Source organism: Nocardia sp. NPDC059229 (assembly GCF_042754165.1).
Taxonomy (GTDB): domain Bacteria; phylum Actinomycetota; class Actinomycetes; order Mycobacteriales; family Mycobacteriaceae; genus Nocardia.
Genome location: NZ_JBHZAK010000001.1, coordinates 450,762 through 508,247 on the forward strand (window position 1 = coordinate 450,762; position 57,486 = coordinate 508,247).

The window sequence follows — 57,486 nt, forward strand, 5'->3', positions numbered from 1 at the left end:
GGCCGCCCGGGGGGGGGGGGCGCGGTTCGGGGCGGGCCCGCGGCGGGGGGGGACGCCGGGGGGTTGGGCGGGCTGGGCGCCCGGGGGGAGGGGCTTGCCGATGTGCTGGGCGATGTCGGGGAGCATGCGGTTGGCGACCTGCTCCCAGTTGCCCCAGTTGTGGACGCCGATGCTCGGGAAGTCGTAGCTGACGTTGTCGTAGCCGAGGGACTGCAAGCGGGACTGGAAGGCCTTGGTGTTGGCCAGGGCGATGCCTTCCAGAGGCATGCCCTGGATGACCGCGTCCGCGGAGGACAGGTCCTGCTGGGCGGGGACGGCGCTGCCCGCGGCGATGTAGAGGCGGGTGTTGTTATCGATCAGCTGCTGGACGAAGCCGTACGGGTCCATCCGCTGCCACTTGGCGCTGCCTGCGGCGGCCATGGAATCGATGTTGTAGCCGCCGGCCGCGAGCAAGGCCAGGCGCAGGGCGTCACGCATGCCGGGCGCCGACATGTACAGGTAGCCCGACAGCGAACCGGCGTAGTTGAACTGGCCGGGGTGGTAGGCCGCCATCAGCAGGGCCGCGCTGCCGCCACTGGACAGTCCGAAGATCCCGTTGCGAGAGTCGCTGAACCCCAGTCGATCTCGCAGCGCATTACGCAGGTTCTGGGAGAGGAAGGTCTCCCACTGGTAGGTGTAGGACTTGCCGGAGGTCTCGTCCCAGCCCGCGACCGCCGAACCGGAATCCCGGCTCGGGAACAGCGACGCATCGGGATTGGCGCCGCCGAAGCTGCTCGGGGCATCCCAGTCCTGATAGAAGCTTGATTCGCCGCCGACCGGCATCACCACATTGATATTGAACTTGGCCAGCGCGGCCGGGATGCTGGTGTGAATCTCCCAGCCGTTGTAGTCGTTCTGCGCGCGCTCGCCGTCGAGCAGGTACACCACCCGGTCGGTATTTCCGTCGGCCGCGCGCACGATCCGGGACTTGATCGAACCCATGCTGGAGTCGACATAGAAGTCGAACGCATCCGGATTCGTGTCTGCCGCAGCCGGTCCGGCCGTCAACGCCCCGAACGGCAACAATACGGCCACCGCGGCTCCCGCCAGGCCCCGCTTGGCCCATCCACCCCGCATATCCTGTTGTGCCTTTCACTCCACGGCCGAACCCGGCCGCTCCCCTCGATCCTCCCCCGCTCCCCTGTTCCCGGCGCGGCGGTTCGCCGAGCAGCATAGCCGCTGCCGATGGATCGGGTCGCCCCGAATCAGATTGCGGCACTGGGTCGATCGGAATGCGCCCTACGCCGGTTCGATGCACACGAGTTACATTCAACAATATGTTGAAGAGTTCTTCAACAAGATGTTGATACCCCTGCGGCGCAATGATCCGTTAAGCGAACTGGAAGGTTTCACACGAAGGCTGGCACCGCGAACAGTTCGAGCCCTACGGGACCGAACACCGGCGGAAGGGGACGGGGATGGAGGGGCGGTGCTTGTCTTCGGTGTGTTGTTCGGGATTCCGCTGGTACTGCTGATGGCGTTGCTGCCCATCGCGATCCTGGCCGAACGGGATCGGAAAGCGCGACTGCGGGATTGGGCCGTGGTCAATGGCTGGACCTTCCAGGAACGATCGTTCGCGCCGTGGACCGCGCGGCTCCCGGGACGCAATCCCCGCGGGCTCGGCGTCACCCTGACCGGACGAGTGGGCGGGCGCTGGGTGACGGTCGCCGAGTACTCGTACGAAACCACTTCGAGCACAGGCGAATCCACGACCACCACCACACACCGCTATCTGGTGGCGCTGGTGCTGCTGGACCGGCCGCATCCCGCCCTCGCGGTGCGGCAGCGCGGGCTGATGTCGCAGTTCGGCCGGGCCCTGTTCGGCGACAAGCCGACCGCCACCGGCAATGTGCTGTTCGACGCCCGCTTCCGGATCGATGCGATGGCCCCGGCGTACGCCAAGGCCATGGTCGGACCGGCACTGGTCGCCGCGCACATCGCGGGCGCGGTGCCGCAGTGGAGCCTGGTCGGCAGCGAGTTGCTCACCTTCGCGCCCGGCGGAAAGCTGAAGGACCCGAACCTGATTCCCTGGTTCGCGGGGCAGCTGTGCCAGGTGGCCGACCTGCTCGGTCCGGTCGACTTCGCCGCCCGCCCCGGGCTGCCCGACGCACCGCGCTAATCGGCACCGGCGGATTCGGCTGCCCCGGGATCGACGGTGAAGACCGGGCTGCGCCCGCGGGCGTCCAGCCGGCCGTCGCCCCAGCTGGCACTGCCGTAGGCGTCGATATCGATGGCATATGTGCCGGCGGGGAGCGCCTCGGGTAGTTGGATCGAGGTCCGATCCTGCCCGTCGACCAGCTTCAGATAGGTCCGGCAGGGCCGGGAACCGATCGCCACCAGGAAGATTCGCGCTGATTCGAACCGCCGGTAGGCCGCCGCGTCCACCGACCAGCCCACCCCCAGCGACCGATGGGCCGCATCGGTGAAATCGACGGTGACGCGCAGCGCCGAGCGCTCCCCGAGTCCTGCCCGGTCCTTCACGGCTGCCTCCTCGAGCACCCGGCCGGACGCACATCGACATGCCCGGGCGGATGTCCCACTGCAACCAGGCTGGCACGGACCCCGCGGCGCGGCAACGCGAATCCGCCCGGGGAGACGCTCAGCCGCGTCGTACCGCGTTCTCGAGATAGGCCATGGCATGCGCGCCGTCGGCGGCGAAGTACACGAGGTCGGCCAACGGCAGCGGCAGGAAGCCCTCCGCCTCCATGCGCTCGAACTGCTGCATCAGCCCGTCGTAGAACCCGGCGGTGTTCAGCAGGACCACCGGCTTCCGGTGCATCCTGTGCTTTTTCATCTCGAGGATCTCGGTGGCCTCGTCGAGGGTCCCGGTGCCGCCGACCATGATGACCACGCAGTCGGCGAGCTCGAGCAGCTTGGCCTTCCGCGCGGCCAGATCGGGGGCGATGATCATCTCGTCGGCGTTGGCACGCGCCTTGCCGCGCAGGAACTGCGCCGACACACCGACCAGCCTGCCGCCGCTGTTCTGCACCCCATCGGCAACGACCTTCATCAACCCGGCTTCGGACCCGCCCCACACCAGCGTGTGCCCGCCCTTCCCGATCAACTCCGCGAACTCGCGGGCGGGCCCCGTGTAGCGCTCGTCGAGGTCGGCGGCCGACAGAAACACGCAGATGTTCATGCAGCCACTGTATTGCCGAAATGGGCCGCGGCCCGGCCGCGGTGGCGCTCAGGCCTCGTCGTCGAGGGTGACCCGCACCGAGACGCGGCCGTTGTCGCGCTGGGTCACCGCGTGGCCCGTGCGATCGACGCCGTTCAGGTGCAACGAGATCGGCCCACCCTCGCCCTGGAAGTTGCGCCACCAGCTCTTCTTGTCCGGCATGCCGACGCCGATGACGACTTCATCGCCCGAACGCCAGTAGTTGACCGGCGTGGAGAAAGTCTTGCCCGAGCGGCGGCCGGTGTAGGTGATGACGACGAATCCGCGGCCCATGACCGGGCCGATCACCGGGAGCTTGGTCAGCGCCACGATACCGGCATTGACCCCGCCCACAACCTGTGCCACAACATTTTTCACCATGTGTGCCCTCCTGTTCCGGGGCACGGTAGCACGGGTGAGAGAGGGGACCGGGGCGGCGGACCGCCCCGGGCCGGCGGCTCTACGGGAGGAACCACTTCGCGATGAGGGTGTTCACAGCGTCGATGAAGTCGCCGATGAAGTGCGGAATCATGGGCCTTTCCTCCTTTGTGGAAAATTCTGAACGAATAACCGTTACCAGTCGGTTCGTACCCGAACCGACAACGGTGCTGATCACCTATTCGTTACCGGAGACTGGACGGATGGCAATCAAATCCATTCCTGCCGGAATAGTCCGGGAAATACCTTGGAAAGGAACAAAATTCGCCGCCGGACCGCACCTTTCACCCCGGCAGCGTGTTTGCCATGAATTTCCCAGGCTATCCCGTCCCCGGTACCGCATCGTCACGGCAAATCACGATGAATGAATCGGAGTATTCGATCATCGACCATGGCCCGCCGCGAATCTCGTGTATGTCAGCCGACGCGGATCGGATCCGCGACCGCTGCCCGGGGCCGCTCGACCTCGGCGCGGCGCGCCACCGACAGGCCGTACAGCAGGGCGAACACGTACACGATCACGTGGGCGTTCTCCAGAATCGGCTCGGTGTGCCAGGGTTTGGGCAGGACGAAGACGCCGACCGAGGCGAAATCCGGGGTCCACCGGTACGTCCATGCCCCGGTGGCCACGAACAGCAGCGCCGCGGCGAGCCACCACCGCGGCCGGGTCTGCGCTCGATGCACGAGATGGACCAGCAGCGGGACGAACCACACCCAGTGGTGTCCCCACGAGAACGGCGACACCGCACAGGCCGTCATTCCGCCCAGCGTGACCGCGAGCAACCGCTCGCCGCAACGGTCCAGCACGGCGACGAGCGTCAGGCCAACGCCTGCCACCACACCCGCGAGGATCAGCCACAACCAGACGGGCGCACCACCCCCGGTCAGGTGCGCGAGCACGCCGCGGACCGATTGGTTGGCCGGCTCGGTGTCTGGCGCGATGCGCTCGGAGTGGAAGAAGGTCGAGAACCAGTACTCGCGGGAATCACCGGGCGAGACGAGCCAGGCCAGGGCGACCGTCGCCGCCAGCGTCACCGACGCCGTCGCGGCCGAACACCATTGGCGCAGCACCAGATACTGCACGATGAAGAAGGCTGGCACCAGCTTGATCCCGGCAGCCACCCCGACGCCGAGGCCACGCAGCCGCCCGCCCTCGGGCCGCGCGAAGTCCCACAGCACCAGCAGCATGAGCACCAGGTTGATCTGCCCGTAGAACAGCGTGGTGCGCACCGGTTCGAGGAAGACGCACGTAATCGCCAGCAGCGCACCGATACTCGCCACGTGTGCGTTCATCCGGTAGCCGAGCATCCGCCAGCACAGCAGGACACAGGCATACAGCACACCGAGATTCACCAGCAGGAACGCATCGGTGATCCAGGCCGCGGGCACCGCGAGCCCCGGGATGAACACCATGGCCGAGAACGGGGTGTAGGTGTAGAGCAGCCCGCCGACCGTCTCGTCCCGATACAGCGAATGCCCGTGCAGCAAACGCCAGGCACCCTCTCGGTAGATGTGCACATCGAGCCCGCCCGCGAGAATTCCCGCCTTCTCCAGCCACGGATCGACCGTCGTGAACACCAGCGCCAACGCCAGCAACGCACTCAGTGTGAGCACGAAAAGCGTTGTACCGGAGCGGGAAACCTCCATCGAGCGTGAATCCGACACAACCGATTAGCCTAGTGAATGACCTGGCGCGATCACGACCGCCCGTTCGGCGTACCCGACACGGTGTTCGCCTGGGCGATGATCGCCGACCCCATCCAGCGGCGCAGGTATCGCCGCAACTCCGCGTCTCCGCGCGGCGGACTGCCCGGCGAGATGAAGAACGACTGCATGGTGCGCAGCAGGAATTCCACCAGCTCGTGCAGGGATTCGTCGTCGTAGCCGTAGTGCCGCCAGTCCACGTCGAAGCGTTTGATCATGGTGATGCCGAAGGCCTGCGCCTCCGCGGAGGTGATACCGGCGGGGTCGGCATTGGAGTAGGTGGCGGCCAGCAGGATGCCCAGGTGCGGCGTCCGGCGCACCTCGGCGAGGGTGTAGACGACGCCCTCGGTCATCGCCTCGACCGGATCGGTCATGCCGCTGACCTGCGCGGCCAGCCGGTCCAGGAAGTCGTCCACCGAGGCGATGGCCGAGGCCCGCATGAGCGCGTCGGCACTGGGGAAGTACCGGTACACGGTCTGGCGGATCACCCCGAGCGATTCCGCGACGTCCGCGATGCTGATCTCCGCACCGGTGCGCGCTATCAATTCGACTGCGGCGGCGACGATTCGACGGGATGCCTCCTCGTCGTTCTCCGGCGGACTCCCGCCCCACCCGCGCCTTCGTGCCACGGCCCGACCGTAACACGCGGGATCGTCCCGTCCAGTACGGCATACGGTCTGAGCTGGGTTTTCCAATCATACACTTGTACGCGCCTGTGTATGTTTGTATGTTCACAGCGGCATCGGAGCGCGCGACCCGGGCCACCGGACCCATCCACCGCCAGAAGACGAGGTATCGCCCGACATGACGGATTTGATTGTGCGGAAGCTGACATTCGCGTTCGAGGAACACGACGTGCCGTTCCTCTGGAATCCCGAGAACCCGGCCTTCTCCAGCATGGCCAACGCGGTGTCGTTCCTGGCCATCGGTTTCGAGAAGATGATCGTGCAGATGATCACGCAGGCCAAGCCGCAATTCAAAGATCCCGCCGTCGCCGAGGAGGCCGACGCCTTCATGCGGCAGGAGGGTCAGCATTCGACCGCGCACCGGCAGCACGTGCGTGGATTGATCCGCGCCTATCCGGGATTGCAGGAGACCCTCGACGAGGTGGTCGCCGAATTCGACCGGCTCACCGCCGAGACACCGCTCAAGTACAGGCTGGCCTACACCGCCGATCTGGAAGCCACCTTCACCTCGGTCTTCAAGCTCATGCTGGACAACGAGGCGTCGCTGTTCCGGCCCGGGGACGACCGGGTCGCGTCGCTGTTCATCTGGCATTTCGTCGAGGAGGTCGAGCACCGCAGTTCCGCGCTCATCATCTTCGATTCACTGGTGGGCAGCGACCTCTATCGCATGCGGGTGGCGCCGTCCATCTTCCGACATGTGCTGCGGGTCGTGCGCATCGCCTGCGCGGGGTTCAACAAGCATGTGCCACTGGAGGATCGGAGGATCGACGCCATGTCGATGTTCGCGACCTACCGCTACCAGCAGTTGCTGGGCAAGCTGCTGCCACGCTTCGCGCTGCCCTACGCGGGCCCGGGGCCGCGCGCCTTCGACGACCTGCCGCTGGGCGAGCAGCTCACCGCGCTGCGCGGCATCATCCGCAGCCAGCTACCCAACCATGATCCGGCACACGAGAACACGCCGGCACTGGCCGATGTGTGGTTCGAGCGCTACCGCAACGGGTACGACGTCACGCGCTGGTACACCGCGGCGGCGACCGGGGCGGAGGCGAACTGATGGCCGGCCACTGCGCACCCACCTTCGACCAGCTCGCCAGATCGCTCGGCTTCTCCTGCGACACGGCGGGCGGGCTGGTGGAGGTGAGAAACCCGCTGGTACTGGAGAACTGGACGCTGCCCGTCCTCGAGCTGACCGTGATCCTCGGCTCGGTGCTCGCGCTGGTGTGGGCCATCGTGCGGCTGCGCCGCCACGGCGATCCCACCAACCTGGTGCTGTGGTTCGGCGCCACCGCGTACCTGTTCATCATCGAGCCACCGCTGTATTTCCCCGCGGCGTTCGGTATTTCGGGGCATGTGGACACGATGTTCGCACACAACGTGTTCACGGTGGATTTCCTGTGGGGGCGGTTGCCGCTCTACATCGTGGCGATCTATCCGTTCATGGCGACGCTCGCGTACGAGATCGTACGCATGCTCGGGGTCTTCCGGACCTACGGCGCGTTCGCCGGGGCGGCCTGCGTCGGATTCGTGCACCACGCGTTCTACGAGATCTTCGATCAGATCGGGCCGCAGCTGCGCTGGTGGGAGTGGTCGACCTCGAACCCGCTCAACCAGCCCATGTTCGATTCGGTACCGCTGCCGAGCGTGGTGGTCTTCGCCGCACTGTGGCCGATGTCGCTCGCGTTCTGCGTGTACTGGTTCGTCGGTCGCCGCGTCGACGGCGGCGAGCGCTTCACCGGCCTCCAACTGGTCTGGCGCACCATCGCGATCGGCCTGCTGGCCTCACTCGGAACCTTCATCCTCCCGCTGCCCGCCACCGTGCTCGGAGCCGGCAGCACGACCGTCCGCGGCATCATCTACGCGCTCGAACTGATCGTTCTCACCCTGGCGGCGATCGTGCTGATGTACCGCCAGTGGACGCGCCGGCGACAGCCCGGATCGGCCGACCCCGGCTACGACAACCGGTTCGTCCGCACCTACAGCGTGGTCTACCTGCTCGTCATGGCCGTCCTGTGGGCCACCGCCCTCCCCGACTTCCTGGACGCCACCGGCGGAGTCACCCGCAACGGCGACCCCATCGGCAACCTCTGGTACACCCTGGCCTGCTTCGCCATCGGCATCCTCTGCGTCGCAGCCGTTTTCACTCTGCCGGCCACCGCCGCTTCGGAGAAGGAGGATTCACCCGCGACTGCCTGATCGAATGCGGTACCGGCGCACCCGATCCCGGTGACTACGCGACGCTCTGCTCGGAGCAGACGGTGGAACCGACGAAAGCCCGGATGGTTTCCAGCATCCGGTAGCGGCGGCCGTCGAACTCGACCAGGGATTTGTTCACCAGGCGGCTCAGCGGGTCCAGGATGTCGCCGGGGCCGGCCTCTTGGAGGGTGTCGAGGGTCGCGCCGTCCGGGAACAGCCAGAGGCGTTGGGCCAGGCGACGTTCCGGGGCGGCGAGGGTGTCCCAGCTCCATTCGATGGCGGTGTAGAGGGAGCGGTGCCGTTCCACGGCGGAGCGTGTGCCGGCCAGCAGGCGGAAGCGGTCGTCGAGGCGGCGCAGGATCTGGGCGGGGGTCATGGTGTGGACGCGGGCGGCGGCCAGTTCCAGGGCCAGCGGGATGCCGTCCAGGCGGCGGCAGATGGCGGCGATCGTCTCGTAGTTCTCGTCGGTCAGGGTGAAGCCGGATCGGACGGCGCGGGCCCGGTCGAGGAACAGGTGTACCGCGGCAGCGCCGAGGGCCTCGGCGGGGGCCGACCCGGGCGGCGGCGACGCCAAAGGCCGTACCGGGAACAGGGTTTCGCCATTGATGCCGAGGGGCTCGCGGCTGGTGGCGAGCACTGTCAGGTCGGGGCAGCGGCTGAGCACGTCCGCGACCAGCTCCGCGATATCGAGCACGTGCTCGCAGTTGTCGAGGACGAGCAGCAGCTTGGCGCCGACGGCCGGGCGGTGCATCGGGCAGGCGTGCACCGAATTCGGCTCGGCGCGCAGCCCGAGCGCGGCCAGCATATGCTCGCCCGCGGTGGCGGCATCGCCGATCGCGGCCAGCTCGACCAGGCGGCAGCCGTCCGGCCAGCGAAGGGCCAGGCGGGTGGCGGCCTCCAGGGCGAGGCTGGTCTTGCCGATCCCGCCGGGACCGGTCAGGGTCAGCAGCCGGGTCGAGGACAGCAGGGCCGCAAGTCGGTTCAGGTCGGGTTCGCGGCCGATCAGGCTGGTCAGGCGGACCCGCAGGGCAGGCGTGATAGCGGCTGCGGGGCTCTCGCCGCGGTCGAGGGCGAGGACCAGCTCGCGGGACGGCGGCACGCCGAGCTCGCGGCGCAGCTGCGTACGGGTGGCGTCGAAGACCTCCCGGGCCCGGCCGGACCGGCCGGCGGCGGTCAGCGCGTGAATCACCCGCACCGCCAAGGACTCTCGCAATGGCTCGTCGCGGAGTTCCGCCTCGAGCGAGGCGACCAGCTCCCGTGCCCGTCCCAGTGCGAGGTAGGCGTCGGCACGGGCCTCGACCGCGTGCAGGCGCAGCTGGTTCAGCCGGTCCGCGTGCCAGTACAGGTCCGGGTGGTCGGCCAGGTCCGCGAAGGCCGCCCCGCGCCACAGGCCGAACGCGACATCGAGGGTGCGGGCGGCGGCGGCGACCTCACCGGCAGCCAACCGGCCGATGCCCTCCTCGGCCAGGCGCGTGAAGCGGTGCATGTCGATGTCGTCGGCCGCGAGGCGCAGTCGATACCCGCCGCCGTCCGATTCCACCGCCGCGTGCTCCGGCAGCAGCGCGCGCAGCCGTTTCACCAGTGTCTGCAGGGCATTCGCCGGATCGGCCGGCAGGGTGTCACCCCAGATGGCGCCGATCAGCGCGTCACAGGTCGTGGCCCGGCCGGGCTGCAGGGCGAGCAGTGCCAGCAGCGTGCGCACCCGCGGGCCACCGACCCGTTTCACCTGCCCATCGGCCGAAATGCCCACTCCACCAAGGAGCGTTATCTGTCCCACACGTCCCTCGCTCGACATCAACCCACTCGATTCGGCTCCCCCGCATCGTCAGTTTCATGGGACGACCGGTCCGTCGACGAGGGTTGATTGCGCCAATCACAAGGCAAAAACGTGCCAATCCGGACGAGAGTGCGTCAGTCCTGCCACCGTTCCACCGCACGGCGGGCCGACCGAAGATCCTTGTAACCGAGTAGTTCCGCCTGTTCCGACCGGGTGAGCGGGCCGTCCACCGCGGCCTGCTCGTACCGTCGGCGCCGGGCGCGCTCGAGCTCGGTGCGCCAGGTCGTGCCGTGCTCGGCCAGGCGCCGCTGCAGCGAGCGGCGGCTCAGGAACAGGCGGGCGGCGACCTGGTCGATGGTGACCGAATCCTGCTCCAGGGCAGCCGAAATGACCAGGCCCAGGTGGTCGGTCCAGGTGGTGGCGCGCGGCGGCACCACGGGCTGGCTGGTGGCCGCGTACCGCTGGAGGATCTCGGCCAGCCGCGGGTCCGCGGTGCGCAGCGGGCGGGCCAGATCGGCGGTGCTGACCGTGATGCTGTCCGCGGTTGCGCCGAAATCGATGGCGTCGGTGCCGAACAACTCGACCAGCCGGTCGTGGTTGCGCGGCGCCCGCTGGTGGAACGCGATACGGACCGGGCTCACCGGACCGTCCATGACCAGCCTGCTGCGCGTGAAGATCGCGGCCAGGCCCCACTGCGCGGCCAGCTCCCGGCCCCGGCCCTCGCCATTGATCATGCCGATCTCGAAGGTGACCTCCTCCTCGGTCTCGAGGCCCGGCTCCATACGGAAGTTCGTGGTGATGGCCCCCAGGTACGTTCCGCACAGTTCCAGCCCGGCCCCCAGCGTCGGCGCGGTGCTGAAAAGGTAGTCGTACAAGCCCACTTGGCCCAGGACGTAGCGCTCGGCGATATCGAGCGCCGCGTCCGGGTTGCCGAGCCCGTGCTCGACCACCTCCCAGGTGCGCAGGTATCCGGCGCTGGGGACGCGGTACTCCTCGCCGTCGCTCAGCGACCAGGTGGGTACCCCCGAATCCCGGGTGAGCTGCCGCGGTTCCAGTCCCGCCGAAACCGCGTGCCGCAGTATCGATTGCGGCAGCCGGACATTGTCGGTCGCCTCGACCTGCACGCGGAGCTCCTCCTCCGCCGAAACCGCAACCATCGGCCTACCTCCCTACCTCGCGCACACGCCAGGTTCAGCGCGTTCGCCCTCACCTAGCTTGTGGCGCGACGGGATCCGGAACAAGAGCGATCGTTGAGAAGAGCGGTTCAGCCCAACGGCCGTCCTACTGCCAGGGGTTGCGGTATCCGCCGGAACCTGCGGGGCAGGCAGGACGAACCCGTCCGGTGTTACTGGGCGAAGCAGGTGCTGCCCAGGTTGACCCCGGCGCCGCCGACCTGCACGGTCGTCGTCGCGGGCGCCTGGTCACCGGTGGTGAACAGGGCCGTGATGACGTGGGTGCCGGTGGTGGAGGGCGTCCAGGCCAGCGAGGCGGTGTTGCCGGAGACCTGGAGGTTCTGGTTGCTGCGGATCGGATAGTCGTTGTCCATGAAAGTGATTCGGTAGGCGTCCTCGTCCACGGTGGCGGACACCTGGTAGCTGCAGCCGGTGCCGTAGCCGCCGCCCACGCCGGGGGCGACGGTGACCGCGGTGATGGTGTGCGCCGCGGCCTGTGGCGCGGTGACGACCAATCCGGCTGCGACGGAGGCGAAGACGGCGATCGGGGCAATGCGGTGCGCGGCATTCGGCAAAGGTGACTCCTTCGGTTGGTACGGACGTCGGTGCGGTGGAACGGCTTTCATATAACCGGACGGCCGCCGACGCTTCGCACGCCACCCTGCTCCAGTCTGCGAGACCGTCCTGGCGAACCGCTGTCAGCGCACTGGCACCGGCGGGACCTTGCGGTGCAAGACAATTCGAGCATGGGATACAAGGACGAATGACCCCCCGGGTCTGCGACCGGGGGTCATTCGCGTGATACCACCGCACAAACCGTGCGGTGCCGATCAGGGTCAGATTTCGCGGTTACCAGAATTCACAACGGTCATCGCGGCGGCCCCACTGATCATTGTCATTGTCGTGCCAGTAACCATTCCGATCACAATGCCGGTCACGATCTCGCGGACCGTCATCACCGCGCCAATCGCGACCATCGTTGGGCCATATCCCTGCCGACCCGGGCGGCGGCGGTTGCTGATGCGACGGGACCGTGGCGCTCGCCACCCCCGCGAGCGGAGCCGACATCAATACACTCACCGCGATCGCGGCGAATACCCGGCCAACCTTCTCGTGTGCCACAGTGAGCCCCTTCCAGTCGTTCGACCTCGAAGAAGAACCGCAGACAGCGAAATACGGGACAGCCTAGATCTTCTTGCCCACGGCGCCGTAGAGAGACACGACCTTGTCGTGGCCGGATGGGTGGTCGATGCCCTCGCTGCGCCAGCGGTGGATCACCTCCACGCCGGGGGGCACCAGTTCCAGGCCGTCGAACAGGCGCTCGACCTCGGCGCGGGTGCGGGGACGGACGGGAATTCCGCGGTCGATGTAGACCTGTAGCAAGCGGGCCATGCCGCCGGGATCCGAGTCGCCGTCGTCGAAGTCCGTTGTCACATGCGAGATCGCGAGGTAGGAACCCGGAGCCAGGGGCTCCATGAGAGTCTGGACGATCTCGTGGACGTCGCCGGGCACGAAATGGAGCAGGGCCATCAGCGAGACCGCCACCGGCTGCGAAAGATCCAGTGTTTCCCGCAGTTCCGGGGCTGCGAGGATATCCAGCGGGCGCGCGGCGTCGGCCTGGACGTAGGCGATGCGGCCCTCCGGCGAACTCACCAGCAGTGCTCGTGCGTGCGCGAATACGAGTGGATCGTTGTCGACGTAGACGACCCGGGAGTCCGGCGCCAGTTCCTGCGCGACCTGATGCAGATTCGGCTCCGTCGGGATACCCGTGCCGATATCGAGGAACTGCGTAATCCCCTGCCCGGCGAGATAGCGCGTGGCATGCCGCATGAACTCACGATTCGTGCGCGCGGTCACCCGAACCGCGGGAAACTCCTGCAACGCCTTTTCGGCGGCATCACGATCCGCCTCGTAATTGTCCTTACCACCGAGGAAGTAGTCGTACATACGAGCCGAGTGCGGCACGTCGGTGTGCAGATCGATCTGACCGGACATCGGCAAGCCCCCTGTACGCTGAGATCTGAAAACCTGTATACCGCAGGTATACCCCACCCCGACATTCCATACGACACGATCACGAACAAGTGGCGCAATGGGCACGCCGCCTCGAGGGGCTTCGGGCATCCGCCACCGGCACCACTGTTTCGAGGCTTCTAGAATCCCGGCGTGGCTCTCACTCTTGCCGACCTCGCCGGCTACGCCGATCGTGATCTCGACGGCGATCTGGACCGCTGGTTCTCCGACGCCCCGACCGTTCAGGTGCCGGAGGAAACCCGCACGGTGGCACCGTTTCTCGCGCGTCTCACTGCGGGGGATGCCGCTGCTCTGGAGGCGTTCGATCGGCGAGTGCGGTCTGGACGGATGCCCCAGTTCTTGGACATCTTCTCCTGGTCGTACGGCTTCGACTTCGCCGGAAACGATTGCGGTATCCGCGATTCGGACTACACCACCGAGCTCACCGACGACGATGTGTACTCGATCGGCGCGGACGGTGGCGGAAACCTGTACGTCGTGCTGACCAATGGTCAGGTGGCCGTGTGGTTCCACGAGGAGGAGGTGCTCGAGGCCAACACCCGCTTCGACAACCTCGATGTCTTCCTCTGGTCGTTCGTGCGCTACCGCGCAGTGCGTGCGGGCAAGCTCCCGCTCCCGGCGGTCGAGGCCGAATTCCTCGCACTCGGCCAGGACGGCGCGCTCGTCCCAAACCTCGGCCTGCTGACCCTCATGAGGTAAATCGGGGCTCGGTTTGCACTGGAGAAACGACGGCGCGGCGACCATGGTGGTCGCCGCGCCGTCGTACGTTTGCCCCCGAACAGATCAGTCCCCGGTAGTCTCTATCGAAATCTCGAGTCTCAGTCGTCGCTGACCACTCGATTTTCCAATCGACTTGCCGGGGGCCTGGCCGAATCCTGTGGGCTCCACCGCTCATTTTGACGGACGTCTCCATCGCCATTGCGGCGTTCTCCGGTGTTTCGGTGTATACATAAGTTTCCTCCACCTTTGCCCGGAGTCAATACATGCGGGCACATCGGTGGCAATTTTTTTCTCGGCCCGCTACGCCGACCCGATCGCGGCGCGGATTCGGGCGACCAGGTTGTTCAAGCGGGGTTGATGCGAACCCTCCCAATAGATCCGGCCGCACTCCGGGCACTGGCGGAAGGTGTCGTAATAGCGGCGGGTGAGGGGTTGGAGCCGATCGATGATGTCCTGCTTGGGCACGTCGGTGAGCAGGCCGCCGCAGCGCAGGCAACGGGTGAAGGGGGCCAGCCGATCGGCCAGGTCGAGGCGGCGGATCACCTCCACCAGCTGTTCGAATGGGCGGTTCGAGCGGACGAAGACGCCGTGGGTCACGTTGCGTCGCTTCAGAAGTCCGCGGTCGCGGGTGAGCAGGATGCGATTCTCCGCGGCGGCCGTCGCGGCGAGAGTGGCGTCGTCGGCGTCCCACTCACAGCGAGCGTCGAGTCCCATCAGTCGCAGCAGCGGCCCGAGCCCGCCGAGATTGACGTCGACGACGAAACGCGGATCACGCAGCGGATGGGGACGTACCCGCGTCAGCGGCCCGATATCCAGCGTCTCGAACATCGGGTAGGCGACGAGCCGATCGCCCGACTCCGGGTGGTGGCCGAAGCCGACGGATTCGCCGTTCACCAGGATCAGATCGACCTCGGTGTGCGGGATACCGGCAGCCTCGACGACGTCTTTCACGGTCTGATGGGGACGGATCGGCCGAGGCTGCGCCGTGTACCGGACGTCCTGGTGCAGGAAGTCGTTCAGCTCGGCGTACACGCGCAGTTGGACACTGCCGGTCATATGACCATTGTCGGCCCCGCCACCCTCGGCCGTCGCCACCCAGCTCGGCATGCCCGGTATGGCTGCGACGCGGATCGCACGCTGCGGCAACCGAACGCACCCCTCATCGTGGTTCGGTTGCCGTCAGCGCGATCGAGGCGGCCTGTTTGCCCGGTTGACCACTGACTCGAGCGCTCGTCATCAGCCCGCGCCGACAGGCTACAGCGTAAATAAGGCTTACCTAAGTTAGACCACTGGCCCCGAGCTCGCGCGGCGGCAACCAGCGGGCCGACCAACCTTCGCGATTCTGTTGCCGATATCCAAGCCAGTACATTAGGTTAGGCATGCCAAACTTCATCGAGTAGTGTCGAAGGTGTACCCGTGCAGTTTTCTCGTCGGCAGTTCATCGCGGCCACCGGACTCGGAGCGGGCGGGTTCCTCGCCGCTACCGCGTGCCAGTCCTCGAACGGGTCGGACCATGCGCCGGGAAGTGGTGGAACCCTGCGAATCGGGGCCTTGGGCAAGACGTCGAAGATCGAGCGCGACCCGCACAAGACGTTGAGCAACGACAGCGACTTTCTGATCGCCTCACTGGTGTTCGACCCGTTGACCGTGCCCGCCGCCAATCCGAACGTCGCACCGCGACTGGCGTCGGCGTGGAAACAGCTCGATGATCCGCGCAGCTGGCGGTTCACCATCGCGCCGGGGGCGATCTTTCACGACGGAACACCGGTCCGCTCCGCTGACGTGGTGTGGTCGCTGCGCCGACTGCACGAGATCGCCGGGGCCACAAAGGTTCCGGTCGACTCCGCTGATGCCATCACCAGCGAGGGACCCGACTCGGTCACCATCACCACCGCTGCCCCCAATCGGGAGCTGCCGATGTTGTTGCGTCTGATGACGTTTGTCGTCAAAGAAGGCACTACCGACTTCAGCGCGCCCGTGGGTACGGGGCCGTTCCGGTTGGAGTCCTACAACGACGGCAATGCCCGCCTGGTGCGCAACGACCGCTGGCACGGCGGAGCACCGAAACTGGATGCCATCGAGATCCGCCGATTCGAGAGCACCACGGCGCTGGCCAATGCTGTCCTGGCCGGACAGATCGATCTCGCCTCCAACGTGGGTGCGGTCGCCGGTCGAACGGCAGAAGGACGGCGCGACCTCACAGTGGTCCGGCGCGCCAACGACGTCGTCATCCCGATCGTGATGCGCACCGCCGACGGGCCTTTCGCCGATCCCCGGGTCCGGACCGCGCTGCGACTGGCGGTGGACCGCGACGCCATGGTCAAGCAGGTCACCTCCGGATACGGCACACCCGCCAATGACGTACTCGGTACCGGGGACCCGACCTACGACACCGCACTGCCCGGACACGGCCGCGATCTCGGGCGAGCCAGGGCGCTGCTGGCCGAGGCCGGGTTCGACACCGGCCGCACCTACCGGTTGGCCACCAAGGACGAGGCGGTCGGCGAGGTGGATTCGGCGCGTTTGTTCGCGGCCCAGGTCGCCGAGGCCGGCGTGAAGATCGACGTCGTGGTCCAGGATGCGAACGTCTTCTACGACGAAACCTGGTTGAAGGCACCGCTTTACACCGCGAACTGGGGTACCAACGATTCGGTGATCTTCTTCGCCAGCAAGACGATGGTCTCCACCACCAAGTGGAACGAGACCGGAACCCACGATCCCGAATTGGACGCGGCGTATCTTCGCGCGCTGTCGGCCGCCGACAACACGAGCTATGTCAGCGCGAGCCACGACATCCAGCGCATTCAGTACGACCGGGGCGGTTACCTCGTCTGGGGCGTCGCCGACGGCGTCGACGTGGCGTCGGCGAAGGTTCGTGATCTGCCGAATCTCGCGGGTTATGGGCGGGTACAACTCGAACGTGCATGGCTGGCGCGCTGAGGCCCGGGCACGATGAGCGCCATTCCGATGTCCTGGATTACTCCCGTGATGGCGCGCTGGACGCGAATCCTCGCGCTGCGTACGGCAGGCCTGTTGTCCGTGCTGATGGTGGTGTTCGCGGCGGTGGCGCTGTTGCCCGGCTCGAGCGCCGCCGCGGTACTCGGCCGTGATGCTGCACCCGCACAGGTGTCGGCCTATACGGCCGCGATGGGACTGAATCGGCCTCTGCCCGTGCGATTCTGGTCCTGGCTGACCGGATTGCTGCGCGGTGATCTCGGGACCAGCCTGCGGGGTGCATCGATCAACGACATGCTCGCGGCGAAGTTCCCCAACACCCTGCTGCTGGCGGGCACAGCGCTGGGGGTCACCACCATTGCCGCCACGGTCGTCGGCTCGTGGTGGTTCTTACATCCGCGTGGACCCGCTCGGCTGCTGGGGCCGGGCACCACCGCTGCGGTCGCCGTCCCGGAGTTCGTGACCGCGACCATGCTGGTATCGGTTTTCGCGCTGGGTCTCGAGTGGTTACCCGCGGTGACGGTCACCGATGCCACGGGCGCGCCCGCCGATGCCACGTCACTGGTGCTGCCGGTGCTCGCCCTGGCAATTCCGCAGTCCGCGTGGAATATTCGCGTCACCCGCGCCGCATTGGAGGAAGCCGGGGGGCTACCCCACGTCGACGCCGCGCGGCTGGATGGATTCTCCGAACGCCATATTCTGGCCCGGCATGTGCTGCCCCTCGCCGCTCCGACCATCGCAGCGTCACTGGCGACCTCGGTCGGCATGCTGCTCGGCGGTGCGGTCGTGGTGGAGGCGGTGTTCAACTACCCCGGGATCGGGTCGGTGCTGGCCGGATCCATGAGCGATCGCGACAGCGCTGTCGCGGCGGCCGTGGTGGCTCTGACCGGAACGGCGATCACGGCCGTGCTGATCCTGGCCGATCTGGTCCGCGACTGGTCGCTGCGAGGACAGCGGTGAGGACGCCGGGCGGGACTATCCGACGCGGGCGTACCGCGCTGACCCTGCTTCCGGCCGTCGCCGTCGTCGCGGCGCTCGCCGCCGGGGCGGTACTCGCGCCGCAGCGTCGGCCCGGCGGCGTGGACGTTCCGTTCGCACGCCCCTCACGTGAGGCGCCGCTGGGGACGGATCATCTCGGACAGGACGTGGTCGAGCATCTGATCTCGGGCGGGTGGGGACTGCTGACGGTCGCGGCGGTGATTGCGGTGGCGGTGACCGCTTGCGCGGCCGTCCTCGGGGCGACCGCCGCGCTGCGCCCCCGCTTGGGCTTCCTCCTCGGGCGGGCCACCGATGTGCTGATGCTCGTCCCGCCCATCCTCGCGATTCTGCTGGTGATGTTGTCCTGGCCCGGATCCGGAACGCTGGGGCTGGTCATGGTCGCGATCGTGATCGGAACCCCGTATTCGGCACGGGTCTTCGCCGCGGCCGCTGCGTCGATCGCGGCAAGCGGCTATGTGGAGGTGGCGGTCGCCAGCGGGGAATCACTGCCGTATCTGCTGGGGCGTGAAGTGCTGCCGAATCTGCGTCCGACCGTCCTCGCCCAACTCGGCCTGCGGTTCGTCGAGGCCATCTATCTGGTCAGTACCGCCGCGTTCCTGCAACTGCCCGCGTCCCTGGGCGAGTCGAACTGGGCGATCATGGTGCGGGACAACAGCTCCGGCATCATGCTCAATCCGTGGGCCGTCATCGCACCCGCGACCGCCATCGCGATGGTCTCGATCGGTGTGGCCTTCACCACCCGCACCCTCGGCACCCGGAAGGTAACCCGATGAGCCGACCACCCGTCAGCGTCGAGCACTTGACCCTGACCGATCGTCGCGGCGACAGCCCAGTCCTCGACAACGTGTCGATGACCCTGCATGCCGGGACCGTCACCGCTCTCACCGGCGGATCCGGGTGCGGTAAGACGACACTGATGAAAGCGCTGCTGGGTTGGCTGCCCCGCACGATTCACCACACCACCGGAACCATTCATGTTGCCGGCCGAGAGGTGCTGCGACTGAAACCCGAAGTCTTGCAAAGATTTCGCCGGACCGAGGTGAGCTACGTCGGCCAGGATCCGGGCTCGGCCCTCAACCCGGTGATGCCGGTGCACACGATCCTGCGCGAAGGAGCCGCCGATCCGGACTCCATAGCGCGGGCCCTTACGCGCGTCGGATTACCGCAGGCACTGCTGCCGCGGCGTCCCGGCGAGCTGTCCGGCGGCCAGCAACGGCGGGTGGCCCTGGCCCGTGCGCTGCTGCGCCGGACACCACTGTTGATCGTCGACGAACCCTTCGCCGGTCTCGATCCCCACGCTCGACGAACGGTGGCCGACCTGCTCCGTGTACTCGCGCACGAGGAAGGCGTGACGGTGCTCGTCTCCGGTCATGACCTCGTCACCCTGGACGCTCTGGCTGATCATCGAATTCAGCTGGGACAGCGCACCATCGTGTTGCCAGAGGCCGACGAGCCGCTGCACGCGACGTACCCGGGCCCGAGTCGCCTGGTAGCCCAGGCACTCGAATTGCGGCGAGCCGGACGGACGGTGCTGGCCGGCGTCGATCTCACTGCTTCACCCGGTCACGTCACCGCGGTACTCGGTGAATCCGGTGCCGGCAAGACCACACTCGCACGTATCCTGACCGGCCTCGAACCTACCGCGACCGGAAGCCTGTTCGTTCGCGATCGTGAGATCCACGTGGCCGGGCGCCGCCGCGACAAGCAGACCCGAGCTCGCATTCAGCTGGTGCCTCAGAACCCGCTCTCGACCCTGAATCCGCAACGCACCGTCGGCACGATACTCGAGCGGCCCCTGGTACGTCGGGGGATACGAAGCCGCGCGGCTCGCATCGCCGCCGTCCGAGCCGCACTCGACGCCGTCGAGCTGCCGCAGGATCTCATCGACCGCCGTCCGGACGAGCTGTCCGGGGGACAACGCCAGCGCGTATCGATCGCTCGCGCACTCGCTTTCGAACCCGACATTCTGATCTGCGACGAACCGACCTCCGCACTGGACGCCGCCACCGCTGAAACGATCATGGCGCTGATCGTCGAAACCGCTGCCCGCGACGACATCGCCGCCATCGTCATCAGCCACGACCACGAGTTGCTCACGCGCTACTGCACCGCAGGCATCGTCATCCATGAAGGCGCACTTCTCGCCACCGGACCGGTCCCCGAATTGCGGGCGCATCTGGGATCCACTGCCTCGCGGCTGTTGTGATAACCAGTCAGTCGGTCCGGGAAGCCGCTCGGCGCCAGACGACCACGACGGTGACGACGATACACGCTGAGGGCCGGCGCCGGTGTCAGCCGAGCGTGGCGAGCAGGGTTGTGAGGGACTGGATTTCGGTTGCCTGGTCCGGCTTGCTCGCGCGCACCGCGTGCAACGCACTGTCGATCTGGCCGTCGAGGACATTCCACGAGGAGCGGTCCAGCGGCTTCAACGTGGATTCGTCCTGATCCCAGGCGGTTTCGAGGTCCTTGATCCGAGTCTTGGCCTCGCCCTGCTGACCGGCTTGTACCTTCGTGAGCGTGTCCTGGGTGATGGTGTGGAACTTGGCGACTTCGGTGGGCGGGAAATGCGCCGTGGCCTGTCCCGGAGCCGCGGTGGCGGACGCGGCGGGGGATTCGTCGTCGCCGGCCCGAGCGGCATGCGGCTGAGCGGCGGCCCACGCCAGCAGCGAACCGGCGAGGACCGCCACAATCGCGTAGTAGCCCAGCATGATTCGCTCCCTGGCCGGGCTGGTGACCGAGACCGGCGCCTGTTGCCGATCCTCGAGGACATCTCCGCGCGTGCGGGTCAGGAAGACGACGACGGCGAGGATCGCGGCAAGGAACACGACACTGGTGACAGCGGTCCCGAGACCGAGTCCGTGATCGTCGGTCGGGGAAGCCAGCCAATCCCCGAGATTCGCCCCCAACGGCCGGGTCAGGATGTAGGCCAGCCAGAACGACAGCACCGCATTCGCACCCAACCGCCGGCCGAGAACGATCGCGATAATCAGACCCGCCGGCAGCAACACCGACGTGCCCGGGCCCCACCCGGTTGCCTCGAGCGTCCAGTCGCCCACCGCCGTGCCGAGCGCGAAGGTCACCAGAACGGCCAGCCAGTAGAACAATTCCCGTGGCAGCGTCACGATGCTGTGGATCGACAGCGTGCGCTCTCGCGCGAACCAGATGCCGAACACCACCACGAGGACGATGGCGAACACCGTGGTGCTCGCTGCCAGAGGAACACCGAGATCATCGGTGAGGATGTCGGTGTACAGCGTCCCCGTGACGCTCAGCACGACGACGGCCAGCCAGTAGACGAACGGGACATAGCGGTCCAGGCGCACCTGCCAGCCCAGCACCGCGGCCAGCACCACGGTGAACACCAGGGCGGTGACGTCCAGCCCGGCGCCGAGCGAGGTATTGATCCAGTCGGCGAACGTCTCCCCGACCGTGGTGCACAGGACCTTGATGGCCCAAAACCACACGGTGACCTCGGGCACCTTGCTGAGCATGCGCCGGGTCGTGCCAACGCCCGAATTCACCATCTCTGTCACAGCCCGCGACGGTAGCGACCGGCCGCTGTGACGACGCTGAGAAAGCACCGACCAGGCCGACGGTTTCCAGACGCCCCATCAGGTGCTATAAATTAGGGGAGGCTTACCTGCACAAGCGGTGGGTCTCGTCGCCAAGTCACTCCCGCCAGCGAGGCCCGCCCGTGTATGTCTGCATCTGCAACGCCGTCTCCGAAGACGATGTGCACGACTGCGTTTCGCGCGGCGCCCACTCCGTCCGAGAGGTGAAACGCGCTTGCGGCTGGCAACCGGGTTGCGGCAACTGCGCGAGGCGACTGGCGGAGGTTTTCAGCCAGGCTCGGGCGTCGTCCGGCGCCGAGTCGTCAGCGGCCTGATCCGACACGCGCGCTCGCACCTCGCCACCCGGTGTGATCTGTGCCACGATCACGCCCATGAAGGGCGACAAGGACATCATTGCACTGCTCAATGACCAGCTGACGGCCGAACTCACCGCGATCAACCAGTACTTTCTGCATGCCAAGATGCAGGAGCACTGGGGCTTCCCGAAACTGGCCCAGCACACCCGCCACGAGTCGATCGACGAGATGCGGCACGCGGAAATCCTCACCGATCGAATCCTGTTTCTCGATGGGCTTCCCAACTATCAGAAACTCGGCCTGCTACGTATCGGACAGACCGTCGCCGAACAGCTGCAGGCCGATCTGCAGATCGAAATCGACGCCGTCGACCGGCTGCGCCCGGGCATCGAGCTGATGCGCTCGCGAGGCGACGCGACCTCGGCTCGCCTCTTCGAGCAGATCCTCGAGGACGAAGAGCAGCACGTCGACTACCTGCAGACCGAACTCGACCTCCTCGGGAAGCTCGGCGAAGCGCTCTATCTCCAGCGCTATACCGACGCCCCGGAGGACTGACCCTGCCTCGTCACAGCCGGCACACCGTTGACCGTGGCGACACCCAGGCGCCGGGCCGTGAGCCGCGCGAGCGCGGCATCGGTGAAGACCGACAACCCGAGGTCGGGGTTGTAGCCGTGGATTTCCTTGACGTCGAGCTCGGCCAGGAAATAGAGGATCTCCCGCGAGATCACCTGCCCAGGGACCAGCACCGGGAAGCCGGGCGGATAGGGGACGACGAAAGTCGTCGACACCAGGGTCTTTCCCTGGGCGATCCGGCGCCCGGCCTCGCCGAGCAGGACGTGTTCGCGGTCGGACTCCTCGTATCCGGCGTAGAAGGCCGATCGCATGTCGCCGAACGAGCTGGCGCCGTCGGGACGGAAGGCGGTGTCGAACTCGCTGAAGTCGGGTAGCGCGGGCAGATCCTTGGTGATCGCGTCGACCCGGCGCAGGTGCAGGGCGCGATCGGCCTTGCCGGCCGCGCTCTCGCTGCGCTCGAAGTCGGTGGCGATCCGCCGCAGCACGTCGAGCAGGTACTGCACGCTCGACCACGTGACGCCGATCGTGAAGATCAACAGCACACTGTTGATCGAGGTCTTGTTGATCTGGATGCCGAACCGGTCCATCAGGATCTTCCCGCGGAACTCGTATCCGTTCATGCCGGTCTTGCCGATGAACAGGGTGACCCGCGTCGCGTCGAGCACGAACTGATCGGACCGCCACGCCTCGTTCCACTCCGCCAGCCCACCCTGCCTGACCTGCCGGTACGAGCTGACTTCGGAGGCCCGGAACTCCTCGGGCACCAGGTCGGCCTCGTCCAGGATGCGGAACCACTTGCCGATCAGCCGGTCCTTGCGGACCCGGTGCCGGAAGACCAGCGCCATGTCGTAGACGTTCCGGACCAGCTGGAAGCCCTCGATGTCGACCTGCCGGCGCGCCAGATCCAACGACGCCAGGAGTTGCTGGTTCGGCGAGGTCGAGGTGTGGGTCAGAAACGCCTCGGTGAACGTCTCGCGGACGAGGGCGGCGAAATCCTGGTCGCGGATATGGATCATCGACGCCTGCCGAAGCGCCGACAGCGACTTGTGGGTGGAATGCGTCGCGTATACGCGCACCCGCGCGCGCCCGGGGTCGGGAAGCAGCCGGCGGTCGGCCCACTCGGCACGGTCCACGCCCTCCATCGACGCCTGCCACCGGCGGTACTCCTTGGCGTACCCGGGCGAGGACAATGTCGATTCGAGTTGCTCGGCGGCGACCATCGCGGTCCGCTGCCGGGCCCACGGCACCGCGGTCGCGAACGCGTACCACGCCTCGTCCCACAGGAAGCAGATGTCCGGCTTGATCGCCAGGACCTCCTCCATCACCCGCCGGGGGTTGTAGACGATGCCATCGAATGTGCAGTTGGTGAGCAGCAGCATGCGCACTCGGTCCAGCTGCCCGGCAGCCTCGAGGTCCAGCAACGCCTTCTTGATGGTGTGCAGGGACACCGCTCCGTAGATCGCGAACGGCGCGAGCGGGTAGGCGTCCAGGTACATCGGGTACGCGCCGGCGAGCACCAGGCCGTAATGGTGCGACTTGTGGCAATTGCGGTCGATCAGAACGATGTCACCCGGCCGGGTCAGGGCCTGCACGACGATCTTGTTCGCGGTGGATGTTCCGTTGGTGACGAAGTACGTCTGATCGGCGCACCACGTCACGGCGGCCTTGTCCATGGCCGCCCGGATCGTGCCGTGCGGGTCGAGCAGCGAGTCCAGCCCGCCGGAGGTGGCCGACGTCTCCGCCATGAAGATGTTGCGGCCGTAGAACTCGCCCATGTCCTGCAGCGACTTGGAGTTGAAGATGCTGGCGCCGCGCGCGACGGGAAGGGCGTGGAATTGGCCGACCGGTGCGGCCGCGTAGGCCCGCAGAGCATCGAAAAACGGTGTGGCGAAACGGTTCCGGATGCCGGCGAGCACGGTGCTGTACAGGTCGGTGACATCGTTGAGCCGGTAGAACGTGCGGTCGTAGACGTCCAGCTCGCCCTCGGTCTCCGCGGCGATCGACTCGTCGGTCAGCAGATACAGGTCGATATGAGGCCGCAGTTTCCTGATCCACTCACCACATTCGACCCAGTCGTGGGTGCGGTCGGTCACGACCACGTCCTCGTTGGCGCCGAGCAGCGTGTTCATCAACGGCACCCGGTCGCGGGAACGCAGCGGCAGGTCGTGGCGGATGATCGCCGCCTGAATCTCGCCGTTCAACGCGACGGCGGTGATGGCGTCCTCGATGCTCGTGACGACGAGCAGCTCGAACTGCACATCGTCGGACGGGTCGCGAAGCGCCCGCAGGCTCTCCGCCAGGCTCTCGGGAGCCTCGGGCGGGGAATCGTCGCCGAGCACGACGGTATAGAACTGCTGCTGTTTGGTCCGAGCCACGAGTTCCTGATCGGCCAATGGCGCGGAGGTGTCGAACAGAGCTGTGCGGTCGCCGTACTCGGAGAGCAGGCGCACGGCCAGCGACACCTCCTCGGTGAGCCGCGCCGTGGCCAGGTCGGCGACATATCGGTGAAACGCCGCCAGTCGCTCCGCTCCCGGGTACAGCCAGTACCGCTCGTAGGCGCCGAGACGATCGAGGAGACGTCGCACCACGGCGGCTTCGTGTGTGGTGTCCTGGCCGGCACGGTGGACATCGGCCAGCTGACGGCACGCGTCGTCGAGCAGATTCCACGTGTCGATGCGCGAGTACGACGGGTTGGCGACCGCCGCCAGCGCGGAAACACTGAGCCGTTTCGGTCGCTCACCGTCTCGGTGCATGTCGGTTCCGCCCCAATCAGTGCAGACGAGGTGGGTCTGTCGAAATCGACAGATCGCTCTGGAACAGTCATCCCTGCAAGTATTGTGTCCCGTTGTCGAGCAAATTCCTAGCTCGCGTTCGGCGGCAGTGCGCCGCCACCGGGTTGCCCCGCGGCGACGCGCGGGGCGATGCCGTGAATACCGGATCTCGGGTTGTTTTACTGGCAGGGTGCTCGTTCAGGGCAGTCGCCAGCACGTCGCCGATCTCGATGCACGCAGGAATCAGCAGGAATCAACTGTGAGGAGGGCTAGTGACGAAGAACGTGATTCGCGGGGTTGCCGGCGCGGTCGGCAAGCTGGGTTTCGCGGGTGCAATCGCAAGCGCGCTGGTTCTGGGGCAGCACGCCGTCGCTCACGCCGCGGAGACGACCACGTTCCAGCTCCCGTTGATGGAAGTATCCCAATCAATGGGTGGTCCGAAGCAGTTCACGATCGCCTTGACGGCGACCGTCGGCGAGCAACGCGGAGTCACCACCTTCGGTGTCGCCACCCCACCACAGTTCGACGGTGGCAGCATGCTCGACTCGCCCGTCCAGATCCACTGGGCGAACCTGACGACCGGAAAAACGGGTGTGTCCAACCTGCCAATTCGAGCAACGGCGCAGCAGCCCTGCGACTGCGCCCCGGCATCGGTGTCGGTTTTCACCGGAGCGGGCCGGATCGTCGCTGCCGCCACCGCCGACGGCGTAGCCATCAACCTGTTCTCGGGGCTCGGTACGTTCACGGCTTCTTGAGCCCCGCGATCTCCACGAAACGCCTGAAGCTCGGCCAGCGGTTCAGTGGGTCAGCCGGAGCACGGCGCTCCACGGGATGACCGTGCCGGGCTTGCGTGGATTCGGTTGCGGCAGACGGGAAAAGAAGCAATACATCGGTGAGAGCCGCCGAAATCGGCTCGCTGCCTGCAGGATCGACTCCATCTCGAGCACTTCCCATCCTTCGTCCTCGAAGAACGCGACGCCATTCGCCGGTGTGAAGGTGAAGGGCGCGTTCTTCAGCAGGCCGTCACCACTACGCTCCAGACGCTCGGCAATCACGACGGACACGATGTCGACCACCCACCAGGCGATCTCCTCGCGCCGGAAGTCCACTGCCAGCTGCCGGACCTCGTCGGGCTGCAGATACATGACCAGTCCCTCGGTGATCACGAATGCGCGGGCGGCCCCGGCGAGGGCGTTGTTCAGAAACGCCCGCCGCGCCACCGAATCAGAGAGGTCGACGGCGCGCCTGATCAGCCGGCAACGCGGCGTGTACCGGTCGAGCAGCCGCTTCTTCTCCTCCAGCAGCGCCGGCAGATCGGCTTCGATCCACGTCAGGTCTACGGGCAGATCGAGCCGGTAGGGCCTGGTGTCCAGGCCCGCCGCCAGGTTGATCACCCGGTCGCAACCGCCGTTGATCGCCGAGCTGATCATGTCGTCGATCAGCTTGGTACGGGCGACGATCGGCCACCCGTGATCGCCCATCGCACGGGTCGTCTCGGCCGCGATGACGGGCCCGACGTCACCTGCGAGCATGCCCGCCAGCGGATCACGGAACAGTGCGTCCGGGCGCGCCGACTCGATCGCCCGGTACACCGCGACCCACCGTGCGGTGTCGGACACGCTGGAGATGATCGGTTTCGGGAAGACGCTCACCAGACGGCGGCTATGGCGGCCGCGATGCGTGCGCGGAGTTCGGGAACGGAGACGACCGCGTCGACCGAGCCGACCTCGACCGCCCGCTGGATGCTGTGCACGGCATCGAATTCGGTCCCGAGGGCGGACAGGTGCTCGGCCCGTACCGTGGCACGTTCGTCCGCCAACTCGGTGACCAGCTCGGCCCGCTTGCCGGGGTCTTCCGTCATGGCTATTTCCTCCTGGAGACGGCGGATACGCGGATCGGCTGCGGTCCGAGCGTCGACGGTACGGGCGAACACCATCGCCGCGGCAGGAGCACCGCCGATCACCGATGCGAACGAGCCCTCGACGGCCAGCACCGTCATGTTCGGATTGAGCGCCTTGGAGAACACCATCATGTCCGGTGGCGCCGGCAGCCGGTCGAGGTGGAAGTTGCGCAACCGCCACAGATGCAGCCGGCGGCCCACCAGCGGGTGCACCCCGCGAATCGAACGGCGCCGGGAGCACCGTTTCCATCTTCATGCTCTCGAGCACGAGAACCGGTGCGCCCGCGCTGACCTCGGCGCCCTCGGCGACCGGCGTGGCGACGACGAGAGCGGGCGCGGGCGCGCGGACGGCGCCCCCTTCGTCGCGACTGACCCGGTGTGCGACGCCATCGACCTCGACGACCTGCACGGTGCCGTGTGTCGCCGTCACGACGCGATAGGTCCGATCGCCGACACCGAGCCGGCTGGAGTACGTGTCGATCCGCGTGAGGTCGACATCGAAGCCGGTGTCGTCGCCGATGCCGACGCGGAAGCTGTTCGCACCGGTCCTGGCCGCGATCACCCGATGGCCCCGGCCTGCCAGCTTCACCTCGCTGCGCGCAGCGGTTCGTCGAGCACCTGCGGGCGGCCCCCGTGGCCGGTCTCCCACAGGCGGATCCGGCGCGCTGCCTCGTCCGCCTCGTAGCCGGCGATGGCGGCGGCCGCGAGTGCGATACCGGTTCGCTGGGCCGCGTGCAGCTCACCTGCGGCGCGGGCCCGGTCCACCCAGCGGGTGTCGACGGTGGCGTGCACCACCTCGGCGGACTCCAGCAGTGACATCAGCAGGCCCTTGTTGGTGGCGCCGCCTTCGATGACGACCGTCGTCTCGGCGACCGCCCGGCGCAGGCGGGCAATGGCCTCGCCCCGATCCCGGCCGTACGCGATGATCTTCGCAATCATCGAGTCGAAATCCGAGGGGATGTCGTCGCCTTCGACAACACCGGTGTCGATGCGGATGCCGGGCCCGACGGGCCAGCGCAGCAACTCGATCCGCTCCGGCGCCGGGGCGAAATCACGGTCGGCGTCCTCCGCGTTCAGGCGGGCCTCGATCGCGTGGCCGCGCTCCACCGGCTTGTCACCGCGTAGCGGCAATCCGGCCGCCACTTCCAATTGCGCTTTCACCAGGTCGATTCCGGTCGTGACCTCGGTGACCGGATGCTCCACCTGCAGCCGCGTATTGACCTCCAGGAAGGCGAACAGCAGTTCCTGCGGCTGGTAGAGGAATTCCACCGTGGCGGCCCCGCAGTACTCGACCGCCAGGGCCAGACGCTCGGCCGAATCCTTCACTGTCGCAATCTGTTCCGCACTCAGCAAGGGCGAGGCGGACTCCTCGATGATCTTCTGGTTGCGCCTCTGCACGGTGCAGTCGCGCACACCCAGCGCCCAGGCGGTGCCGTGCGAGTCGGCGATCACCTGTACTTCGATGTGCCGGGCACCGGAAACCAGCCGCTCCAGAAAGACGGTCCCGTTGCCGAACGAACGCGCCGCCTCTTCGCTGGTCCGCGCGTAGGCGTCACGCAACTCCTGAGGCGTCGTGACAATCCGGATGCCCCGTCCACCACCACCGGCGGTCGCCTTGAGCATCAGGGGGTATCCGATCGCTTCGGCCGCGCCTAGATCTACCGCTCGGCGGCCCTCAGGGCAGCAACTTCTGGATTCGAGCCCGGGCATCCGGCCAGGACAGCGGGATGTCCTGCGTGGTCGCCGTCGAATCCACGAAGCTCGGGTTGCCGATCCGGCCCTTCATATCGGCGAGCATTTTCGCGTGAGTGCCGCTGTGCGCGAAGCTGTCCATGGCCTCCTTGTCCGACCAGGCGGACAGCGTCCAGAAGGTTTTGGTGATCAGCTTGGCGTCCAGCGCGAACCCGACGCAGCCGGGCGCCGACTGCAACTGGCTGCGGATCCTCATGGTCCAGTACAGAAATCGGGGCACGTCGGCGTAGCTCCGAAGCGGCAGCCGTGAGGTGAGAACGTGGAGTTGATCACCGGCGGCGGGCTTGTGAGTTCCTTTGGTCCAGGGCAGAGCGGGCATGACGGGCCTCTTCTTTCTCTTGTTTTCTCTGATTACGAGGGGGTCCGGAGACCGCTGGTTCCGTAACACTTGCGGGCTGCTCGATCTCGCCTGCGGGCTGCTCGATCTCGATGTCGCCGTCCGACTCGCGGATTCCGAATCGGTCGTAGAGGCGACGCAGGGGCCCGGGGCCCACCAGCCGAGGTGGCCGAGCAGTCGCAAGATGGCCGGGACGAGCAGGATACGAACCACCGTGGCGTCCAACACGATTGCGACGACCATGCCTACGCCGAACAGGATCATGGTGAGGACCTGACTGGAGGCCATCGCCGCCAACGGCACGCACATCAGCAATGCGGCGCTGGTGATGAGCCGGCCGGTGCGCTGCACGCCCGTGGCCACCGCGGCGGTCGGGTCGCCGAGCGTGTCGTACTGTTCGCGCACCCGCGAGAGCAGGAAGACCTCGTAGTCCATGGACAGTCCGAAGATCAAGGCGAACAACATGATCGGCATGTTCGGTTCGATATTGCCGGTGGGCTGGAAACCGAGCAGATCGGCGAAGTGCCCGTCCTGGAAGATCCAGACCAGCACGCCGAAGGTCGCCGACAGTGACAGCAGGTTCATCACGATCGCCTTCAGCGGCAACAGCACCGAGCCGAAGGCCAGGAACAGCAGCAGGTAGGTGGCGACGGCGATGTAGATCAGCATGGCGGGCATCGCCGAGCCGGTTCAGGGTGTCGTCGTAGGTCGCGGTCTCGCCACCGAAATACGCCGATGCGCCTTGGGGTTTCGGCTGATCACGCAGCCGGTGCAGCAGCTCGCGGCTCGGCGTGGACACCGCCACGCCGTCGTAGGCCACCGATACCCGCGCGACCGTGCCCTGGGCGCCGGTGATCTCCGCCCGGCTCGCGCCGGGTACGCCGGCCAGCCGGCGTGCGTAATCCGCCAGTGCCGCGCGGCCGCGCTCTCCGGCAGATTCGGCCTCATACATCAGCCCCGCCGTACTTCCCCGCTCCAGCTATTATGCCGCTATCGTTACCTCGCCGAAAAGCCCAGTGCCAACGCCATGTTCGTGCCACGATTACCATCGCCGATTTCCCTCACGATTCCCACACACGATGCACCGGGTTACCCCTCGGAGACATCCCGGAGTCAAGCCGTACTGTACCCAAGGATCCCCCGTTCATCGACCGATCCGGCGCTCATCACAGGGCTACCGATCGGTTCGCAGATCGGGCAAAATACCTGGTGAGTCGCCCATTTCGGCGTGGTTCACGCCGCGTTCACCCCAACCCCCTCGATTTCACCATGCGCACACGCCGAACCTGTCCTATCAGGGGCACTTCGGCAGACGACAGGGGCGGCCGAGCGCGCACATTAATGCCTCCTGAACACCTGAAAGCCGTTGCGGGAAAGGAACATGCAGCGTCCGTCACACGAGAATTGAGTAGCGGTGGATGAGCTGCCGGCCGATACGCTGAGGGCGTGTTCAGCTGCGGCAAGCTCGGAATACTCACACTCGGACTGGTGGTCTCACTCGGACTGGGGGCGTGCTCGGCCACCGATACCGGCGACAGCGCCACCAAGGGCAATGTCACAGCTACGCTGGGAGACGCCAACCCGCAACCGATAGCCTCGGACCCGCACCCGACGCTCCCGGTCACGGCTCACAGTTTCGACGGCACCGACGTGACGATCCAGGACTCGAGTCGCATCATCGCCGTCGACCGGTTCGGCACCCTCGCGCAGACCGTCTACGCGCTGGGCCTCGGCAGTCGTCTCGTCGGGCGCAGCATCTCTGCCGAGATCCCCGCGATCGCGGGCCTGCCCAACGTCACCCCGGACGGCGAGGCCATGAGCGTGGGAGCCGTCCTGGCCCTGCACCCGACCATACTGCTGACCGACACCACCACTGGAACTCCCGCGGTATTCGAACAGCTGCGCGCCGCCGGGGTGCCGATCGTCTTCTTCGACCCGGCACGAACGCTGAACGGCACCGGCCCACAGATCCAGGCGATCGCCGATACGTTGGGTGTCCACGACCAGGGCGTCGCACTCGCACAGCGCACAACCGCCGAAATCGCCACCGCGACTGCGGCTCTCCCCGCGCAGAATCCGAAGTTGCGCATCGCCTTCGTCTATCTGCGCGGCACGGCGCTCACCATGCTCGCCGGCCCGGGCTCCGGCGCCGACGCACTGATCACCCGCCTCGGCGCGGAAGACGCGGGAACCGCGGCCGGACTCGGCGAACCCTTCGTCGCCATCACCGGCGAGGCCATGATCGCGGCCCGCCCGGACATCCTCCTGGTCATGACCGACGGGCTCGATTCGATCGGTGGCACAACGGGATTGCTCAAACTCCCCGGCATCGCGCAAACCCCCGCCGGGCACGCGCACCGGATCATCGACATGTCCGACAGCGTCCTACTCAGCTTCGGCCCCAACACCGGCAGAGTGCTGGCCGCACTGCGATCGGCGATATTTCGCTGATCGACAAGCGACCCTCGGATATCGAACAATTCGGCCCGAGCAGCCGAAGCCGCCTCCGGCTACTCCCCGCGGCGCCGGGAGGACCCCGCGAGCGCGGCCACCCTCCCCTGACCGGGGCCTGGCGGCAGTACGAACATCCGGTCCGGACGAGAGCCGACGGAGATATTCTTCCGCTTCCGGATGCTCGAGACCGTCCAGGAATATGGTAGGCAGCAGGCCGAGGTCCGCGGCGAATACGTGGATTCCTCTCGGCGACACCAGGATTGGTGTCTTCGGCTGACGCTGCAAGCGGAGCTGGAATGGATCGGACCGCATCAGCTGCAGTGGGTTGCCAGACTGGACCGAGAGCGCGGATGACCACCGCCCTCTTCCCCTTCTGGATTATGCGCGGACGGCTCAGCGAGGGTCGCCGCTGGTCTGCACGTGCACTCACCCACTCGACCGGAGCGCAGACCACTGATCAGGCCAAGGCGCTCCATGCCGCCGAGGCGATGGCCACGCTGCAAGGTGACTTCGCCGACGCCACCGACAAACTGACCCAACTCAGGCACGTGGCCGAACGGACCACCGACCCTGTGGTCGGGGCGCTGCTCGCTCACGCTGCAGGAAACTCCGTTCTCATGAGGGGCGACGCCGACGTGGACCACGCGCACGACCTCCTGGCCGGCGCCGTCGATATCTACGAAGCGTTCGGTGAGCTCAGCCGGCAGTTGGATGCGCTGATCTCTCTCGGATGGTCTTGCGCGCTCCTGGGTGACACCTCGCGGGCCATCGGATGCTTCGAGCAGGTGCTCGCAATCACCGAGTCCGCCGGCGAAACAATGCTCCGGTCCTGAGCGTCGTGGGCAGCGGGGTACACCGTATGGCGCGCGGGCGAGCCCGACCGCGCTGTGCACTTGCTGGAGGAGAGCATTCGGTTGGCCCGGCTGGCGGCAGATCCGCTCGTTGCTGCGGCCGCAGGTGCACATCGCCCTGAGCCAGGAACCGGGCTTGCTCGGCGAGGGTCAGCACCGAACATCTCCGGTCGTGGTGCGGCCATGAGGGCGCCACGCCGATGTCAATGCGTCCGACAACCTCTGCTTGAACCACCGCTCCTGCGAGCTGTCGGATCGCCGGGTCCACAGCCCTTCCTCGAGCAGCGTCATGAACCGCCGCCGGTCGACACCGAATGTCACGAACAGATCGCCCGCACTCGCACCGCCGTACGGCGCCCACCGGATCGCGAATTCGATCACCGACCTCGTCTCCGGTTCGATCGATCTGCCGGATGCGAGAAACTCCAACTGACTCAGCGCCGACCGGACCCAGAATGCGTCGCGACCACGCTGTTGATTCCGTCCATCCATGATGTTCCCGAGCGGTAGTGGCTGACCTGTCCTCCACCACCTTCTTCGGGAACAGCCGCTCGGACGACGGGAGATCTACCTACCCATATACCTGTTTTCAGCGCGCCAGTTTTCTGCGCGCAATCGGGGCGATCGGGTGACAACCAGGCTATTACTCGGATGTCGCAGCCGAGGTCGCGAACGGGATGCTGGCCTGCAGCGACGTCCCCTCTCCCGGATGGCTGGTCAGCTCCATCCGGCCGCCGAGAGCTTCGATGCGATCTCGCAGACCGACCAGCCCGGAGCCCTTGGCCGGGTCGGCGCCGCCGATTCCGTCGTCTCGGATCGAAAGCTGGAGCTGGTGACCGGCGGTGATGATGCGCACGGTCACTTCGGTGGCCTGCGCGTGTTTGGCTGTGTTCGTCAGCGCCTCTGCCGCGATGTAATAGGCGGCTGTTTCGGTGGATTCGGGCATGAGCGTGCCGAGGTTCAGGTCGAGGTTCACCGGAACGGTGCAGCGGCGGGCGAGCGCCTTCAACGCCGGGCCGAGTCCGCCCTTCGACAGGATCGCCGGATGGATCCCGCGGCAGATCTCGCGGAGTTCGTCCGAGACGCCGACCAGGCCCTGCACGACGTCGGAAAGTTGCGCTTCGAGCGTGGTCAGCTCGGGTGGCACCGATGCCTCGGCGGTGCGGAGCGCGAGTCCCAGCGAGACGAGGCGTTGTTGCGCGCCGTCGTGCAGATCACGTTCGATCCGGCGCCGTGCCTCGTCGGCGGCCGCGACGATGCGGGCGCGGGATGCGGTGAGTTCGGCCCGGGCCTCGGTATTCGCGATCGCGGTCGCGACGAGGTCCGCGAATTCGGCGAGGCGCTCCTCGGTATCGGCCGGCAGGGGCTCGCGGCGCGACGATCCGGCGACGATCGCGCCCCACAGGTGGCCGTCGACGACGATCGGCGCCCCGACACCCGAGCGCAGACCCAGCTCACGGATGCGCGCGGCGGCGGAGCCGGTCGCCTGGTCGTGGCTGTCCATCCGGGCGGTGCCGCCGGTGCGCAGCACCATCGCCGCGATGTTCTCGCCCTCGAGCGTGAACCGCTCGCCGACCGGCATCCTGGGCAGTCCGGGTTCGTCGCGTGCCGCGACGAACGTGCCCGAGCCATCGGGTGCGTAGAGGAACAGGGACGCGTTGACCACGCCCAGACACCTGGCCGACTCCTGCGCCACCGCGGAGAACACCTCCGACGATGTCGCACCGCGCGCGACCAGGGTGGCGACCCGCCGCAACGCGGCTTGCTGCTGGGCGACGAGGTCGGCCGCCCGGCGGCGGCGATTCGCCTCCGCGGCATGCGATCTGGCCACTGCCGCAAGGGTATTGGCCAGTAGCGCCACGCAGAGGAAAACCGCGATGGTGACGCCGTTCTGGACTGCGGTCGGGCTGGATTGCTCCGGCCAGTTCTGGAAATAGCCGAAGGCGATGGCGCTGGCGACCGATGTCGTCACCGCCAGACCGAGTCCCCACACCGTCGACACCACCAGAACACCCAGCAGATAGACGACACCGAAGGCAGTGCCGGGAGCGATCTGCCCGAGCCAGAGGACGAGAACCGACTCCGCCGCAATGAAGAACGCGGCCACCGCGACGCCCAACGGCAGGGGCGGGGTGGTCGGGCGCATCGACCACGACAGGACATGTGCACGCATCGAGAAGACGGGCTTATCGGGCTGGTGACGCGCGGATATCGCACCTGGCGTGGAAGTTGGCCAGCCGTGCACCTCAGACCGTTTCCACATCATCACCCAGCGTTCACGTCTGGCCGACAGGCTCGGACAAGGTCCTCGAATTGGATCTCGATCGTCACCCTGCAGCCTACGCACCGTTCGACACCTGTCCGGCGAGGACATCGGAGTGGCGGGTCAGCGGCCCGTGACGCCATCCGGGCCGGCACGCACGGCCGTCACGACGTCTGCGCATTCGCGAAGATGCGCCGCGCCCACTCGGCGTCCGCCAGCAGGTCGCCGTCGCGCCCGGACGGCAGCGACAGCAGCAGCCCACACGCGGGCCCTGCCGAAGTCCCGACAGGTAGCGTAATTCCGCAGGTGCCCAGGTAGCTGAGGACCATCGTGGTGCGCAGAGTGGCGGCATTCGCGCTGTCGTAGTCGGCCGGGTCGCGGAGATCGGCCAGGCGCGGCGGTGGGTGACGCACGGTCGGGCACAGCAGTGCCGCACCGTCGAGTTCAGCGGCGAATTCCGCGCGCAAGGCGCTCATCCTCGCGTACACCGGGGCGATGGAATCCGCTGTGTGCGAGTTGCTTTCGAGCCTTCGCCGGGTGGCGGGCTCGATCGGCAGGCCGGAGCCGAGACGGTGACGGTGCAGACGGTATGCCTCCGCGCCCACGATGGTGCCGACGCCGTCCATCAATTCCTGTGCAGCACTCAGCGATGCCATGTCGCGCCTGCGAATATCGGCTCCGGCGCGGCGGATTTCGGCAAGAGCGGCCTCGAAGTCGGCGGCGATCCCGGGCGTGAGGTCTGCTGTCCACTCGCCGCCGGGCACGACGAAGCGCCGAAGCGGCGTGTGCTCGCCGCGTCGAATGGGCGCGAAAATCCGGTCGAGAGCGATGATGTCGTTCACGCTGGTGGCGAGGATGCCGGTGCTGTCGAGTGTGCTGGACAGCGGCGCGAAGTCGTTCGCACCGTAGCGTCCCGGGCTGGCGCGATACCCGATGATTCCGCAGTAGGCGGCGGGCACCCGTACCGATCCCGAGGTGTCGGTGCCGACCGCCAGCGGGACGATGCCGCGCGCGACGGCCACCGCGGATCCGGATGAGGAGCCGCCCGGGACCAGCTCCGGGTCGACGGGATTGGCGGGGGTACCGAAGTGGAGGTTGATCCCGAGACCGGAGAAGGCGAACTCGCTGAGGTTGGTTTTGCCGATGGTGACCAGCCCGCTGTCATGGGCGCGCCGGACGAGGCGGCTGTCCACCGCGGCGGGTTCGTCGTGCAGGTGGCTGGCCGAACCGCTGGTCGTGACCGTGCCCTGGATATCGAAGACGTCCTTCCACGCGATCGGGACTCCGTCGAGCGGACCGCGCCGGGTGCCGCGCAGGCGGCGGCGATCGGCAGCCCCGGCCTGGTATCCGGCGCGCTCGGCGGTGACGGTGACGAGTACCGCGGTCGAATCCGATTGCTGGGCCCGGTCTACGGCGACTGCGGCCAGGTGGGCCGAGGTCGTATCGCCCGCTGCGAGCGCCTGCCCCATGGCGGTGGCGGTGGTCATGGACAGGACGCTACCCAGCAGTATTTCCGCTTCGATATGTAGGAAGATCCACCGAACTCCAATGATGCTGTGTGATCATCCATTTCGACAGCGCCCTGTCGTTCGGTTGACTGACCTCCATGACAGTGTTGAGCCATCCGGAGCCGATTACCGTGCCGGCGAGGCGAGCCCGAGCGGTGACCCTCAGCACCGGCGAGAGGTTGCGGATCACCGACGTCGATGGCGGCCAGGTGGGTGATGTGTTCGCCTACAACGCCCACGACCTCACCGAGCACCACAGCGCCTCTCACACGCGCACCCACACCGCGCGACTGTTTCCCGCGCTCGGCGAGTCATTCGTGACCAACCGGCGGCGACCGATCCTCACGTATATCGACGACACCTCGCCGGGCGTGCACGACATGCTGATCGCCGCCTGCGACCCGGAACGCTATGCGGCGTACGGGGATCCGGAACACGCCAACTGCGCCGACAATCTGCGCCGAACAGTGACCGAGCTGGGATACGGTGCGCCGCCGTTCATTCCGCAACCGATCAATGTGTTCATGCGCATTCCGGTAGCCGCGGACGAGAGCCTGACCTGGCTCGAGGCCGACACCGCACCCGGGGACGCCATCACCTTCCGCGCCGAAATGGACTGCCTGGTGGTGGTTTCCGCCTGTCCGCAAGACCACAACCCCATCAATGGGGCACGACCCACGCCACTGGCCCTGACCGTCCTTCCCCCGACCAGCGAGGAGAACCACCGATGACCACCACCGAACTCGCCCACCCCGCGCTCGAGCCGTTCGGGCTGGACACCCTGAAGCTCCGCAACCGATTCGCCGTGGCGCCGATGACCCGGGTCTCGGCCACCCCCGACGGCACTCCCACCGAGCAGATGACCGCGTATTACCGCGAATACGCGCTGGGCGGATTCGGCCTGATCATCACCGAGGGCATCTATCCGGACGCCGCCCACAGCCAGGGTTACTTCAACCAGCCCGGCCTGGTCACCGAACAGCACGTCGCGGGCTGGCGCGCGGTGGTCGACGCCGTACACGCGGCCGGGACTCCGATCGTCGCGCAGCTGATGCACGCCGGAGCCATTTCCCAGGGCAATGCGCACGGTTTCGAGACCATCGGGCCGTCCGCGGTGGCGCCGCGCGGGCAGATGATGGTCGATTACGGCGGGGTCGGTGGAGCGTGGAACGCGCCCCGAGAGATGACCGCGCACGACATCGACGATGTCGTGGCCGGTTTCGTCGCAGCGGCGGAGAACGCCCGTGCGGCCGGTTTCGACGGCGTCGAGATCCATGGGGCCAACGGCTATCTGCTCGATCAGTTCCTGACCGACTACACCAACCAGCGCACCGACGAATACGGCGGGCCGGTGCGGAATCGCATCCGGCTCACCGCGCGGGTGCTGCGTGCGATTCGTGACGCCCTCGGCGACTTCCCGATCGGAGTCCGGCTGTCGCAGACCAAGGTCAACGACTTCACCTATCGCTGGCCGGAGGGTGAGGCCGACGCGCGCACCATCTTCGCGGCCCTGACCGAAGCGACGTACCTGCACATCGCCAGCGAGGGCCGGGACTTCCTCGAGACCGCGAAACTCCCCAGCGGCACGACCGTCACCCAGCTGGCTCGGGAGGTGTCCGGTCGCCCGGTCATCGCCAATGGGGGCATGCACAATCTGCCCCAGGCCGCCGATGTGCTGACCGGCGGGCACGCCGACATCCTGTCGCTGGGTACGGGTGCACTGGCCAATCCGGACCTGCCGCGCCGGGTCGAGACCGGGGCTGAACTCTCCTCGTTCGATCATGAGATGCTGCACCCCATGGCAACCCTGGACTGCGCCGCGGCCTGGCGCGAGCGCACCGGCGAATGAGCGCTCGGACCTGGACCCGCGGCGGGGCCGCGGTGGCGACGCTGACCTTCGACGTGGACGCCGAGACGCCGATCCTCGCCGAGGGCCGGCACTACGCCGAGCACCCCATGGTGATGTCACACCAGGCCTACGGACCGGATGTGGGGGTGCCGCGCATTCTCGACCTGCTCGACGAGATGGGTGTTCCCGCAACGTTCTTCGTACCCGGTTGGGTCGCCGAACAACGCCCGGGACTGGCCGCGTCGATCGTCGAGCGCGGGCACGAGGTCGCGCACCATTCCTACAGCCACCGGCCGCCCACCTCGCTGCCCGCCGGCGCCGAGCGCGCCGATTTCGAACGCGCCCTGCAGGTATTCACGTCCCAGGGCATCGAGATCGCCGGGCATCGCGCCGCGATGTGGAGCGCCAGTCGCGAAACCCTTTCCCTGATAGCGGAATACGGGCTGGCCTACGACTCCTCGCTGATGGGCGACGACCGGCCGTACCACGTGGACACCCCACGGGGCTCGGTAATCGAACTGCCCGTGCACTGGTCGTTGGACGACTGGGAGCAGTACGCCTACCTGCCCGCACCGCGCATCGGCTCGGTCATCGAGTCCCCGGTCAAGGTCGAGCAGATGTGGCGGGCCGAGCTCGACGGCATGCGTCACTACGGCTGCCTGTTCAACGTGTGCATGCATCCGTTCCTGACCGGCCGTCCGGGCCGAATGCTGGCCCTGCGCAACCTGATCGCCTACGCCCAGGAACGCGGAGACGTCACCTTCGGCCGCTGCCGCGACGTAGCGACCTGGGCACGGGAGGACGCCCACACCCCGACCCGTCCCCTGCCTGCCTACGACGTGGACGAAGCCGTCTACCCGCAGTAGCGCACCGCTCACGGGCCCAGCGGTTCGGCCACGAGGGCCAGGTACAGGTCGATGGTGTCCTCGAGGCGATTGACATTGCGGCCGGTCAGCTCGGTGATGCGGGCCATGCGATTGCGCAGGGTGTTGACGTGGACGTGCAGGGCAGCCGCCGTGACCGCCCACTGGCCGTCGTGTGCGAGGAAGGTGCGCAGGGTGTGCTCGAGGTCGGTGCGGGTGCGGGCGTCGTGGTCACGGATGACGCCCAGCACCTGCTCCGAGAACCGTTGCCGCACCTGGTCGTCGAGCAGGCCGAGCAGCATCCGGAAGGTCGCGATATCGGCGAAGACAGCGGTGTCCGGGCCATGCTGCACTCGCAAGATCTGACAGACCTCGCGGGCGCGCACCAGCGATTCCCGCAGTCCACCGGCCGTGGCGACATCTCCTACGCCGATCACGACCCGTTCGGCGGAGACCCGTCTGCCGACCTCCGCGGCCAGGTCGCGGGCGAAGCGCGCCAGCTCGTCCGCCGAGCGCTCCCACAGGCAGATGGACACCACATCCCGGCTGCCCGCCGCGGTGAAGACGGGTATGCCGTGGGTGGCGAAGAACGCGCCGACCGCGTGGGCGATATCGCCGGGCAGGGTATCGGCGTCGGAGGCGGCGACCGGTGCGGACACGAGCACTCCCAGCGGCCGGTCCGGTGGCACGCCATAGGTGCGCAGGCGGCGAATCACCTCACCGCTGCTTCGCGGCCCGGAGAGGATCATCTCCAATAGCTCGGTGGCGAAACGCGCCTCGATGGCGTGTACGGCCTGCTGTTTGGTGACCTCCAAGCTCAGGAAGCGCGCCGCCTGGGCCAGCGCGTCCCGATCGGCAGCGGTGAGAGTCGCGGCCGGTTCCAGGCAATAGAGCCCGGCGTCGATCTCCCCCATCGCACCCTCCACGAGATACAGCACCGCCGGTCCGGGCCCGAGCAGATCGACCTCGATCGGCGGCGGGGTGCGATTGAGCGCGGCCGCGGCCATCCGCACCTGCTCATCGGTCGGCTCACAGCCGATACTGGCCAGGCGGCGACCTTTGCGATCTACCACGAGCAGCGGCAATTCCGTTTCACCGCGCAGGATTTCGAGCACACCCGCCGCACCGCTGCCGCGCGAGAGAGCGGTGGCGAGGGCGTCGCCACGATGGACGGTGGCAGTCAGTTCCGCCTGCAGCACCTCGTTCTGGATCCGGGCGGCCGCTCGGGTGAGCGCGGCGAACGGCACCCCGACACACAGCTCGATGAGCGGCAATCCGTGTGAAAGACACAGCGCGGCAAGCCCTTCGGGCAGCGACGGGGTTTGCGCCGTGAGCCCGAACACCAACCCGGCCGCACCCGCCCGCGCGACGGCCGCCACGAACCGGTCCGCCGAAACATGTGACAGCCACAGGCCGTTGGTGAGCACGAGTTCGCCGGACCGGACATAGGGCGACGGGTCGGCGAGCTCCGTCGTGTGCAGCCAGTGGATCTCCGTCCCCAAGGATTCGGTGAGTTCCGTCGTCACGACTCGCAGCCCCAGGGCGGGATCCGCAACGAGTCGGCCAATAGTCAACACCTGGTGGAATGTACACGGAGAGCCGGTAATTGGTGGATGAACATCCATCCCTTCATTGGCATTGACGGTGCTGTTATGAGGTACCTCACTACGAAGGAACTCCGCTATGTCCTCTCCACAACCTCCCGGCACCGCTGAGATCACGTCTCCCACCGATACTGGCGTCCGCTTCGACGAGCACGGCATCCTGCCCATCCCCGACCAGGAGCGCGACTGCTCATCCTGGGAACTGTTCTGGATCTGGTGCGGCGCGAATATCGCTCCCATCAACTGGGTGCTCGGCGCGCTCGGCATCACCCTCGGGCTCAGCCTGTTCGAGACCCTGATCGTCGTCGTGGTCGGAAATCTGTTCGGCTGCGCGATATTCGGCCTGTTCAATGTGATCGGTCACCGCACGGCCGTCAACCAGATGGTGCTGGGGCGCTCGGCCTTCGGTATCAGCGGCGCGGCGCTGCCGGCCATCGTGCAGGGTCTGCTGACCATGGCCTGGGTCGGCGTGAACAGCTGGGTGGTGCTCGACCTGGTACTGGCCGTACTCGAACAGATAGGCATCCGAGGTGGTCTGGGGCTGAAAATCGCTGTGGCGGCGGTCATCATGGCTGTGCAGCTCGCCCTCGCACTGTACGGCTTCTACGCCATCCGCGCCTTCGAGAAGTACACGGTACCGCTCACTGTCGCGGTCATGGTGGTGATGACGGTGGTGGCGCTCGCCCGAACCCACCTGGACTGGTCACCTGCCAAAGCCGACACCCCCGCCGAAAAGCTCACGGCCATCACACAGCTCGTCACCGCCATCGGCGTCGGCTGGGGCTTGACCTGGATCCCCTACGCCGCCGACTACAGCCGCTTCGCCCGGCCGAAGCTGCCCGCCCGGACCGTCTTCTGGGCTTCGGCCTCCGGCATGTACATTCCGACGGTCTGGCTCGCTGCCCTCGGCGCCTGTCTCGCGAGCGCCGGCGGCAGCGCCGACCCGTCCACCCTGGTCGTCGGCACTTTCGGTGCCCTCGCGATCCCCGTACTCCTGCTGATCATGCACGGCCCGGTCGCCACCAACATCCTCAACCTCTACTCGTGCTCGCTGGCCGCCCTGACCATCGGCATCCGCATCGCCCGCTGGAAGGTCACCCTCTTCGCAGGTGCGATCGCCGCTGTCGTTCTGGCCATCTTCATCAACTCATCGAGCTTCGCCCACGCCTTCGACAATTGGATGGTTTCCATACTCATGTGGATCAGCCCCTGGATGTCCATCCTGCTCGTCGACTATTTCCTGATCCACCGCCGCACCCCGTCAATCCCCGACCTGTACCGCGATGCCACGTCCTCGGCCTACGGCAAGTTCAATATCCCCGGCCTGGTAAGTGTCGTGGCCGGCTTGCTCGCCAGTTGGGGTTGGCAATACGGCCTGGTCCCCGCGATGCAAGGCCCTCTTGCCAAGGCCCTGGCCAATACCGACTTCTCCTGGCTATCGGGCAGTCTTGTCGCCGGCGGGCTCTACGCCTTTCTCACCGCCGCCCGCCGGCGGCGCTGCTCGACGGCCTTGCACCAGGAGCGCGGGCGAGCGTGAACGTGCCGGCCCCGGTGCTGGTCACCAGCTCACACACTCTCGGGAGACGGCCCGGCGATCGGCATGGCCCATGCCATGATCTTGTCGATCTCGTCCAGGTCGGATTCGTCGAGCACGATGTCCGCGGCGCGGAGGCTGTCCTGGATATGGCCGGCGTGCCGGGCGCCGACGATCGCGACGTGCACGGCGGGATTCGCCAGCGTCCAGGCGATCGCCAATTGACCGACCGTGATGTTGCGGTCGGCGGCAAATGTCTCCAGTTCCCACAGGGCTGTCAGGTTCTGCCGGTAGACGTCGCCGGTGAAGTCGGGGCTCGTGCTGCGCCAGTCGTCATCGGCGAACGTCGTGTCTCGATGCAGCGTTCCGGTCAGCAAGCCATGTGCCAACGGCCCGTACACCAGCACGCCGATGTCCTGAACCCGGCAGTACGGCAGCAGGTCGTCCTCGATGTCCCGCCGGAACAGGTGGTAGGGCGGTTGCACCGTCTCCACCGGCAGCACTGCGGAGAATTCCGCGATCTGCGCCGGGCTGTAGTTCGAGACCCCGACGTGGCGGATCTTGCCCGCGGCGACCAGATCGGCCAGCGCGCCCGCGGTCTCGGCGGCCGGCACGGCCGCATCCGGCCAATGCACCTGATAGAGGTCGATGTGGTCGACGCCGAGCGCGGCCAGGCTGGCGTCCACTCCCCTGCGCAACCAGTCGGGGCTCGCATCGCGGACCAGGCCAGTCTCGGTCCTGCGCAGCCCGCCCTTCGTGGCGATCACGAGTTCGTCACGGGCGCAGGTGAGTTCGCGGCGCAGCGCCCGGCCCAGGATCCGTTCGGACGCACCGAAGCCGTAGGCCTGCGCGGTGTCGAAGAAGTTGACGCCGAGATCACGGGCGCGCCGGATCGCCCGGATCGCGGCGTCTTCGTCGAACCGGCCCCACTCGCCGCCGAGTTGCCAAGTGCCGAAGGCAATTCGGGAAACGTGCAGTCCGCTTCTGCCCAAAATTGTTGTCTTCATGTCGCTCTCCGAATCTCCGTAGGGGTCTTGCTGCCTACTGTCGCGCTCCGGAGGGCGCTTTGTCGCCACGGCCAGCGCCCATCGACGATTCCTGCCAGCAGCAATCCCGGCCTTCCCGGCAGCTGCACCTGCCCTGCGTCGGCGCAGGACGACGGCACTGCTGCGGGGCGGAGGAGCGGATCGGGTCAGCGCGACTCGAGGAAGGTGATCACCGCCAACACCCGGCGATGATCGTCGTGGGTCTCGGCCAGATTCAGTTTGGTCAGAATGCTGCGCACGTGCTTCTCGACGGTGCCTTCGGTGACCCACAACTGCCGGGCGATCCCGGCGTTGGAACGCCCCTGCGCCATCAGGGCCAGCACCTCGTGCTCGCGTGCGCTGAGCGCTGCGAGCGGATCGTTGCGCCGGCGGGCGGACACCAACTCCGTCACCAGCACCGGATCGACAACCGCCGCGCCCTTGGCGATTCGCTGGAGCGTGTCGATGAAATCCTCCACATCGGTGACCCGGCTCTTGAGGAGGTAGCCGATCCCCCGGCCGCTGGCCAGCAACTCCATCGCATGCTCGACATCGGAGTGGGCCGACAACACGAGAATGCCGGTTTCCGGGAATTCGTCGCGGATCGCGCGGGCCGCGTCGAGCCCCTCGGTGGTGTGGGTCGGCGGCATTCGAATGTCGACCACCACCAGATCGGGCAGCGTGTCCCGGACCAGCTCCAGCAAGTGCGAGGCGTCCCCGGCCTGCGCCACGACGTCGAAACCCGAACGCGTGAGCAGGCTCGCCAAACCCTCCCGGAGCAGCACATCGTCATCGGCCAGCAGCACCCGCAACGGAGTCGTCACTGAACTCTCGCCTTCCTTGGCTGCGCCGGACGTGGATGGCCGATAGGCGTCGAGCATAACCGGGCCGATTGCAGGTAGCCGCCATACCCACTGTGGTGCTGGCCGGGAGCAACGATGGATGTCAGCAGCGACGACACCAGCTCGGGTGACGGCGATTCTGGAAGTCCCAGAAGGCAAACCGAGGAGTCGCGACATGGTCACATTCGAAGAGGCCGCCGCTGTCCGCCCAGCTGAACCGCACCGGGCGGCCGCCGCCCGCCGGACCGCGGCGAAGTACGCCGTCGAGCTGATCGGGACATTCTTCCTGGTGTTCACGGTCGGGACGGCCGTCCGCAGCGTCGGCCCGTTCGCACCACTGGCGATCGGCGCGGTGCTGATGGTGATGATCTACGCCGGTGGGCACATCTCTGGGGGGCATTACAACCCGGCGGTCACCCTGGCGGTGCTGGTGCGACATCGGATCGCGCTGCGCGATGCCGTCCGGTACTGGATCGCGCAGCTGGTTGCCGGACTACTGGCCGCGATGGTGGCGCGTGCTGTCGTGGATCCCGCGCAGCCCGCAGCCCCGCCGCATCCGGCCCTCACCTTTCACACCATCGCGGCCGCGTTCGTGGTCGAGCTGCTGTTCACCTTCGCACTGTGCTACGTGACGCTCAACGTCGCCACGAGCAAGAGCCATCCGGACAACTCGTTCTACGGTCTGGCGATCGGATTCACCGTCGTGGCAGGCGGATTCGCGGTCGGCGCGATCTCGGGCGGAGCGTTCAATCCGGCGGTCACGATCGGCGCGGCGGCGATGGAGATGTTCGCCTGGCCGACGCTGTGGGTGTACCTCGCGGCTCAGCTGATTGCCGGCGCTGCCGCCGGCGCCGTCTTCCTCGCACTCGATCCCGACGATCGATGATCCGCCCCCTCCGCCACAAGAAAGGCAAGACCATGACGAACACGGCGCCCCGAGCAACGACGACCGATGCCGGTATCCCGGTACAGAGCGACGAGCACTCGTTCGAGGTCACCACCGACGTCAGCGCCTACACCAAAGCCGCTGTGTTCCAACCGGATACGACGACCGAGCTGGTGATCAGGTTCTCAACCGTGGCCGGTGAGCACGGCAGCCCCAACCCCTGGCGCGACCCGCGCGGCTTCGCCAATGTCGACAAGAACCTGGGCGACCGCATCGAGCAGGGTGTCCGCGCCCAGCATGCCTGATCGCCGGAACCACCCGGCCCGAATAGTCCACCACCCCAACACATTCAGGAGCACCATCATGACCACCCACATGGAATCGGCAATCGCATTTCGCGCGTCGTCACGACTGGCGGGCAATCTGCAGCAGGTCCTCGTCGAGCTCACCGCTCTCCACCTCAACGGCAAGCAGGCGCATTGGAACGTCGTCGGTCACAACTTCCGTGACCTGCACCTGCAGCTCGACGAAATCGTCGATGCCGCACGCGAAGCCGGTGACACCATCGCCGAACGGATGCGCGCCCTCGACGCGGTGCCGGACGGCCGGCCCCAGACGGTCGCGTCGACCAGCCTCCTGCCGGAACTCCCGGCCGGTGAGCAGCACACCGCCGTGATCGTCGACCTGGTCACCACACAGATTCGCGATGTCGTGGCGACACTGCGCGCCGTGCACGACGACACCGATGCCGAAGATCCGTCCACCGCGGACCTGCTCCATGCCGTCATCAATCAACTCGAGAAGCAGGCGTGGCTGCTCAGCAGCGAAAACCGCACTGCGGGATAGACAGCGGCGATGTCGGACGAGGCGATGTCGGACCAGGGGAGGACGATGAATCGGGCTCGGTCCGTCCGGCCCGGCCCCACGGGCCTTCGACCTGGAGACGGCCGCCGTTCAGCCAGTCGGCCGACGACGACAACGAGGAGTGTGCGATGACCGGAATGACAGTTGGTTTCATCGGGCTCGGCGCAATGGGACAGGGCATGGCCGCCAGCCTGCTGCGGGCCGGCCATCGGCTCCGGGTCTGGAACCGCTCCCCCGAGCCGGTCACCGCGCTGGTCGCCCAGGGCGCCGACGCGGCCGGGAGCCTCGCTGACGTGTTCGCCGCCGAGGCGGTCGTCTCCATGCTGGCCAACGACGACGCCGTCGAACAGCTGCTGCTCGACCCGGCGCTGCTGGCCGGCGCGAAGGCCGCCGTGCATGTCAACATGGCGACGGTCTCGATCGCGCTCGCCGACCGGGCCGCAGCCCTGCACGCCGAGCACGGCATCGGATACGTCGCCGCGCCCGTCCTCGGCCGGCCCCAGGTAGCCGCCGCCGGCGAACTGAACATCCTCGCCGCCGGCGGTGACACGCCGCTGGCGCAGGCAGCACCGTTGCTGTCCGCGATGGGCCGGCACACCTGGCCTTTCGGCACCCGCCCCAGCCACGCCAACGCCGCGAAGATCAGCGCCAACTTCCTGATCGCCTGCGCCATCGAGTCCATGGCCGAGGCGTGCAGTCTGGCGGAGTCCCACGGTGTCCGGCCCACCGACCTGGTCGAAATGTTCAGCGGCACACTGTTTCCCGGTCCGATCTACACCGGCTACGGCGAAATGGTCGCCGACCGCCGCTACGAACCGGCCGGCTTCCGGCTGCCACTCGGCCTCAAGGACGTCAACCTCGCCCTGACCGCCGGCGCCGCGGCGAACGTCCCGCTACCCTTCGGCAGCGTGCTACGCGACGCCTTCCTCGACGCCCTCGCCCACGGCGACGGTGACAAGGACTGGGCTGCCGTTGCCGCCGTGGCCCGCCGCCGGGCCGGCCTGCCGGCATAGCCGAGGCAGCCACCTCGGCACCACAAACCGGCTGGTCAAGGGCCGATAAACCGGAACTGCAGACGCCGAACCGGTCCCACGGAGTAGCGTGCGATCCATGAGCGCATGCGAGGTTTGCGGTAACGATTACGCGATGCCGATCGTCGTCGAAGCTCAGGGAGTGCGGCACGTTTTCGACTGCTTCGAATGTGCGATCCACCGAATGGCACCCATCTGCGAGCACTGCAACTGCAAGATCATCGGTCACGGCGTGGAGGCAGACGGCAGGTTCTTCTGCTGTGCGCACTGCGCCTTGTCCGAGGGTGCCAGGGGCCTGGTCGACCACATCTGAAATCCCCAACCCGACAACGAGAACGGGGCCGAAGCCGCAAACCCTGCAGCCTCGGCCCCGCCGGGACCATCAGGTGCTCAGATCGCCAGGAAGAACAGCACACTCGTGGCGAGACATTTTCGTGCCGTGGAGTCAGGGTTGTGCCCGCAGTAGATCGGTGGTGAGCGAATTCAGTTCCACGGCACCGTCTGCCCCGACTACGACGGTACCGCCGATGTTCGCGAGCCTCCCGCCAATAACGCAGTTGGGTTCGAAGGCGAACACCATGCCTTCGGCCAGTGGCAGATCGCTGCCGATGGTCGGCACCTCGGCCAGTAGTCCGTACTCGGCGGCCTCCGGCAGTTCGCGCATCCCGCCGCCGAAACCGCACACGGTGCCATAGGGATTCATCCCGTGCACCAGTGGATGCACGTTCCAGCCGCCCGCCGCGTCGAGGGGGGCCTTCATGGCGTCGACCACCTGACCGAAGGTATTGCCCGGCCGCAGCGCGGCCACACCGGCTTCGTAGGAAGCGCGCGCCACCTTCGCCGCCACCTCGATATCCGGATGCACCTCACCCACGGCGATGGCCACCTGATGCTGGGATTCGCGCATGCCGTACTGGCAGAACACTTCCGCCAGGATCACGTCGCCGTCCTCGATGGTCCGCGGTTCCTGCGGGCGGTAGGACCAGACCGGCGGTCCCCAGCAGGCGAAGCCGGGACCGGACTGGATGAGCATGCCGGGCGCGACCGTGCCCAGCCGGAACGACGTGGACATGCCGGCCGCATACACCTCGGCCTCGCTCACGCCGGGCGCGGCGACGTCCAGCATGGCCTGCGCCATCGCCTCGCCGATCTCGGCCGAACGCCGCAGCACCGCAAGCTCTTCCGCGGACTGGGTCAGGGTGCGCAGCAGGAACGGAAGCCACATCGGCTTGACATTCACCTGCGGCAACTGCTGCAGGACCGCCGTCCACAGCCCGTACGGCATGATCGGGTTGAAGTGGAACGGCGGATACGGCTCCAGGCCGATCACCCCGACCGCCGACCGCTCCAGCCCGTGCTCCTTCAACACGTCGACGACGCCCTGGGCATGCTTGGCCACCCGCATGTTGTGCGGTTCGGTCCAACAGGCCTCGCCGCGGCGTCGGGCCTCGATGTGGTCGGCGATGTGCATGGGCGACCACACCAGCGAGATGGGGTCGGCGTCGCGGGGAAAGACCACGATCGCGCCGGGACGCTCATTGGTGAAGTAGACGTCGGGCGCGAACGGTGCGGGGCCGCCGGTCTCGTGCTCGCCGTAGATCACCAAGGCGTCGACGCCCTGGTCGTCCATCAGCTCGCGGGCCAGCGCCCAGCGCCGATCACGTTCGCTCAGCGAGTAATTCGGATGCATACCAGCTCCTGATTTCGGTGGGTATCGACTGGTAGGGACGCTATGGTGCCGCGCTGCAGAAGAATTCAGTCAATCGACCGGTCCGTGATCTGTCATGTCCCTTAGGTAGGGTCCGTCGAGTGCTGTACGGGCGTGCCGAAGAGCTGGCGCTGATCGATCGACTGCTGGCGGATGCGGTCGCGGGCCGCAGCGGAGCGCTGGTGCTGACCGGACCCGCGGGCATCGGCAAGACGGCATTGCTCGACTACGCCGCGGCGCGCGCCGGCGGACTGCGCGTCATCCGGGTCTCCGGTATCGAACCTGAGGCGGAATTGCCGTTCGCCGGACTGCATCTGCTGCTCCGACCAGCACTCGATCGGCTCCACGCCCTGCCCGAACCGCAGGCCGCCGCCTTGCGCGGCGCCTTCGGCCTGGCCGCCGCGGAGACCGGTGATCGTTTCCTGATCGGTCTGGCCGTGCTGTCGATGCTGGCCGAACTGGCCGAGGACGGGCCGGTACTGTGCCTCGTCGACGACGCCCAATGGCTGGACCGATCCTCTGCGGAGGCATTGACTTTCGCCGCCCGCCGACTGCATCACGAGGGCGTGCTGCTGCTGTTCGCCGTGCGCGGCGGCACCCACCCCGTGGCCGGGCTCACGGCGCACGAACTGAGCGGACTCGACCGCGCGGCCGCCGCGGCCCTGCTGGACGAACGGTTCCCCGAACTCGCGCCGCAGGTACGGACCCGCATGCTCGCCGAAACCGAGGGAAACCCGCTGGCCCTGGTCGAACTGCCGTCCGCGCTGAGCGCCGACCAGCGGACCGGAGCCACCCCGACCGTGCCCTACGACCTCGCCATGCTCCCGCTGTCCACCCGGGTACAGACCGCCTTCGGTGCACGCGCCGCCCGCCTCGACGAGGCCGCGGCCACCCTGCTGCTGATCGCGGCGGCCGAGCAGACCGGGGAACTCTCGGTAGTGCTGGACACCGCCGCCACGTTCGGCGCGAGCCCCGCGGATCTGGCGGCGGCGGAACGCTCGGGACTGCTGGTGCGCCAGGGCGACCAGGTCAGCTTCCGGCATCCGCTGGTGCGCGCAGCCATCCTGCGCGATGCCCCGCTGCACCTCCGGCTGGCCGCACACCACGCACTCGCCGAAACGCTGCACCGCAGCGGTAGTACCGAGGCTGCCGACCGGGCAGTCTGGCATCGTGCGGCGGCGGCGACCGGTCCGGACGACACTCTCGCCGACGACCTGGAGGCCGCGGCCGGTCGCGCATACGAGCGCGCGGACCATGCCGCCGCGTCCGCGGCGATGGAACGCGCGGCCGAGCTGACCGTCGTCGCGGGGACCGGCACCAGGCGCCTGATCTGCGCCGCCAAGGCGGCTGCCGTCGCCGGTGATCTGCACCGAACCGGCGCCCTGCTCCGCCGGGCCGGGCGAGGACCTGTCGGCAAAGCCGACGCCCCGCGGCTGGCCGCGCTGCAGGCCGCGGTCGAGGCCGAATTCGGCTCCCGCCACACTGCCGCGCGCATACTCGTCGACGCCGCCGCCGGGGCGCCGGACGATGCGGCGGGCCCGATGCTGGTCGACGCGGTGCGCAACGGTTTCTTCGTCGGCGATGCCGAACTCACCGAACGCGCGGCCACCCTGCTGGACCATCGGTTCGGACCCAATGCACTGACCGAGGGCCTGATCGGGATGGCCCGAATGCTCAGCGGCGACGACGAATTCGCGCTACCCAGGTTGCGCGCCTGCGCGGAATTCGTGCATGCGCGGTCGGCGGACCTCACCCAGGACGAGCGAATGAACGGCGCCGCAATGGGCCTCATGACCGGATTCGACCTCGAAGCCTGTGAACTGCTCGAAACCCTCGTGACCGAGGCGCGCGAGCAGTCGATGCTCGGCGCGCTGCCCATGCGGCTCTACTATCTCGCCTCGGCCGAATTCGCCACCGGGCGCAATCGTGACGCCACCGTGCACGCCGAGGAGGGACTCGCGCTCGCGGACGCCATCGGCCAGCGCAACCAGATGGACGGCCTGCGTTGCACTCTCGCCTGGGGCGCCGCACTGGCCGGTGACGAGACTCGCTGCCGCGCACTCGCCGAGTCGACCCTCACGGCCGCCCTCGACCGCGGGGAAACCGCCACCGCGGTGCTGGCCACTACCGCCCTCGCCCTGCTCGATCTGGGTGCGGGCCGCTACGACCTGGTAGCCGACCGGCTCGAATCCGCCGCCCGCGGACCGATCTCCGGCCACTACATGGCCGTGTCCTTCATACCCCTGCGGGTGGAAGCCGCGGTACGCACCGGGCGGACCGACCACCTCGCCGAATCCCTCGACAAACTCCGCCGCTGGTCGGCCGCCAGTGGATCCCTCTGTACACGTGCGGTATACGAGCGCTGCCTGGCCCTGACCGTCCCTGCCGACGAGGCCGAGAGGCACTACGAGGCGGCGGAGCGCCTGCACGAGAAAGGCGGTCGCCCCTTCGAACGGGCTCGGACCGCCCTGCTCTATGGCGCATGGCTGCGCCGATACCAGCGCAAGGCGGAAGCCCGCACCCGGTTGCGCGCCGCCGCGGAGACCTTCGACCGGCTCGGCGCGCACCCTTGGGCCGAGCGCGCCCGCGCCGAACTCCGCGCCACCGGCGACACCGGCCGACGGCCGCCCACCGCTTCGGTCCTGGATCTGCTGACACCCCAAGAACTTCAGGTCGTGCGCCTGGCCGCCGAGGGACTGTCCAATCGCGATATCGGCGGCCAGCTCTTCCTCAGCCCCCGCACCGTCGGCTACCACCTGTACAAGGCATTTCCGAAACTCTGTGTGGCGACGCGGGCCGAACTGGCCGCCCTCCTCCACGAATCACGCTGAGCGGGACTGGCTCCGGTAGGTCGCCAACACATTGAGCCGGTGCAGGTTCCGGCACAGCATGAGCAGGCCCTGGGTGGCGATCTCGGCCGGAACCGCGTAATCATGCAGCGCGGCAATCAGACTCGGCACCAGCGTCTCCGCCCACGGATTGGTGACCTGCGACTGAACCTGTTCCAGGGTCTTTCCCGCGGCAACCGCCACGGCGACCTCGTCCCGGAGCTGCTCCAGGTATCCGATCAACCAGTCGACGGCCTCGAGCGCATTGCCCATCGGCCCGTGCCCCGGCACCACGATCGCCATGTCCGGCAGTGTTTCCCGCATCTTCCGCAAGGAGGCGAGATAGGGCTCGGGCCCGCCCTGCAGCAGCATCGGCGCGATGCCCGCATGGCAAACGTAGTTGCCGGTCCATGCGGTGCGGGTATCCGGGACGTACACCACGGTGTCGCCCGGACCGTTGCCCGGCCCGAACTGCCACAGCTGCACGACGCGCCCGCCCAGATCGATCTCGGCGAAGTCGTCGAACACCACATCCGGTGTGCGCCAACGGGTCACCGCGTCGAACTCCGCCTCCGCGCCGTACATGTTCCCGGTCCGCTGCCGCTTCTCGTTGTCCAGATCGGACATGTTCTCCTTGTTCAGCCGCGACGAGATCACCACCACCTCATCCGGGAACGCGGCATTGCCGAACGTGTGATCACCGTGATAGGTCGTATTCACCAGGTACCGCACCGGCCGATCGGTCAACACGGCCGCCTGCGCCTGAATCTGCGCCGAAATGGCCGGCGTGATACCGGCATCCACGATCAGCGCCGCGTCGCCGCCCACGATGAGGCCGTTGTTGTCCTTCGGCGGCAGCGTCGCCATCAGCGCGACAACCCCGTCCGCGAACCACTGTGCCCGATGTTCGAGCCCCACCGGTGACAGGTTCGGTCCCTGATATCCGTCTGGCCGCTCGGTGAGCTCCCGGTCCGGTACAGCTTGGGCGTTCATCTCATTGCCTTCCCTCGAGAACGGTGAACCCGCCCAACGCTAAGAACCGGCCGCGTCAACGGAATCCGTCGAACGACTGGGGTCGGTCACTGTTCTTGCGGTGGTGATCGTGAGAACCGGGGGTATCAGTGCGCGGCAGCGGCATTCCTCTCAGCTATCAGCCAATTCCTCGGCTGATTCGTGCCCGGCGGAGCCGGTTCTGCGGAGGAAGTCGGCGATCACCTCGAGTTCGGCCTCGGAGTAGTGGTCGCACAGTTCGTCCATCCTGTTGTTCATTCCGGCGAACACCCGGAACAACTCGGCGTTGCGTTCGCGGACGCCCCGCAGAGCGACTGCACGGCGGTCCGTCGATTCGGGGTCGCGCTCGCGCACAATCCAGCCGCCCTTCTGCAACCGATCGAGAATTCCGGTGAGCGTCGCGGGATGCAGGCCGGCCCGGCGCGCCAACTCGGTCGGGGTCAACGGACCGTGTCGATTGATGAGGTCGAGGCAGGTCCAGTCGACGTCTCTGAGTTCGATTCGGCCGCCGAACCGGCGGTTGAGCAGCGACAGCTGAATGTTCAAGTCGCGCAGCGCATCCTTGACGGCAACCGTGAGCTGCCTGCGGCGCCGAGCCCCTGCCTGATCCGCTGTCGAACTCATACGCGCTACTTCCGATCGGTTTGTACGGATTCCGTATGATATTCGATCAGATCGGCTCGACGCGGAACACCGCGATCCGATGCGCCGCCGCAGCGACTCCATTCGGAGTGGACGTCTCGGCGAGACCCGTAGTCACGAAGCGATTGCCGACGCTGGCCGGGCTGGTGGTCACCAATTGACGCAGCAGCGGCGGTCGTTCGTCCACCGGCACCTCGACCAGGCGGACGGTCGAGGACCGTCGGCCGCGGGCCAGCTCGACGGTCTCCGCGGCCCGTGCGTTTGCGACCCATGCGGCCTTCGGGAAGGCCTGGAAGATGTACTGCCCGCCGTCGAGCGCGATCACCGCGATCGGGAAGGTCCGCAGTTGCCCACTGCGTCGCCCCCGGACCGTGAGCAACTGCATCGGACCGAAAGCGATTCCGCGCCTTTGCAATCCAACGATGAGGGTGTTGATCGCGTTGGTCAGGCGACGGTTGGTGTCGGCGTTCATGAGGTGCTCTCCCATCGGGACCGGAGCCGATCCCTCTCCGAAAATACGTAAACCATAAGCTATGGAATTAATATAGTATCGAAACCATACTAGATGGCAAGTAGGAGGTTGCGATGCAAACAAGGACAGAACGAGTGCGGGTGCGGTTCGCCAGCGGCGACGTCGAGTGCGTCGCGTGGCACTACCCCGGCACCAACGGCGCCTGCGTGGTCATGGCGGCAGGCGGAGCGGTCACGAAGGGCTTCTCCCTGACCGGCGGTCACGTCTTCCGGGTTGCGGCGCGGCACCCGCGTCTCGGCGCGGCCGTCGCGCAGACCCCGCTGGTCGACGGCGTCCGCGGTGCGGCACAGGCTGGACGCCATCAACGCCCGCTCACGATGCTGCGTGTTCTGGGATTGGGAATTCTCGATACCCTCGGTGGCCTGGCCGGACGCCGGCCGCTGCTGATACCGCTGGCGGGCGAGCCCGGTACCGTCGCGATGCTCACCACACCCGACGGCCTCGACGGCGACCGAGCACTGAACCCCGGCAACCGCTATCCGGAATGGCTGCAGATGATCGCGGCCCGGAGCGGGATCCGCATCAGCCTGTATCGACCCGGTCTCGATGCGCCCCGAATCACCGGCCCATTGCTGGTTCTCGTTGCCGACCAGGATCAGACCGCTCCGGCCGAGCTCGCGGTCGAGGCGGCGAAGTCGGCACCGCACGCGGACATCGCCCACGTGCCTGGCGGGCACTACGCGCCGTTCCTCGACGCGCATGAGCAGGCCGTCGACACCCAATTGCGGTTTCTCCGCAAGCAACTGCTCGCTCACGGCCGAGCGCCGGGCGAGTTCCTCACCGCCACTTCCGAAAGCGACCGAATCAGATGAGCAACAACAACGCAGCACCGCGGATCGACCCGGCGACAGTCGATTACGAGCGGCTGTACCGCGGTGAGGAACTCTTCCCGGGCGTCATCGTCCGGCGACCGCCATGGGATATCGGCAGGCCGCAACCGCTACTCGTGGCATTCGAGAGGGCCGGCCGTATCCGGGGCGAAGTCCTCGACGTCGGCTGCGGCCCCGGCGACACCGCCGTCCACCTCGCCTGCCTCGGCTACCGGGTAACCGGCCTCGACGTCGCACCCACCGCCGTCGAACAGGCCCGCCAACGTGCCACGGAGCGCGGTGTATCGGTGACATTCGAGGTCGCCGACGCGACGACCCTGGATGGTTACGACAACTGTTTCGACACGGTAGTGAGCAGCGCGCTGCTGCACTGCCTGGATCCGGCGCAGCGCCGAACCCACGTGAGCGCGCTGGCTCGGGCAATCAAACCAGGCGGCAGATTGATCCAGTTCTGCTTCACCCCCGCCGAACACACCGAGCTGTACGCCCCGCACCCGATCCCCGAGCCGGAGTTGCACACCCTGTTCGCTCCGCCGAACTGGGCGATCACCACTCTGCGAGCCGATCGCCTGGAGACGACAGCGCCCACCGAGCAACAGTCGAACCTGTTTGCCCAGAACAACTTCCGTCCCGACCGCGACGAGAATGGCGCCCTGCTGCTTCCAATCCTGGTGCTCGAGGCGCAGCGCACCTGAATCCTGCGCCGGCTCGAGCGTTGATCGAGACACTCCGCATCCCCTGGGCGGGAAGACAACGAGGTCGGTGCCGCACAAGCGGTTCCGAGGATTCCACATTGTGACCCTGATTCACACCTCGAGGTCTGCGGGTGCCGCGGCCAGGACGTACACCCAGGCTTGCCCACCGGAGCGCAGCGGGAGCAGCACCCTGGTGTAATCGGAGACCTCGTAGGCGTCGGCGGCGGCCAGGTCTGCGGTCGAAATCGTGAACACGGTGCCCGCGACCCCGTCCGAGCCGGGGTCTGGTAGCAGGATCGGGTGCACTCGGCTGCCGCTGGCGGCGATGACCTCCGGATCGGTGATGGTCAGTTCACCGAGGACGTAATCGATTACCTCGTCGGGTCGCCCGTCGAGTTCACGCCCGAAGACCGCGCGCTGGACCTCGGGCTGCCGCAGAGTTCCGTAGGAGAACAACAAGATATCGGTCATCGTTGCCAGACATACACTGCACCGCAGGACACGTCGAGCCGAAACTGCCTGGAATCAGGTCGGGTTGGTTTCTCGAACGTCATCCATGTAGTGCTCAGGGTGCTGTGACCGGGGTGTTGCAGCTGGCTGGGGGATCGACCAGCTCGCAGTCGGCGGGGGCGCGGACCGGTAGGTACTCGGCCGCCACGCCGTTGCGGGCGATGATGTCGTGGTAGGTGTCGACCGCGTCGGTGGGTACGCGGTTCAGGGCCGGGTCGGTGCGTACGTTCACGGTGTAGAGACCGAATCGCGGTGTGTAGGAGCCCCATTCGTAGTTATCGGTCAGGCTCCAGTAGTTGTAGCCGATGAGGTTCATGCCATCGGTCTTCGCACGCTGCAGCCAATAGACGGTGTCTCGTAGATGCTCGGAGCGGGTGTAACCGTCTGCGCGGGATTGCCCGTTCTCGGTGGGCATGCCGTTCTCCACGATCCATAATGGCTTGCCGGGAAACCGTTGCGAATAGTGTTGCAGCGCAAAGTAGATGCCTTCGGGCCGGACCGGAAGATCCCACATTCCCGCCGGGGCGGGTGCCGAGCCGCCGGGCGTGTTCGCGGCGGCGAGGTCCGGTGGTTGGTAGCCGAAGTAGTAGTCGATGCCGATGAAATCGAGTTTGTCGCCGATGCGTTCCAGCAGAGGTCCGTTGACCTGCGACTCCGCCCCGGCAACGTAGCCGACATTGCTGGTCACCAGTGCGTTCGGCTGCACCTGATGGATGTAGTCGTAGATGCTGTCGTGCGCCTGCGCCACCTCGTTCAGCATCTGGTCGGCGTCGGTCCGGTTCTGACGTACCTCGTGCATGATGTAGGCGACCGGCTCGTTTATCGTCACCCAGATCGGGTTGCGAGCCGCGTAGCGGTCGACGACCTTCCGCATATTGGTGAGCCAGTCCGCCACCATTCCGGGATTGCGCCAGCCACCTCGGTCCGCCTCCCAGCCCGGATACACCCAGTGGTCCAGGGTCAGCATGGGGCGCATACCGGCTGTCACGATAGCGTCGATCACGTCGTCGTAGAAGGCGAAGGCGGCCGGATCCCATACTCCCGGTTGGGGTTCCAGCCGTGCCCATTCCACGCCGATCCGAAACACCTTGACGCCGAGGTTCTCGGCCAAGGCGATATCCGACCGGAACCGGGAATGAAAATCGACGGAATCGCCGAGGCGGTCCCAGCCCGGATTGTCCTCGATGTAACGGGTCCAATTGCTGTCGGGTGACTGGCCTTCGGATTGGAATCCGGAGGCCGCCACACCCCACAGAAAATCGTCGCCGAGCACGCCGATGTGTCTTTCCGGTGCGGTCCGGGCGGCCCCGGGCACCAGGAGCAGGGTGGCGGCCATGACCAGCCCGACCGCGACGAGACAGCGAAATCGAGTGCGCATCAGCACTTCCCCAGGACCAGTACTCGAAATGAGTGAACGCAGTTACTTACTCCTGGATAGCTGCGATTCGTCTCGGGAATGTGCCAGGTCGATAGTGGTTTGGCACAACCACGGTCGAGATACGTGCCAACGCCCTGTGGCGGCTGGGTCTGCACCCGCGCGGGGCAAGCGTTCTGACAGTGGCGTAAAGATCCTGCGTCCCAACGCCTACAGTGCGTTCGCCCGCAGACGCGGGCTGACCGTGCGGCCGCGCCCACCGGTCCATGACGACCTGGTCCGCCGCGACACTCACAAAAACTGAATCACGATCATTTCAGAAACTGGTCCATTGACCATTTCACCGTGATCTAATGCTGCCCAACTCGGGTGCGGCAACCCCTCGACGACCGTGTCGAGGGACACCCGATGTCTGTGGGAGAAACAATGATGGACAGCAGTATGCGGCGGGCGGCCGGTTCGATGGCCGTGTTCGCGGTGGCGGCCGGTTTCGCGGTCGCCGCGATCCCCGGCACGGCCTCGGCCGCATCGGGAACGGTCACCTGGACCGACGGGAACAGCAAGTTCACCCGGACGGTCTCGGACACCAACCCGATCGCCGGCGAAACCATCACCGTCACGACAATGTTCGAGCGGACCGGCATCCCGGTCGAGTACATCTACTCGGTCAAGGACGCGCACCCGACCTGCCTGACTCCGGTCGCGG

The 57,486-nt window shown here is 67.1% G+C and carries 51 protein-coding genes and 3 pseudogenes (1 of these 54 cut by a window edge); 25 read left to right on the top strand and 29 right to left on the bottom strand.

Annotated elements, in window-relative coordinates:
* Positions 1-1,116 (bottom strand): alpha/beta hydrolase (locus ACFXHE_RS02145; protein ID WP_379378928.1); only part of this gene is annotated, 1,116 nt, incomplete at its 3' end.
* A gap of 352 nt (positions 1,117-1,468) precedes the next feature.
* Between ACFXHE_RS02145 and ACFXHE_RS02150 the strand changes: the two genes are divergently transcribed.
* On the top strand, positions 1,469-2,158 hold the full coding sequence (locus ACFXHE_RS02150; protein WP_379378930.1) for a hypothetical protein: 690 nt from the start codon (positions 1,469-1,471) through the stop codon (positions 2,156-2,158).
* Here the strand turns inward: ACFXHE_RS02150 and ACFXHE_RS02155 are convergent.
* From ACFXHE_RS02155 to ACFXHE_RS02175, 5 genes are all read right to left on the bottom strand, one after another.
* A complete protein-coding gene (locus tag ACFXHE_RS02155; protein ID WP_379378932.1) occupies positions 2,155-2,520 on the bottom strand; it encodes a hypothetical protein in 366 nt (121 codons plus the stop codon). The two genes, ACFXHE_RS02150 and ACFXHE_RS02155, sit on opposite strands and share 4 nt — an antisense overlap.
* Before the next feature lie 118 nt (positions 2,521-2,638).
* The gene (locus tag ACFXHE_RS02160) at positions 2,639-3,178 is read right to left on the bottom strand and encodes a TIGR00730 family Rossman fold protein (protein ID WP_379378934.1); all 540 of its coding nucleotides are present in this window, start codon (positions 3,176-3,178) and stop codon (positions 2,639-2,641) included.
* Positions 3,179-3,226: 48 nt separating this feature from the next.
* Positions 3,227-3,577 carry a nitroreductase/quinone reductase family protein gene (locus ACFXHE_RS02165; protein ID WP_379378936.1) on the bottom strand — a complete coding sequence of 117 codons (351 nt, stop codon included), beginning with the start codon at positions 3,575-3,577 and terminating at the stop codon, positions 3,227-3,229.
* Between the two features lie 474 nt (positions 3,578-4,051).
* A complete protein-coding gene (locus tag ACFXHE_RS02170; RefSeq protein ID WP_379378938.1) occupies positions 4,052-5,248 on the bottom strand; it encodes a glycosyltransferase 87 family protein in 1,197 nt (398 codons plus the stop codon).
* Positions 5,249-5,331: 83 nt separating this feature from the next.
* Positions 5,332-5,967: a TetR/AcrR family transcriptional regulator gene (locus tag ACFXHE_RS02175; RefSeq protein ID WP_379378940.1), complete on the bottom strand. Its 636-nt coding sequence runs from the start codon at positions 5,965-5,967 to the stop codon at positions 5,332-5,334.
* A gap of 175 nt (positions 5,968-6,142) precedes the next feature.
* On the opposite strand from ACFXHE_RS02175, the gene ACFXHE_RS02180 reads away from it, so the two are divergent.
* Entirely contained in the window at positions 6,143-7,078 is a 936-nt protein-coding gene (locus tag ACFXHE_RS02180) for a metal-dependent hydrolase (RefSeq protein WP_379378941.1), read from the top strand.
* Complete coding sequence (locus ACFXHE_RS02185) at positions 7,078-8,217, top strand: hypothetical protein (RefSeq protein WP_379378943.1); 1,140 nt, start codon at positions 7,078-7,080, stop codon at positions 8,215-8,217. Before ACFXHE_RS02180 ends, ACFXHE_RS02185 begins: the two co-directional genes overlap by 1 nt.
* 34 nt (positions 8,218-8,251) lie before the next feature.
* Here the strand turns inward: ACFXHE_RS02185 and ACFXHE_RS02190 are convergent, their stop codons facing one another.
* From ACFXHE_RS02190 to ACFXHE_RS02210, 5 genes are all read right to left on the bottom strand, one after another.
* The gene (locus ACFXHE_RS02190) at positions 8,252-9,943 is read right to left on the bottom strand and encodes a BTAD domain-containing putative transcriptional regulator (RefSeq protein WP_379378945.1); all 1,692 of its coding nucleotides are present in this window, start codon (positions 9,941-9,943) and stop codon (positions 8,252-8,254) included.
* 185 nt (positions 9,944-10,128) lie between these two features.
* On the bottom strand, positions 10,129-11,151 hold the full coding sequence (locus ACFXHE_RS02195) for an AraC family transcriptional regulator ligand-binding domain-containing protein (RefSeq protein ID WP_379378947.1): 1,023 nt from the start codon (positions 11,149-11,151) through the stop codon (positions 10,129-10,131).
* A 188-nt stretch (positions 11,152-11,339) separates the two neighbouring features.
* Positions 11,340-11,741, bottom strand: a complete 402-nt coding sequence (locus tag ACFXHE_RS02200) for a hypothetical protein (protein ID WP_379378949.1) — start codon at positions 11,739-11,741, stop codon at positions 11,340-11,342.
* Positions 11,742-12,002: 261 nt separating this feature from the next.
* Positions 12,003-12,143: a hypothetical protein gene (locus ACFXHE_RS02205; protein WP_379378951.1), complete on the bottom strand. Its 141-nt coding sequence runs from the start codon at positions 12,141-12,143 to the stop codon at positions 12,003-12,005.
* A gap of 208 nt (positions 12,144-12,351) precedes the next feature.
* On the bottom strand, positions 12,352-13,161 hold the full coding sequence (locus ACFXHE_RS02210) for an SAM-dependent methyltransferase (protein WP_379378952.1): 810 nt from the start codon (positions 13,159-13,161) through the stop codon (positions 12,352-12,354).
* Positions 13,162-13,332: 171 nt separating this feature from the next.
* On the opposite strand from ACFXHE_RS02210, the gene ACFXHE_RS02215 reads away from it, so the two are divergent.
* Complete coding sequence (locus tag ACFXHE_RS02215; RefSeq protein ID WP_379378954.1) at positions 13,333-13,899, top strand: hypothetical protein; 567 nt, start codon at positions 13,333-13,335, stop codon at positions 13,897-13,899.
* 321 nt (positions 13,900-14,220) lie between these two features.
* Here the strand turns inward: ACFXHE_RS02215 and ACFXHE_RS02220 are convergent, their stop codons facing one another.
* Positions 14,221-14,976, bottom strand: coding sequence for a Mut7-C RNAse domain-containing protein (locus ACFXHE_RS02220; RefSeq protein ID WP_379378956.1), 756 nt, complete (start codon positions 14,974-14,976; stop codon positions 14,221-14,223).
* A gap of 360 nt (positions 14,977-15,336) precedes the next feature.
* Between ACFXHE_RS02220 and ACFXHE_RS02225 the strand changes: the two genes are divergently transcribed.
* From ACFXHE_RS02225 to ACFXHE_RS02240, 4 genes are read left to right on the top strand one after another with little or no spacing between them, the layout of a single operon-like run.
* Entirely contained in the window at positions 15,337-16,860 is a 1,524-nt protein-coding gene (locus tag ACFXHE_RS02225; protein ID WP_379378958.1) for an ABC transporter substrate-binding protein, read from the top strand.
* A 12-nt stretch (positions 16,861-16,872) separates the two neighbouring features.
* The gene (locus ACFXHE_RS02230) at positions 16,873-17,835 is read left to right on the top strand and encodes an ABC transporter permease (protein WP_379378960.1); all 963 of its coding nucleotides are present in this window, start codon (positions 16,873-16,875) and stop codon (positions 17,833-17,835) included.
* Entirely contained in the window at positions 17,832-18,647 is an 816-nt protein-coding gene (locus tag ACFXHE_RS02235) for an ABC transporter permease subunit (protein ID WP_379378961.1), read from the top strand. The genes ACFXHE_RS02230 and ACFXHE_RS02235 overlap by 4 nt, the downstream gene beginning before the upstream one ends.
* Positions 18,644-20,080 carry an ABC transporter ATP-binding protein gene (locus ACFXHE_RS02240; protein ID WP_379378963.1) on the top strand — a complete coding sequence of 479 codons (1,437 nt, stop codon included), beginning with the start codon at positions 18,644-18,646 and terminating at the stop codon, positions 20,078-20,080. The genes ACFXHE_RS02235 and ACFXHE_RS02240 overlap by 4 nt, the downstream gene beginning before the upstream one ends.
* Before the next feature lie 85 nt (positions 20,081-20,165).
* On the opposite strand, the gene ACFXHE_RS02245 is transcribed toward ACFXHE_RS02240, so the two are convergent.
* Positions 20,166-21,398, bottom strand: coding sequence for a hypothetical protein (locus ACFXHE_RS02245; RefSeq protein WP_379380344.1), 1,233 nt, complete (start codon positions 21,396-21,398; stop codon positions 20,166-20,168).
* A 170-nt stretch (positions 21,399-21,568) separates the two neighbouring features.
* Here ACFXHE_RS02245 and ACFXHE_RS02250 point away from each other — a divergent pair, with 170 nt between their 5' ends.
* Positions 21,569-21,760 (top strand): bacterioferritin-associated ferredoxin, encoded by a 192-nt coding sequence (locus tag ACFXHE_RS02250; RefSeq protein WP_379378965.1) that lies wholly within the window; start codon positions 21,569-21,571, stop codon positions 21,758-21,760.
* A 57-nt stretch (positions 21,761-21,817) separates the two neighbouring features.
* Complete coding sequence (gene bfr / locus ACFXHE_RS02255; RefSeq protein ID WP_379378967.1) at positions 21,818-22,297, top strand: bacterioferritin; 480 nt, start codon at positions 21,818-21,820, stop codon at positions 22,295-22,297.
* Between the two features lie 29 nt (positions 22,298-22,326).
* On the opposite strand, the pseudogene ACFXHE_RS02260 reads toward bfr, so the two are convergent.
* Positions 22,327-25,068, bottom strand: a pseudogene (locus ACFXHE_RS02260) (aminotransferase class I/II-fold pyridoxal phosphate-dependent enzyme); the annotation flags it as partial.
* Positions 25,069-25,358: 290 nt separating this feature from the next.
* Here ACFXHE_RS02260 and ACFXHE_RS02265 point away from each other — a divergent pair.
* Positions 25,359-25,841, top strand: a complete 483-nt coding sequence (locus ACFXHE_RS02265; protein ID WP_379378968.1) for a hypothetical protein — start codon at positions 25,359-25,361, stop codon at positions 25,839-25,841.
* A gap of 42 nt (positions 25,842-25,883) precedes the next feature.
* Here the strand turns inward: ACFXHE_RS02265 and ACFXHE_RS02270 are convergent, their stop codons facing one another.
* The 4 genes and pseudogenes from ACFXHE_RS02270 to ACFXHE_RS02285 form a co-directional block, all read right to left on the bottom strand.
* Positions 25,884-26,705: a class I SAM-dependent methyltransferase gene (locus ACFXHE_RS02270; RefSeq protein ID WP_379380346.1), complete on the bottom strand. Its 822-nt coding sequence runs from the start codon at positions 26,703-26,705 to the stop codon at positions 25,884-25,886.
* A gap of 29 nt (positions 26,706-26,734) precedes the next feature.
* Positions 26,735-27,199 carry a hypothetical protein gene (locus ACFXHE_RS02275; RefSeq protein WP_379380449.1) on the bottom strand — a complete coding sequence of 155 codons (465 nt, stop codon included), beginning with the start codon at positions 27,197-27,199 and terminating at the stop codon, positions 26,735-26,737.
* Between the two features lies 1 nt (position 27,200).
* Positions 27,201-28,666 (bottom strand): annotated as a pseudogene (locus ACFXHE_RS02280) (ATP-grasp domain-containing protein); the annotation flags it as partial.
* On the bottom strand, positions 28,662-29,753 hold the full coding sequence (locus ACFXHE_RS02285; protein ID WP_379378970.1) for an MMPL family transporter: 1,092 nt from the start codon (positions 29,751-29,753) through the stop codon (positions 28,662-28,664). The pseudogene ACFXHE_RS02280 and the gene ACFXHE_RS02285, both read right to left, overlap by 5 nt.
* 807 nt (positions 29,754-30,560) lie before the next feature.
* Here ACFXHE_RS02285 and ACFXHE_RS02290 point away from each other — a divergent pair.
* Positions 30,561-31,526, top strand: a complete 966-nt coding sequence (locus tag ACFXHE_RS02290; RefSeq protein WP_379380348.1) for a hemin ABC transporter substrate-binding protein — start codon at positions 30,561-30,563, stop codon at positions 31,524-31,526.
* A 353-nt stretch (positions 31,527-31,879) separates the two neighbouring features.
* Positions 31,880-32,362 carry a tetratricopeptide repeat protein gene (locus ACFXHE_RS02295; protein WP_379378972.1) on the top strand — a complete coding sequence of 161 codons (483 nt, stop codon included), beginning with the start codon at positions 31,880-31,882 and terminating at the stop codon, positions 32,360-32,362.
* 661 nt (positions 32,363-33,023) lie between these two features.
* Here the strand turns inward: ACFXHE_RS02295 and ACFXHE_RS02300 are convergent.
* Entirely contained in the window at positions 33,024-34,553 is a 1,530-nt protein-coding gene (locus ACFXHE_RS02300) for a GAF domain-containing sensor histidine kinase (RefSeq protein ID WP_379378974.1), read from the bottom strand.
* 254 nt (positions 34,554-34,807) lie between these two features.
* Positions 34,808-36,130 (bottom strand): amidase family protein, encoded by a 1,323-nt coding sequence (locus ACFXHE_RS02305; RefSeq protein WP_379378976.1) that lies wholly within the window; start codon positions 36,128-36,130, stop codon positions 34,808-34,810.
* Between the two features lie 119 nt (positions 36,131-36,249).
* Between ACFXHE_RS02305 and ACFXHE_RS02310 the strand changes: the two genes are divergently transcribed.
* The 3 genes from ACFXHE_RS02310 to ACFXHE_RS02320 are packed head-to-tail and all read left to right on the top strand — an operon-like array spanning position 36,250 to position 38,866.
* Positions 36,250-36,882, top strand: coding sequence for a DUF1989 domain-containing protein (locus ACFXHE_RS02310; RefSeq protein ID WP_379378978.1), 633 nt, complete (start codon positions 36,250-36,252; stop codon positions 36,880-36,882).
* A complete protein-coding gene (locus ACFXHE_RS02315) occupies positions 36,879-38,000 on the top strand; it encodes an NADH:flavin oxidoreductase (RefSeq protein WP_379378980.1) in 1,122 nt (373 codons plus the stop codon). Before ACFXHE_RS02310 ends, ACFXHE_RS02315 begins: the two co-directional genes overlap by 4 nt.
* Positions 37,997-38,866 carry a polysaccharide deacetylase gene (locus ACFXHE_RS02320; RefSeq protein WP_379378982.1) on the top strand — a complete coding sequence of 290 codons (870 nt, stop codon included), beginning with the start codon at positions 37,997-37,999 and terminating at the stop codon, positions 38,864-38,866. Before ACFXHE_RS02315 ends, ACFXHE_RS02320 begins: the two co-directional genes overlap by 4 nt.
* A gap of 8 nt (positions 38,867-38,874) precedes the next feature.
* Here ACFXHE_RS02320 and ACFXHE_RS02325 read toward each other — a convergent pair whose 3' ends face one another.
* Positions 38,875-40,440 (bottom strand): PucR family transcriptional regulator ligand-binding domain-containing protein, encoded by a 1,566-nt coding sequence (locus tag ACFXHE_RS02325; protein ID WP_379378983.1) that lies wholly within the window; start codon positions 40,438-40,440, stop codon positions 38,875-38,877.
* Positions 40,441-40,546: 106 nt separating this feature from the next.
* Between ACFXHE_RS02325 and ACFXHE_RS02330 the strand changes: the two genes are divergently transcribed.
* Positions 40,547-42,004, top strand: coding sequence for a purine-cytosine permease family protein (locus ACFXHE_RS02330; protein WP_379378985.1), 1,458 nt, complete (start codon positions 40,547-40,549; stop codon positions 42,002-42,004).
* Positions 42,005-42,033: 29 nt separating this feature from the next.
* On the opposite strand, the gene ACFXHE_RS02335 is transcribed toward ACFXHE_RS02330, so the two are convergent.
* On the bottom strand, positions 42,034-43,008 hold the full coding sequence (locus ACFXHE_RS02335; RefSeq protein ID WP_379378987.1) for an aldo/keto reductase: 975 nt from the start codon (positions 43,006-43,008) through the stop codon (positions 42,034-42,036).
* A 185-nt stretch (positions 43,009-43,193) separates the two neighbouring features.
* Complete coding sequence (locus ACFXHE_RS02340; protein ID WP_379378989.1) at positions 43,194-43,850, bottom strand: response regulator; 657 nt, start codon at positions 43,848-43,850, stop codon at positions 43,194-43,196.
* Positions 43,851-44,043: 193 nt separating this feature from the next.
* On the opposite strand from ACFXHE_RS02340, the gene ACFXHE_RS02345 reads away from it, so the two are divergent.
* The 4 genes and pseudogenes from ACFXHE_RS02345 (at position 44,044) to ACFXHE_RS02360 (ending at position 46,631) form a co-directional block, all read left to right on the top strand.
* Positions 44,044-44,754, top strand: coding sequence for an MIP/aquaporin family protein (locus ACFXHE_RS02345; RefSeq protein WP_379378991.1), 711 nt, complete (start codon positions 44,044-44,046; stop codon positions 44,752-44,754).
* 32 nt (positions 44,755-44,786) lie between these two features.
* Positions 44,787-44,999, top strand: a pseudogene (locus ACFXHE_RS02350) (catalase); the annotation flags it as partial.
* Between the two features lie 118 nt (positions 45,000-45,117).
* Complete coding sequence (locus ACFXHE_RS02355; RefSeq protein WP_379378993.1) at positions 45,118-45,600, top strand: Dps family protein; 483 nt, start codon at positions 45,118-45,120, stop codon at positions 45,598-45,600.
* Between the two features lie 146 nt (positions 45,601-45,746).
* Complete coding sequence (locus tag ACFXHE_RS02360; protein WP_379378995.1) at positions 45,747-46,631, top strand: NAD(P)-dependent oxidoreductase; 885 nt, start codon at positions 45,747-45,749, stop codon at positions 46,629-46,631.
* A gap of 463 nt (positions 46,632-47,094) precedes the next feature.
* On the opposite strand, the gene ACFXHE_RS02365 is transcribed toward ACFXHE_RS02360, so the two are convergent.
* The gene (locus ACFXHE_RS02365; RefSeq protein WP_379378997.1) at positions 47,095-48,339 is read right to left on the bottom strand and encodes a M24 family metallopeptidase; all 1,245 of its coding nucleotides are present in this window, start codon (positions 48,337-48,339) and stop codon (positions 47,095-47,097) included.
* 119 nt (positions 48,340-48,458) lie between these two features.
* Between ACFXHE_RS02365 and ACFXHE_RS02370 the strand changes: the two genes are divergently transcribed.
* On the top strand, positions 48,459-51,188 hold the full coding sequence (locus ACFXHE_RS02370) for an AAA family ATPase (RefSeq protein ID WP_379378999.1): 2,730 nt from the start codon (positions 48,459-48,461) through the stop codon (positions 51,186-51,188).
* On the opposite strand, the gene ACFXHE_RS02375 is transcribed toward ACFXHE_RS02370, so the two are convergent.
* From ACFXHE_RS02375 to ACFXHE_RS02385, 3 genes are all read right to left on the bottom strand, one after another.
* Entirely contained in the window at positions 51,180-52,178 is a 999-nt protein-coding gene (locus ACFXHE_RS02375) for an MBL fold metallo-hydrolase (RefSeq protein ID WP_379379000.1), read from the bottom strand. The two genes, ACFXHE_RS02370 and ACFXHE_RS02375, sit on opposite strands and share 9 nt — an antisense overlap.
* Positions 52,179-52,328: 150 nt before the next feature.
* Positions 52,329-52,820, bottom strand: coding sequence for a MarR family transcriptional regulator (locus ACFXHE_RS02380; protein WP_379379002.1), 492 nt, complete (start codon positions 52,818-52,820; stop codon positions 52,329-52,331).
* Positions 52,821-52,866: 46 nt separating this feature from the next.
* The gene (locus ACFXHE_RS02385) at positions 52,867-53,310 is read right to left on the bottom strand and encodes a nitroreductase/quinone reductase family protein (RefSeq protein ID WP_379379004.1); all 444 of its coding nucleotides are present in this window, start codon (positions 53,308-53,310) and stop codon (positions 52,867-52,869) included.
* A gap of 113 nt (positions 53,311-53,423) precedes the next feature.
* Here ACFXHE_RS02385 and ACFXHE_RS02390 point away from each other — a divergent pair, with 113 nt between their 5' ends.
* Positions 53,424-54,182 carry a hypothetical protein gene (locus ACFXHE_RS02390; RefSeq protein ID WP_379379006.1) on the top strand — a complete coding sequence of 253 codons (759 nt, stop codon included), beginning with the start codon at positions 53,424-53,426 and terminating at the stop codon, positions 54,180-54,182.
* On the top strand, positions 54,179-54,895 hold the full coding sequence (locus ACFXHE_RS02395) for a class I SAM-dependent methyltransferase (protein ID WP_379379008.1): 717 nt from the start codon (positions 54,179-54,181) through the stop codon (positions 54,893-54,895). Before ACFXHE_RS02390 ends, ACFXHE_RS02395 begins: the two co-directional genes overlap by 4 nt.
* A gap of 111 nt (positions 54,896-55,006) precedes the next feature.
* Here the strand turns inward: ACFXHE_RS02395 and ACFXHE_RS02400 are convergent, their stop codons facing one another.
* A complete protein-coding gene (locus ACFXHE_RS02400; protein WP_379379010.1) occupies positions 55,007-55,366 on the bottom strand; it encodes a gamma-glutamylcyclotransferase family protein in 360 nt (119 codons plus the stop codon).
* Between the two features lie 94 nt (positions 55,367-55,460).
* Entirely contained in the window at positions 55,461-56,783 is a 1,323-nt protein-coding gene (locus ACFXHE_RS02405; RefSeq protein ID WP_379379012.1) for a family 1 glycosylhydrolase, read from the bottom strand.
* A 423-nt stretch (positions 56,784-57,206) separates the two neighbouring features.
* Between ACFXHE_RS02405 and ACFXHE_RS02410 the strand changes: the two genes are divergently transcribed.
* On the top strand, positions 57,207-57,486 hold the 5' portion of the coding sequence (locus ACFXHE_RS02410; protein WP_379379014.1) for an Ig-like domain-containing protein. Its footprint extends 584 nt past the window's final position; the window shows 280 of its 864 coding nt (coding positions 1-280); its start codon is at positions 57,207-57,209; its stop codon lies off the right edge, out of view.

Coding starts and splice junctions, on each gene's coding strand:
- ACFXHE_RS02195 (WP_379378947.1), bottom strand. CDS start 11,151: ATGGTTGCGGTTTCGGCGGAGGAGGAGCTCCGCGTGCAGGTCGAGGCG.
- ACFXHE_RS02345 (WP_379378991.1), top strand. CDS start 44,044: ATGGTCACATTCGAAGAGGCCGCCGCTGTCCGCCCAGCTGAACCGCAC.
- ACFXHE_RS02220 (WP_379378956.1), bottom strand. CDS start 14,976: ATGACCGGCAGTGTCCAACTGCGCGTGTACGCCGAGCTGAACGACTTC.
- ACFXHE_RS02230 (WP_379378960.1), top strand. CDS start 16,873: ATGAGCGCCATTCCGATGTCCTGGATTACTCCCGTGATGGCGCGCTGG.
- ACFXHE_RS02185 (WP_379378943.1), top strand. CDS start 7,078: ATGGCCGGCCACTGCGCACCCACCTTCGACCAGCTCGCCAGATCGCTC.
- ACFXHE_RS02375 (WP_379379000.1), bottom strand. CDS start 52,178: ATGAACGCCCAAGCTGTACCGGACCGGGAGCTCACCGAGCGGCCAGAC.
- ACFXHE_RS02205 (WP_379378951.1), bottom strand. CDS start 12,143: ATGGTCGCGATTGGCGCGGTGATGACGGTCCGCGAGATCGTGACCGGC.
- bfr (WP_379378967.1), top strand. CDS start 21,818: ATGAAGGGCGACAAGGACATCATTGCACTGCTCAATGACCAGCTGACG.
- ACFXHE_RS02285 (WP_379378970.1), bottom strand. CDS start 29,753: ATGCCCGCCATGCTGATCTACATCGCCGTCGCCACCTACCTGCTGCTG.
- ACFXHE_RS02355 (WP_379378993.1), top strand. CDS start 45,118: ATGACCACCCACATGGAATCGGCAATCGCATTTCGCGCGTCGTCACGA.
- ACFXHE_RS02300 (WP_379378974.1), bottom strand. CDS start 34,553: ATGCGTGCACATGTCCTGTCGTGGTCGATGCGCCCGACCACCCCGCCC.
- ACFXHE_RS02310 (WP_379378978.1), top strand. CDS start 36,250: ATGACAGTGTTGAGCCATCCGGAGCCGATTACCGTGCCGGCGAGGCGA.
- ACFXHE_RS02400 (WP_379379010.1), bottom strand. CDS start 55,366: ATGACCGATATCTTGTTGTTCTCCTACGGAACTCTGCGGCAGCCCGAG.
- ACFXHE_RS02330 (WP_379378985.1), top strand. CDS start 40,547: ATGTCCTCTCCACAACCTCCCGGCACCGCTGAGATCACGTCTCCCACC.
- ACFXHE_RS02385 (WP_379379004.1), bottom strand. CDS start 53,310: ATGAACGCCGACACCAACCGTCGCCTGACCAACGCGATCAACACCCTC.
- ACFXHE_RS02240 (WP_379378963.1), top strand. CDS start 18,644: ATGAGCCGACCACCCGTCAGCGTCGAGCACTTGACCCTGACCGATCGT.
- ACFXHE_RS02160 (WP_379378934.1), bottom strand. CDS start 3,178: ATGAACATCTGCGTGTTTCTGTCGGCCGCCGACCTCGACGAGCGCTAC.
- ACFXHE_RS02405 (WP_379379012.1), bottom strand. CDS start 56,783: ATGCGCACTCGATTTCGCTGTCTCGTCGCGGTCGGGCTGGTCATGGCC.
- ACFXHE_RS02305 (WP_379378976.1), bottom strand. CDS start 36,130: ATGACCACCGCCACCGCCATGGGGCAGGCGCTCGCAGCGGGCGATACG.
- ACFXHE_RS02360 (WP_379378995.1), top strand. CDS start 45,747: ATGACCGGAATGACAGTTGGTTTCATCGGGCTCGGCGCAATGGGACAG.
- ACFXHE_RS02165 (WP_379378936.1), bottom strand. CDS start 3,577: ATGGTGAAAAATGTTGTGGCACAGGTTGTGGGCGGGGTCAATGCCGGT.
- ACFXHE_RS02315 (WP_379378980.1), top strand. CDS start 36,879: ATGACCACCACCGAACTCGCCCACCCCGCGCTCGAGCCGTTCGGGCTG.
- ACFXHE_RS02380 (WP_379379002.1), bottom strand. CDS start 52,820: ATGAGTTCGACAGCGGATCAGGCAGGGGCTCGGCGCCGCAGGCAGCTC.
- ACFXHE_RS02320 (WP_379378982.1), top strand. CDS start 37,997: ATGAGCGCTCGGACCTGGACCCGCGGCGGGGCCGCGGTGGCGACGCTG.
- ACFXHE_RS02335 (WP_379378987.1), bottom strand. CDS start 43,008: ATGAAGACAACAATTTTGGGCAGAAGCGGACTGCACGTTTCCCGAATT.
- ACFXHE_RS02210 (WP_379378952.1), bottom strand. CDS start 13,161: ATGTCCGGTCAGATCGATCTGCACACCGACGTGCCGCACTCGGCTCGT.
- ACFXHE_RS02365 (WP_379378997.1), bottom strand. CDS start 48,339: ATGCATCCGAATTACTCGCTGAGCGAACGTGATCGGCGCTGGGCGCTG.
- ACFXHE_RS02245 (WP_379380344.1), bottom strand. CDS start 21,398: ATGGTGAATTCGGGCGTTGGCACGACCCGGCGCATGCTCAGCAAGGTG.
- ACFXHE_RS02295 (WP_379378972.1), top strand. CDS start 31,880: ATGACCACCGCCCTCTTCCCCTTCTGGATTATGCGCGGACGGCTCAGC.
- ACFXHE_RS02395 (WP_379379008.1), top strand. CDS start 54,179: ATGAGCAACAACAACGCAGCACCGCGGATCGACCCGGCGACAGTCGAT.
- ACFXHE_RS02180 (WP_379378941.1), top strand. CDS start 6,143: ATGACGGATTTGATTGTGCGGAAGCTGACATTCGCGTTCGAGGAACAC.
- ACFXHE_RS02390 (WP_379379006.1), top strand. CDS start 53,424: ATGCAAACAAGGACAGAACGAGTGCGGGTGCGGTTCGCCAGCGGCGAC.